The organism is Neobacillus sp. plas4, from assembly GCF_057221695.1.
In genome coordinates this window covers 5,735,881-5,793,551 of record NZ_CM170152.1, presented here as the reverse complement: position 1 = coordinate 5,793,551, position 57,671 = coordinate 5,735,881, and the positions used below count along the sequence as shown (strand labels likewise).

Genomic DNA, 57,671 nt, shown 5'->3' with positions numbered 1-57,671 from the left:
AAGGATAGTAGTGGAAGGAGTGTCTCAAAAAATTCTGCTGTTATTAAGGTGGCTTCACCAATCAACAGCGTAAGTTCGAATGTTCAGGATACATCAACGGTGGGCACACCGATCACTTGGACGGTAGATGGAGCAGGAACAGGAGTACAGTATGCATGGTATGTGTATAACGGTTCTACAAGGGTCGATGTCATTTGGTATTCAAGCAGCAAGACGTTAAGTTGGACCCCAAGAGAAGCAGGAGAATATAAGGTGACGGTTTTTGCAAAGGATAGTAGTGGAAGAAACGTCTCGAAAAATTCAGCAGTCATTAAGGTGACTTCTCCACTCAAAATCAACAGCATAAATGCGAATGTACAGACATCAAAGGTGGGAACTCCAATAAACTGGACGGTTGATGGAGAAGGAGCAGGAGTAAGGTATGCATGGTATGTGTATAACGGAACAACAAGAGTCCATACCATCTGGTATTCAAGCAGTGAGACGTTAGGATGGACTCCAAGCGAATTAGGAAATTATTGGGTAAGGGTTTTTGCGATGGATAGTAGTGGTAGTAGGATTTCAAAAGATTCAACGCAAATAAATGTTACAAATAATTAAGCTTTTTTATTTTAGGCGCAGATAATAAATCTGCGCTTTTTGTCATTCTCAAAAAGATATTAACCAATATAAACAATCCTGTACTCGACAAGATTTTTCTAGTTTCTTATCCAACTTAAAAATCCAGCAAAGAAGGTTTGAGTGAGATGTATTTAACAACATAGTTCAGTTGAATCACTAGTCTCTAATGGATCTTCTTCCGGCCAAAGGAACGCTGGCGATTCTTATATTTGATAACAGAAAAGGCAGCCGAAACTTCAGCCGCTCTAGTTCCCATTATTAGTAGTTTCTAAACTCGACAATGCCTTTATTTCTTAAACTATATAAAACCTTTTCGCCGCACTTCAGATTAAAGTGACACCAGTCAGTTTTGTGCGGTTGTTTGCTCTAGTTCAAGTTGTGCTTTCAATTCATTTTGAACCCTTAGTTGCTCATCTTGTGGAATTTGAAGATAGTAAATACCGTCAATTTTTGTGCCAGATCCGGTTATTTTCATTTGTTCAATGTTATTTGCGGCATTTTTATAGTTCTTTTGTATATCTACCATCTGATCAAATGTAAGGTTTGTTTTAATATTGGTTCCGATTGCGTTAAAGATTTGAGGGAAGTTTGTTAGGCTTGAAAGACTTGCCCCTTCTTTAATAACAGCCTGGATTACTTGGCGCTGTCTTGTATTACGGCCAAAGTCTCCCTGAGGATCTTTTTTACGCATTCTAACGTACGGTAAAGCTTCCTCACCAGTTAAGGTAATTTGACCAATAGGGAAATGGACTTTATCTTGAGTAAATTCAAGATTGTTCGTAACGGTAACTCCGCCAACCGCATTTACAATATCTTTAAACCCTTCCATATTTACCTTCATATAATAATCAATAGGGATATCAAGGAAGTTTTCAACCGTGTCCATCGCCATTTCAACGCCGCCGAAGGCATGTGCATGGTTGATTTTATCTTGAAACCCTTTACCAACAATTTCAGTGCGTGTATCACGTGGAATGCTAAGCAATTTTGCAGAATTGGTATTAGGGTTTACCGTAAGAACCATAATCGTATCGGTACGGCCTTTATCACTTTTCGTATCGACACCGAGTAATAATACAGAGAATGGATCCGCGTCTTCTTCTACCAAGGTTACGGGTTCAGGTCTTTTTTCTGATTGTTTACGTTCAATAGGCTCGTGCATTGTTTCAACAGTCTTTTTTAGGGAATTATATACAGTAAAACCATAAGCTCCTGCTCCTATTAGTAGGACGAGGAGTATGATACCAGTGACCTTAAGCCATTTTTTGCCTTTTTTATTTTTTGATCGCATCGTTTTTCCTCCGAAATTTTTACAAATTTTGACCACAACAGATAGAATACCAAAAAAATAGGAAAATAGATAGAAGAAACTTGTGGATAAAATATGGAATAATGATACTCTAATAGAGCACAGAATATGTAGTAATTTCTGCTAACCAACTACAAGATGCCTTAAATTATACTATTTTTCCACAAAATAGGACTGGAAATGTATTTACATTTAACTAGTAATTTATTAAAATACTATAATTAGAGTGAAATTAAGGGGGGCAATAAAAGGTGACACCTAAAGTTAAGAGTGAAAGCTCGAAACAAGCCGATTTTTCAAAGCTATTAATGAAAGCTTATGAAAAGGGCTTGAATGAAAGTGAACTAACCCTTGAAGAGATCATTGAAGATTTGAAAGCTGATTTGAAGAACATGATGATAAATTAATCATTACTTCCTTAATTATAAATATAGAAGACTAGCGATATTCATTAAGGTTGTACTATATTCGAGTACAACCTTTATTATCTAATCATCAGTTAAGTTCAACTGTTCTTCGATGTACTCCTTCAATTCTAACTTTATATCTTCGAATGATTCATCCAGAAGTTCCCCAACAATCTTGCTTCCAGGAATATTTTTTGAAATAGGCAAACCTAAGAAATAGCGGTCACATTCCCAAATGTTAATCATATACAAATCAAGAAGGTCGCCATTTTCGTCACAAATTGCAATGAAAATAGAAGAACTGTATCTAGGTTGAAAAGGGTTATTTCCCTTTCTGTCAAACCCAGCATCAAAATCTAAACCTTTCTTTGCGAAGACAGGTTTATTTTCATTCAGTAGTTTCTCAATTAAGTCTTTTAAAGCTGCTTCGATATTTTCAATCATTTTTTTTAACTCTAATGAGAAATCTTTATCTACATATTTCATCCATTACCCCCCTAGTAGTATTTATTATTAAATTCGTTCTTATATGGAGATTCCCTGTCGATTGTCCGCTATTTATTGTGACAAATTTAATAAAAATAGAAAAAACATCGTCTCTAAAACGATGCTTTTTCGGATGTTATTTTATATTCTTTTATTAAAATTGTCCCTCAGAAGAGAACCCGTTTGCAACATCGTTAGTCTTCTTAATTATTAACAAAATATTCGACAAGAGCCTGTGCCCAAACTTGATTGCCCCTCTCATTCGGACCGTTTTGTCCTTCCGTTAAGTAATCCTTAATTACCTGATTGTCGGTTGCCGGCCAGGCTGTCCAATGATCGAGATAGGTTAGATTGTTTTCCTCTGCATATTCCCTTAACGCTTCTATCTGCACGGCGTAATATTTTGGAAGATAGATGGGGTATGAAGGCTGCAGAATGAGAGTTGTGTTTTGATTTTCTGCTTTCACAGCTTCAATCAAGGTCGATAGGTTGGCTAGTGTCTCCTCAATTTTTAGCTTGCCGTTATCATTTAATAGAAACGGTTCGATGACCACAAGATCTGCCTTTTCTGCAGCTAGCTCTAGATGTTTGGATTCAGTTATTAAATTGGTTGATGTGGAACCATATGTATGCTGTACAGTTTTAATCCTTTCACTCCCAAAGCTATCCGTTAAACTTTGTGTAATACTTTGTTGCCATTGACTGGAAGTAGAACCAACAAGTAGAATTTTAAAAGGCTTTTCTTCCTCCAGTGCTACCTGAAGTTGCGCTTTTGCAGTTTCCGGCCAATTTGCTGCCAGACTCATGTATGGTCCTATATCGATAACATTACTATCCTGTGTAACAGGTCCATCTGCCTTTACAGCAGAGGTCTTATGATTCCATTGAACATGGCTAAACGCTAGCACGCCTACACATATGATTACCCAAATGGCCGTGAGAAAATACTTCATTCCTTTACCCCCATTTCTTTTTTACTATTATTATAGCAAAGACTCGACAAAAGAAAATTATTCCAGTTACAAATAAACTACAAATAGAATCAAAAAACATGGTATTATTGTATAGGTAATTGACAAATATCTACAGGTATTTGCAACAAAGTAGTAAAAATGAACTATAAAATAAGCAAAATGAATCACAAAACAGAATTGGTGAAAATATATATCCAACATTCGACAAATATCTACAAGTGGCGACAACCATTCATGTTATAATACTCTTATTTTGATTCAACATATACAGGAGGACATTATGGAAGAAACAATTAGTTTAAAAGAATTATTAGCGACGTTAAAAAAGCGGCTCGTTATGATTATACTCATTACGATGACAGCTGGATTAGCCAGCGGAGTCATTAGTTACTTTTTTCTTACCCCAATCTATCAGGCTTCGACACAAATACTCGTCAACCAGGAAAAGAATGAACTATCATTCTACAGTCCAGGTGAAGTTCAAACCAACCTACAATTAATTAGCACCTATAATGAAATCATGAAAAGCTCTCGTATCCTTGATAAGGTAATCGTCCAACTGGGTCTTGAAACGACTTCAGGTGAGCTAGGTGGAAAAATTACGGTAGCAAGTCAAAAGGACTCGCAGCTTGTCAATGTATCAGTCCAGGATCCTGATCCTAAATTGGCAGTGGATATAGCAAATAAAACGGTAGAAGTGTTCCAAAAGGAAATTGTCACGATCATGAACGTGGATAATGTTAGTATTCTTGCACCAGCTGCGGTTACCGATAATCAAGCACCAATTAAGCCTCAGCCTTTATTAAATGTAGCGATAGCACTTGTGGTCGGCTTAATGGCAGCAGTTGGCTTGGCATTCTTACTTGAATACTTTGATAGCACGATTAAAAACGAACAAGATATTGAAAAAATTCTAGAACTTCCTATTTTAGGAGTCATTGCCCAAATTGATGATCAAAAAATGGAAGAACTGAAGAAGAAGAAAGCAGCGGGAAGTAGAGCAGCAGGAAGAGGTGAGAACTATAATGTTTAAGCGAAATAAGAAATCAAAATCAATAGACCCTAGTCGAAAGCTGATTGCTACACTTGATCCCAAGTCGCCGATTTCGGAGCAATATAGAACGATTCGGACGAATATCCAATATTCATCCGTGGATGAAGAACTTAAAACGATTATGGTTTCTTCCTCTGGTCCAGCAGAAGGGAAATCCACAACAGCTGCAAACCTAGCAGTCGTTTTTTCTCAGCTTGGAAAAAAAGTATTACTAGTTGATGCCGATCTTCGTAAGCCAACGGTTCATCGAACGTTTGCTGTCAATAACCTATTTGGATTTACGACCGTGCTGACGAAGCAAGCGACACTTGCGAACACAGTTCTTGAAACGGAAGAGAAGGATTTATATATATTAACGAGCGGCCCGATTCCTCCAAATCCGGCAGAGCTTCTAAGTTCAAAGTCAATGGAACAGTTTATTGAAGAGGCAAAAGAGCAATTTGATTATGTCATTTTCGATACACCGCCATTATTAGCAGTAGCGGACCCGCAAATTCTTGCCAATAAAGTAGATGGTTCGATTTTAGTTGTCTATAGCGGAAAAACAGAGATTGACCAAGCAAAAAAAGCAAAGGAATTGCTAATGAATGCTCAAAGCAAATTGGTAGGGGTCGTATTAAACCATAAAGAAATGAAAGATAACGACTATTACTATTATTATGGTACGAAATAACTAAAATACGACAAATTCACCCCCTTTACCTAGTGGTTCGACGGTGGTACCATGAATATTGTCGTATGAAATTTACAGTGAAATGGAAAGGGATGTGCTGAAATGATTGATTTACATTGTCATATATTGCCAGGTATCGATGATGGGGCACAATCTCTTTCTGATAGCATTAACATGGCACGGAGAGCACTTGACCAAGGGATTCATACGATTGTGGCGACACCGCATCATATGAATAACTCCTATGAAAATCCCAAACATCAAATAGTTGATAGAGTGGAAGAATTAAACACAGCCTTACAAAAGGAAAATATTAGTGTGAAGATCCTGCCGGGGCAGGAGGTACGGGTGCATGGCGAGATGCTAGAAGGATACATGGCAGGAGAAATTCTCCCAGTTAACCATACTCCTTATGTATTAGTAGAATTCCCTTCCAACCATGTCCCAAGATATACAGAAAAGTTGTTCTATGATCTGCAAATGAATGGTCTGATACCCGTAATCGTTCATCCAGAACGAAATCGAGAGATCATGGAACGTTCAGAACTACTCTACCAATTGGTGAAAAAGGGGGCTTTAACACAAATCACCGCCTCTAGTATTTGTGGTGACTTTGGAAAAAAGATTAAGAACTTTTCTCTGCAATTAATAGAAGCAAACCTAACCCATTTCATTGCTTCAGATGCGCACAACCTCACAAATCGAACGTTTAAAATGAGAGAGGCATTTGGCGTGTTGGAACAAAAGTACGGGAATGAAATGGTTTATTACTTTGAGGACAATGCACACCTTGTGGTGGAAGGAAAAGCAGTCTACAAGGAAGATCCAGAACCTATCAAAAAGAAAAAGTTATTTTATTTATTTTAAATTCTATTAAGCCAATAAGATTATTTAACTAAACAATATATCTTTCAGGCTTAAAACCTGAACGGCGAGGCTTCCCTGTCCGTTATCCATGGAAGCACTCGATCATGCTGTGGGAGGGATGGTTTCCAGCCTTAGACGCATGTCGTCAAAAGCATGATGTGAGGATGGGTTAGATGCCCGATTTAAAAAAATAACCAATAAATACCTAATGAAAGGATAAGCTTGGTAAACGCTTGCATTTCCATTAGGTATTTATTTTTTTAAAAAATTATTTAGATAAACGAAAGAAAAATATAGAGGGGGAACAAAAAGTGAAACGAGTGAGAAAAGCAATTATCCCTGCAGCAGGATTAGGGACGAGATTTTTACCAGCAACAAAAGCAATGCCAAAGGAGATATTACCGATCGTAGATAAGCCGACTATTCAATACATAGTGGAAGAAGCCGTTGCTTCGGGTATTGAGGACATCATTATTGTTACAGGTAAAGGGAAACGAGCGATTGAAGATCATTTTGACAATGCGATGGAGCTTGAACAGAATCTAATCGAAAAAGAGAAATTTGATTTATTAGACAAAGTAAAATATGCTACCAATCTAGCTGACATCCACTATATCCGTCAAAAGGAGCCAAAAGGACTGGGACATGCCGTTTGGTGTGCGAGAAACTTCATTGGCAATGAACCGTTTGCGGTACTACTTGGCGATGATATCGTTCAAAGTGAAACACCATGCTTAAAACAATTAATCAATCAATATGAAGATACATTCTCTTCAGTAATTGGTGTTCAAACAGTACCAGATAATGAAACACATCGATATGGAATTATTGATCCGTCAAGTCAAGAAGGACGTCGTTACCAAGTTAGTAACTTTGTAGAAAAACCAAAACCAGGTACAGCTCCATCAAACTTAGCCATAATGGGTCGATATATTTTAACACCAGAAATCTTTATGTTCCTTGACCGTCAAGAAAAAGGAGCAGGCGGCGAAATTCAATTAACAGATGCGATTCAAAAATTAAATGAAATTCAAAGAGTGTTTGCCTATGATTTTGAAGGAAAACGTTATGATGTTGGTGAAAAATTTGGTTTTGTAAAAACAACGATTGAATTTGCATTGCAGCACGAAGACCTCCATGATGACATGATAGAGTATTTAAAAAATCTAGTTTCTTCATTAGATAAAGAAAAAGTATTGGTTTAGAAGAAGGAAGGGGTCTAAGGTGTCTAATCTAGCAAATCAAGACGTTGCCTTTATAGATAATAAAAAGACAACAGTTCATGTGAATGACGGAAAGGTATATCTTTTAACAAAAAGATTGATTGATATTATTGGTGCTTCATTCGGAATTTTCTTGTTAGGTCTACTATTTATAGTTATCGGCATTTTAATCAAGATTGAAGACCCTAAAGGAACAATTTTCTTTTCGCAAAAGCGTGTCGGCTTAAATGGAAAAGAATTTAAAATGTATAAGTTCCGTTCTATGGTTTGGAATGCGGAAGAAAAGCTTGCTGAACTCTTAAAATATAATGAAGTAAGCGGTGCGATGTTTAAAATGAAAGACGATCCTCGGATAACGAAGGTAGGGAAGTTCATCCGAAAGACCAGTATTGATGAGCTGCCACAGCTTTTAAATGTTTTAAAAGGAGATATGAGTTTAGTCGGTCCACGTCCGCCACTTCCGAGAGAAGTAGAGCTCTACTCTGAATTTGATAAGCAAAGATTATTTGTAACACCTGGTTGTACAGGTCTTTGGCAGGTAAGCGGTAGAAGTAATGTTAATTTTAAAGAAATGGTAGAGTTGGATTTGAAATATATTACTAAAAGGTCTTTCCTATTTGATATGAAAATAATATTTAAAACTATCATAATAATGTTTGGATCAAAGGATGCCTTTTAATTTACTAAGGAGTTAGCATGAAGATATCTGTTTTAATCCCAACCTTTAAGCGTATTTTTGACTTGAAAATTTGTCTTGAGGGCCTTAATGAACAACTACGACTTCCTGATGAAGTTATTACAATAGTACGAGATATAGATTATGAAACTATAGATTTTATAGAAAATTGCAAATTTAATAAGTTAACTATAAAAAAAACAATTATTAATATTCCAGGTCAGGTTGCAGCGTTAAATCAGGGATTAAAAGTTGCAACTGGAGATATTATTAGCATTATTGATGATGATACTAAACCTAGAAAAAACTGGTTAGCTAATATAGAAAAACACTTTAATTCATCAAAGGATATTGGTGGTGTAGGTGGTCGTGATTGGGTACATTTAGCTGGAGTTGTAGATAAAAGTATTCAAAAGACTGTAGGTAAAGTTCAATGGTTTGGAAGAATAATTGGAAATCATCATCTCGGTTATGGAAGTGCACGAGAGGTCGATGTATTAAAGGGAGCAAATATGAGTTATAGAAGACAGGCAATCGAAGGTAAATACTTTGATGAAAGATTGCTTGGGGAAGGTGCTCAAGTTCATAATGATATGGCATTTAGTTTAAATCTTAAGAAGAACGGATGGAAACTGATTTATGACCCAAAAGTTGAAGTCGATCATTTTCCAGCTCAAAGATTTGATAATGATAAAAGAAATGCTTTTAATGAACAGGCATTCTTTAATTCTGTTTTTAATGAAACTCTTATACTTCTTGAGTACATTAATAACCCCCTAAAAAAATATATTTTTATAATTTGGGCGATATTTATTGGAACAAGTGAAAAACCAGGCTTTTTACAAGTAATACGTAAGGTATTTACTAATCCTAGAATATTGGTAAAAAAGTTTGTTATTAATATTCGAGGGAGATTTTACGTTTTTAATTTAAAAAATAAGAACCAAATATAGTTTGGTTCTTATTTTAGTTAATTAGAGGTGAAAATGTGAGTAGGGAACAATCATTAAATGTTTTCTCTTGGAGGCGGAATCCTAATTTAAATTACATTATTTTCTTTATTTCTTTATTAATAGCTATATTTATTGGAGTTCTAATTACAATATTTGATCCAGATATTTTGGTTCAATTGGTGATAGTAATATTTTTTATAACAATAGGTACAATTCTTGCGTTGTTAAACTCCAAGTATCTTTTAGTCTTTATTTTACTCTCGTGGGCAATTGTTCCTGAAATTAGGAGGATTGTGGATTGGTTAGCAAATGATTATTCTTCGGTTTCATTAATAAGCATAATACCACTTTTAGTAACAAGTACAATCCTCCTAAATCTAAGTAAAAGAACTATTAGTCTAAATTTAGAAAATAAAAAAGTATTAGTGAGTTTTTTATTTGCTATTTTATATGGAGCATTAATTGGGTTTGCTAAGAATAAGTTTTCGGCTATCTACGAATTTCTGAATTATACTATTCCGTTTTTATTGATGATTTATCTTCTCTCTAGAAATATAACAGAACTAAAAAATAGGGATTTTTGGATACGTTCCTTATCGAATATAGCAATATTTGTCGCAATCTATGGTTGGATACAATATTTGTATTTACCTCCATGGGACGTTTTTTGGATAAATCATGTTGAGATGAATTCAATAGGTATTGCGGAACCTATGTCTTTTAGAATATTTTCAACCTTAAATTCACCTGGTCCAAATGCACTGTTTTTGTCAATTGCGGTTATCCCAATGATAATTAACAAAAATTGGAGAGGCATGTTTGGTATTGCTGGTTTAATTATTGTAATTTCAGCGTTAGCAATTACCCTGGTAAGAACCTCTTGGATATTTACTGTAATTGGCATTTTAATTTATCTATTAACAGTTTCTTCAAATAAGAAAAGGATAAAATCAATATCAATAACACTTCTGATTACATTAATAATAATTTTTATGGTACCATTACTTCCTGGTTCTGATAATATTACCAGTAGATTCCAGACTTTTAGTAATTTAGAAGACGATAATTCATTTAATGCACGTTTATCCTTTACAAACGATGTAATATTAGAAGTTTTGAAAAATCCAGTTGGATGGGGTTTAGGAAGTACTGGTGTTGGGACAAAGTTAGAGAATGAAGGTAACTTAGGTGATAGAGGGAATTTTGATAATGGCATTTTGAATGTCTTTTTTACATTTGGATGGATTGGCGCATTTTTCTTTTTTAAAGGTTTTATACAACTTTTTTCATTATCTATAAAAACTATAAAATTAAGAAAAAAAAATGCCATATATGGTCAATTATCACTATCAATTATAGTTGCATTTTTATTTAGTTTGTTAAGTTTTAATAATCTCCCTGGTGTTGGAGGACTATTTATGTGGTTTTTAATATCAATGGTTTTTCTTAATAAATTCGGAAGTGATGAATAATATGAATATAGCTGTAGTTACTCATAAAGTAATAAAAAGTGATGGTCAAGGAAAAGTAAATTATGAAGTTATAAAAAGTGCTTTAAAAAGAGGGCATAGTGTAACTATAGTTTCATCTGAAATCGATGAAGAATTATTAGCTAATGGCAACATTACTTGGTATAAAATAAAAAATTATTTACCAACTGCGATATTAAAATATCAAGTATTTGCTCTATTAAGTTCAATAATATTAATGAAACATAGACAAGAATTTGATGTTTTAGTTGTTAATGGTTTTATAACATGGCTGAAAAGCGATATTAATTGTGTTCATTTTGTCCATAGTTCTTGGGTGAAATCTAAGTATCACCCTTTTGCAATTAACAAAAATCCAAGGACTTTTTACCAATATATCTACAGTGCAGTTAATGCTTTTCTTGAAAAAAAGTCATTTAATAAATCAGTTAAAATCGTGGCTGTTTCTAATAAAGTAAAAGAAGAATTGGTTGAAGCTGGTATTGATAACAATAAAATAGTTGTAATTAATAATGGTGTTGATATAGAAGAATTTTGCCCATCAGTTGAGAAACAAAAGGAAAAAAATTCAGGGGAAATTAAGAATAACAAGACCATGTTTTTTGCGGGGGATCTAAGATCTTCCCGAAAAAATTTAGAAACTGTTCTTAAGTCTATGAGAAAAGTATCAGATGTAAACTTATTTGTTGCGGGTAATGAAAAAGGGAGTCTCTATCCTAAAATGGTAAAGGATTTTGGCTTGCATAACAGAGTGAATTTTTTAGGGTATAGGAGAGACATAGCCAATATCATGAGAGAAGTAGATTTATTTGTTTTCCCTACTAGATATGATCCATTTTCTCTTGTTATTTTAGAAGCAATGGCTTCAGGTACTCCAGTAATTACTTCCTGTGAAGCAGGAGCCTCTAATTTAGTATATTCAAATACTAAAAATGCAGCAGGAATTGTTTTAGATAACCTTGAGGATGAAGAAGAACTTGCAACTGCAATTACTACCATACTAAGTGATTCTGATATTTATAGAGAAATGTCTTTTAATGGTGTTAGAATAGCGAAAGATAACTCATGGGAAAGTATATCAAATAGATACATTGACTTAATGGAAAAAATCGGGATATAAAATTATCAAAGGGATTATAAGAAAATAAAGAAGCTATAGAAATAACTTAATTGTTGCCTGGAGTTTGAAATGATTCTTCATAAGAAATTTCTTTATGTAATTGTATTGAATCAGTAAAAATTATTTAAAACACAATAAATTATAGTAAATGTTATAAGCAAAGTAAGAAGTAAATAGAGAGACTCATTCCTATAAAAATTTGTTTATTTCATTTTGCACAAAATTTAGTATATCAGGGGTAGTTTGTTATAAATATTTTGGTTGTTTAATTGATGCAAGGATATATTTTTGTTGAAAACTTCTCAATATATAGGAAAGTGTTGGTTTAAAAAGAATTTTAATAATGGTTTACGCAAATTTTTCTTAGGCGGTAATGATATGCTTGGAAATTTAAATTTTATAGAAAAAAAGTTAGATAGTGTTTTAAATAATACATTAAAAACACTAATTACAAATATTATTATTGTTATACTAAATTTTGGAACAGGCGTAATTACTGCAAGATATTTAGGCATAGATGGTAGAGGTGAGCAAGCCGCTATGATTATGTGGTCGCAATTATTTGCATACTCAATGACTTTTGGGCTTCCCTCTTCTGTTGTGTTTAATTTAAAGAAAAATAAGGATCATGCTAATTCTATTATATCCTCAATGTTAATTTTATCTGTATTGTTTGGAATATTAGCTATGATAGTTGGGTATTTTCTAATACCAATATTACTTAAAGGTTTTTCAAGTAGTGTTGTTTTGTTTGCTCAATTAGGAATGATTCTTACACCTTTTGCACTTATTAGTGTGGTTATAACTCCAGTACTTAAGGTGAACAATGAATATACGCTATTTAATCGGATTCGATATATTAATCCACTAGTTATAGTTCTTTTATTAGCAAGTTTTATATTTCTAAAAGTCAATAATGCATATACCTTTGCTCTTGCTTACTTGCTTCCTAGTTTACCGATAACTTTCTGGCTATTACAAAAACTGTTTAAAATATATACTTTTAAAGTAGATAATTTAAATGACACCATAAAAAGTCTCCTTTCATATGGAATAAGGGCATATGGAATTGATTTGCTCGGAACAATGTCAAAAAATATTAATCAAGTTATTATAGCAGCATTATTATCTCCAAAATTTCTTGGTATGTATGTTGTATCAATTAGTATATCAGGCATTTTAAATATATTTCAAAATTCAGTGGTGGAAGTACTTTTTCCAAAAACAGCAGGGGAAAAAAAAGAAACAGTAGTTAAAATTTCAGTTCAATCTGCACGAATAAGCACGTTATTAACTGGTTCCTGTGCTCTTATTCTTATTATCTTGGCCCCTTTTTTATTGAATATGTTTTATGGCAAAGAATTTGTTGAAGCAACTACATTATTACGGTTTTTGTTGTTGAGTACTACTGTTTCTTCAACAAGTTGGATATTGTCCCAAACATTTCTTGCTTTAAATCGTCCAGGTATTGTTACAATTCTGCAGTCGCTAGTTTTACTATTAACCATCCCGTTATGTATATTATTAATTCCCTTATTAGGGATAACAGGTGCTGGATTATCAATTTTAATATCAAATTGCATACTGTTAGTAGTAACCATCTTATGTTTTCCTATTATATTAAAAGATAAAATCCCGAATATAATATTTGATATTAAGGATATTTTTTGGATAAGGAAAAAGTTAAATCTTAATAAGTAGTAGAGGGGATATATGTATTTGCATAAGTATTAAATGAAAATTTTAAAGAATTTTAGAGCAAGTACAAGGTGAACTAATATCTAAGGTGTAGAGGTGAAATTGTTGAAAATATTATCAACAGGAATGGGTTGGTTTGATCATATTCCAGGTGGATTAAATAGGTATTTTGCAGACTATATTAACGTTATGTCAGAAATTCATGATATCGAAGGTTTAGTAACTTCGGAAAATAAACAAATCGAATCAAAACTTAACGTAATAAATGTTACAAGAGGAGTAACGAAATCTAGTATTATAAATAGAAATCTTTCTTTTAGGCAAGTAGCTAAGGAAAAGTTTGTAGCTAATAATATAGATGTATTTAATCCTCATTTTGCATTATATGCATCCCTAATTTCAAAAAATATTATTCCTAAGCATGTACCAATAGTTACTCATTTTCATGGACCTTGGGCTCAAGAAGGTATCGCGGAAGATAAAGAAAGAAAAATTTCTGATAGACTCAAGAATGATTTAAAAGCAAGAGTTGAAAATTTATCATATCGAAGGTCTGATAAATTTATCGTACTGAGTACTTACTTCCGGGATATATTATCGAGGGACTATGGAATAAATAAGGATAGGATATATATAGTACCAGGTGCTGTAAATACCGATGTATTTAAGCCTGCAGCTGATAGAAATGATATTAGGAAACGACTAGGGATATCGGAAGAACAAACATTTATTTTTTGTGCTAGAAGATTAATGCGTCGTATGGGTATTGGAAACTTAATAGATGCGATGACTAATGTAATTCAGCAATTTCCAAATACAATATTATATATTGCAGGCCAAGGACCATTAGAAAAAGAACTTAAAAACCAAATAATAATGACAGGATTAGAGCAATCAGTAAAACTAGTAGGTAAGGTTTCTAATGAAGAATTATTAAAATATTATCAGGCGGCAGATCTGTCAATTGTCCCAACTGTGACTTTAGAGGGATTTGGCCTAGTCACAGTAGAATCACTTGCTTGTGGTACCCCTGTATTAGGTACTCCATATGGAGGTACAAAAGAAATACTTGAAGCTTTTGATGAAAAACTTTTGTTTAAGGATAGCACACCAGACGCAATTTCAAATAAAATTATTTCAATTTTAAATAATGATGTTTTAATTCCAAATCGTGATGAATGTAGGGAATTTGTAATGGAAAATTATACATGGAATCATGTGGCTGAATCTGTTAGCAAAATATTTGAAGAAGCAATTAAAGAGAAAATGGATTTGATAAACAAATGAGAGTAGGATTTTATAATCATACAAGTGAAGTTAGTGGTGCGGAAATTAGCTTATTACTTACAGCTAAAAACCTCCCCTTAACAATACCAGTTATTTTTGCACCAAAAGGTGAATTGATTGATAGGGCAAAGGAAGTAAATATTGAAACCGTAGAAGTAAAAAGTTTTAGAGCAAGATTAACAAAGAACCCAGTGCAAATATTGAAAAATATAATTGGCATAATATATGGTGGTATTCAGTTTTCCAGAAGTGTGCAAAAAAACAATATTGATATTATACATGCAAATTCCTTAAGAGCTGGCATAATGGCTTCAATATTCGTTTGGAATCATAAAATTCCTGTAATTTGGCATGTAAGAGATATGCCTCCAAAGGGCATAGTTGGTAAACTTATAGTTTTTCTTGCTCAGCGGACTATTAGGGCCCTAATTGGGATATCGCAGCCTGTTATTGAGGGGATTAGTAGCAATCCTCTAAGGAACAAAACATACTTGATCCATAATGGAGTTGAAATCGTTAAGAAATCGCAATTAGATAAAGAAAATTTACGTAAAAGTATTAGAAAGGAATTTAATACACCAATAAATAGTAAGGTTATTGTTATTATTGGACAAATAGCTCAATGGAAAAGGCAAGAAGATTCTATTAAAGCGCTAAAGGTTATTATTGATAATGGTGAAGATGCCTATTTATGGATTGTAGGGGAAGCAAAGTTTAGAGAAGAAAATATAAGATATAAGGAACTACTAGTTAAATTAATACAAGAGATGAATCTAACTGATCGTGTTTATTTTACTGGATTTCGTAATGATGTAATAGAAATATGTTGTGCATCTGATATTTTACTTCTATGTTCTGATAATGAGCCGTTTGGTCGTGTTATTATTGAAGGAATGTCACAAGGTATTCCTGTAATTGCAACAAATGCCGGAGGAGTACCTGAAATAATCAATAATAAGGTCAATGGACTTTTATATGAGGTTGCCGATATAAAACAACTAAGTAATAATATTATAACTGTACTTCATAATTATGAATTAAGGGAGAATATTATTAAAAATGCAGTAAGCAGTGTAGAGCATTCTTTTACAATTCAAAATACGGCAAAAGAAGTTGAGAAAATTTACCATTTGGTTATATCTAAATAGTTTAAGTAAAGAATATTGGCTAAAAGGATGGTCTTTAGATTGAAAATAGCAATAGTACATGATTGGTTAGTCACGTATGCAGGAGCCGAGAAGGTTTTAGAACAGATGTTAGATGTATATCCAGATGCTGACCTTTTTAGTGTTGTTGATTTTATAGAACCTAAGAATAGAGGATTTCTTAAAAATAAAAATGTCAATACAACATTTATTCAAGGTCTTCCAATGGCAAAAAGAAAATATAGGAATTACTTACCTTTAATGCCCTTTGCCATTGAACAACTTGATTTATCAGAGTATGATATTGTGATCTCTAGTTCGCATGCTGTTGCAAAAGGCGTAATAACTGGACCAGACCAATTGCATATCTCATATGTACATTCACCTATTAGATATGCATGGGATCTTCAGTTTCAATATTTAAAAGAGACAAATTTAACTAAAGGTTTAAAAGGACTTGCAGCTAAATATTTATTATATAAAATGAGAGATTGGGATTATCGAACTGCAAATGGTGTTGATGTTTTTCTATCTAATTCACACTTTATTTCAAGGAGAATTTGGAAAGTTTATCGGCGTGAATCGAAAGTATTGTATCCTCCTGTAGATGTTTCTAGTTTTACAATAAAGAAAGATAAGTCAGATTTTTATATGACTGCCTCCCGAATGGTACCTTATAAGAAGATTGATATAATCGTTGAAGCTTTTAATAAAATGCCTGATAAAGAACTAGTAGTTATTGGTGATGGTCCTGACTTTAATAAAATTAAACAAAAGGCTGGAAAAAACATCAATTTACTTGGGTATCAATCTTTTGATATATTAAAAGAACATATGCAAAGAGCTAAAGCATTTATCTTTGCTGCTGAAGAAGATTTTGGTATTACTCCAGTAGAAGCTCAAGCGTGTGGTACTCCTGTTATTGCATATGGTAAAGGTGGGGCATTAGAAACAGTAAAAGGAATTGATTTTTCGGAACAACCTACAGGGTTGCACTTTTATAATCAATCTGCAGAGTGTATTGTACAAGCTGTTAATCAATTTGAAATGAATCAAGGTTTATTTAATGCAAGTAACTGCCGAGAGAATGCATTGAGGTTCTCAGAAGAGAATTTTAAAGATTCTTTAAGAAATATAATTGAAGAAGAAGTAATTAAAAGAAATAAAATTTATAATGTGAAAATATTTACTTGATGGTTGCTAATGAAAAATAGCAACCTATTTTTTTAATTATTGTTCATTTCCCATTATATAAACATGTTTTAGTCATTCTAATTCAACATTTAATATTGCAATCTATTATTTTTAAAAAATATATTGAATGATAAAAGGTAGTGTTTTTTTACCTTAATTTGTTTTTTGTTGCTTTAAAATAAATTCGGAAAAACGACATAATGGTGGGGGAAATTATAGTGAAATTAGTTTTATTATCAGGAGGATCTGGAAAAAGATTATGGCCACTATCCAATGATGCGAGGTCAAAACAATTTTTAAAAGTATTACGTAATGAAGAGAATGATTTACAGTCTATGGTACAAAGAGTATGGGGACAACTTGAAAAATTAGGATTAACCGAGCACGCTGTTATTGCAACTAGCAAAACCCAAGTAGAAATGATTCAGAATCAGATTGGAAAAAATATTTCAATTATTGAGGAACCTGAAAGAAGAGATACATTCCCAGCAATAGCACTAGCAGTATCTTATTTATTTTCTAGTGGGAATATAGACATTGATGAAATTGTTGGTGTTTTACCAGTTGATTCATTTGTAGAGGATAAATTTTTTGCTAGGTTACTTGATTTAGGAGATATTCTAAAAGCTACGAGTGCTGAATTGGCTTTAGTGGGAGTGCAACCAACTTTTCCATCAGAAAAATATGGATACATCGTACCTAGTGTTTCAAATACAACTGACGGTGTATTAAAAGTAAGTCACTTTAAAGAGAAGCCAAAAATGGATGAAGCAAAAATATTATTAGACCAAGGTGCACTTTGGAACTGTGGTGTATTTGCATTTAAAATTAGTAAAATTATATCAATATTAGAAGAGATGGGACTTCCAACAAATTATGGAGAACTATCGCAAAATTATAGGCTCCTACCTAAAATAAGCTTTGATTACAAAGTTGTTGAAAAAACAGATAATATTATTGCTCTGACTTACGATGGTGGTTGGAAGGATTTAGGCACGTGGAATACATTAACGGAAGAGATGGGAACGAACATTCTCGGTAAAGCTAATATGAGTAAGGATTCTAATAATACACATATCATTAATGAATTAGATATTCCCATATCTGTCTTAGGATTATCAAATATACTCGTTGCTGCAAGTCCCGATGGAATTTTAGTAACTGACAAGGATGCCAGTCCTCGTGTAAAGGAATTAGTTGAGGGATTAGAGCAACGGCCAATGTATGAAGAACGACGTTGGGGTTGGTATCGAGTCCTTGAACATACTAAATATGAGGATAAGACAGAAGTATTAACAAAACGTATAAATATTTCAGCTGGGAAGAATTTAAGTTATCAATACCATAACCATCGCCAAGAGGTATGGACTATAGTAAAAGGAGAAGGAGTTCTTCTTTTAAATGATGATTTCAAAGTTATTAAGCCAGGTGACGTAGTAGAAATTCCAATTGGGATGAGGCATGCTGTAAAGGCGGTAACTGATTTGGAGTTTATTGAAGTGCAGACTGGAACTCAATTAGTGGAGGAAGATAATCACCGTATTCTTTTAAGTTGGGATGAAATTGAAGAAAGTATATATATACCGTGAACTAGGAGTTAGTTAATAAGTATATTTAATATTAATCTCACTATAAATATTTTAAAGGTGGAATCAAAGTGAAAATTGCTGTAGCAGGAACAGGATATGTAGGTTTAGTAACAGGTGTTTGTCTTGCAGAAAAAGGGCATTCAGTTACATGCGTAGACATTGATGAAAACAAAGTTGAATTAATGAAGTCAGGGATTTCACCGATTTATGAGCCAGATCTAGAAGAACTAATGGTAAGTAATTTAGATAAACTAAACTTTACAACAGACTACAAAGAGGCTTATAGATTTGCAGATGTTATATTTATAGGTGTTGGAACACCGGAAAAGCAAGATGGATCAGCAAATTTAAATTATGTGTATTCAGTTGCGAATCAGATTGCTCAAAGTATTGAGAAAAATTGTGTTGTGGTTGTTAAATCAACTGTACCAATTGGTACAAATGATAAGATTGAATCTATTATTAAAAACAATTTAGTCCACGAAGTAAATGTATATATTGCTTCTAATCCGGAATTTTTAGCACAAGGAACAGCTGTAAAAGATACACTACACCCTTCAAGAATCGTTATTGGTGTTGAAGAGAAAATTCCTGGGGAGATATTAACAGAAGTATATAAAGATTTTGATGCTCCTGTAGTAGTTACAAATAGGAAAAGTGCTGAAATGATTAAATATGCATCTAATGATTTTCTTGCGTTAAAAATTTCTTTTATCAATGAAATTGCTAATTTATGCGAAATCATTGGTGCTGATGTAGAAGATGTAGCTTTTGGAATGGGATTTGACAGTCGAATTGGGAATAGATTTTTAAATGCAGGTATTGGTTATGGAGGATCATGCTTCCCTAAAGATACTAAAGCACTTCACTGGTTAGCTAATTTCCATGACTATGAATTAAAAACAATAAAGGCCGCAATAGATGTTAATGAAAACCAAAAGTTAAAATTATTTAAGAAATCCCGTAAATATTATGATAGTTTAGAAGGACTTAATGTAGCAGTATTAGGATTAACCTTTAAGCCAGGTACCGATGATTTGAGGGAAGCACCATCACTAATCAATATACCTTTAATGATTGAAGATGGTGCAAATGTAAAAGCATGGGATCCTGTTGGAGTTAATAACTTTAAGAAAAAGTTATCTGAGGAGATCACCTATTGTAGCAATATTGAAGATGCTATTAAAGACGCGGATATTTGTTTCATTTTTACCGAGTGGGATGAAGTCAAAGAATTTAAAATATCAAATTATAGTAAACTAATGAAAACTCCTATTGTACTAGATGGAAGAAATTGTTACGATTTATCAAGTGTTAAAGAGACAAATATGATATATGATTCAATAGGTAGAGAAACTATTAAAAATTTTGAGGTTATTTTTGTATAGAATTTATTTAAACAGATTTCAAATACAGTTGGAATCTGTTTTTATGTTTGTCCTGCATTGATATAACTAAGATTGAGAGTATCCCATATTAGGATCATGAAAATGAGGCTTACTTTTAAGAGAAGTCTTTGCCTGTTTTTATCAAAGAATATTTATTAAAAGGTGAATAACTCGTATTCTTCAGTAACGATTGCACCCATTCAGAATAGAAAGAATTTTATACAATGCTTTAGGGGTCTCTTGGAATATTTACCAGAATTGAAAAAAAGGGTGTAACTAGTACTTACTCGAATCCAACTTGTGTATAAAATTAACCATTTATTCCTAATCGTAAAATTGTACAAAAGGGGTTTTGAAAATTGAAGATTGTTACTTGTGGAGATTCTATAACTGAAGGGTTAGGTGTAAATAGTAAAAAAAAGGAATATGGACAGTTATTGACTGATAGTATACATTATACAACTGGAAGGGAAGTGAATTATTTCAACTTAGCAGGCAGCGCTATGAAAATATCTGAAACAATGAAGTATCTACCAGAAATACTTGAAATCAATCCTAATATAGTGCTAATAATGCATGGAATTACCGAAGCAATTGTTAGACCCAAAGACACATCTCTAAGATTTCTACCAAAGAGATACCGTAAAGCAGGTTGGACAGATCCAAGACCCTACTTTTCAAAAAAAATTCACAAAAGAATTGTACAAAAATTAGATTCTGCTTTTCGTTGGAGAGTTAAAAATATGTTAATTAAACTGGATGGTGGAGTTAAATGGAAAGAAAAAAAAATATTCAAGAGTGAACTGGATTCCTTTGTAAATTCTATTTTAAATTATGCAGATTCTAAAATCATATTGATAACTCATTGTGGCATTGACAATCGTTTTTATCCAGGTTCACTAACTTCACTCGAGGAATATAAACAGGTTGTAAAAGATTTATCTATTGAAAAAACGGAAATGGAAATCAAAAGAGTTTATTTTTGTGATATTTCTAATTTGCTCGACAAGTGGGATGACTATTTTGCGGACCATTTTCACCCGAATTTTATAGGACATGAGAAAATTGCAAATAAGGTACTAAAATTGATAGAAGAAAAACAGATAGTCTAATCCGCAATTGGTACGAAAGTCTAACGTTTGGTAATCACAGGTGATAGTATTTCAAGTTATGGTCATAGGGACTCAACTGGAAGGTGTAAAGACTCATGCGGGAGTACGGGGCAGTGGGAGGATCACGCAGGCCCGATAACACTGAGGAGGCTCCCAGGCACGCCCGTGGAAAGTGAAGCACCTTGAGCGGATTCAACAGGCCAGTTCGCAGAAACAAACCTAGTAAAAATTTGATTAATATAAAACGAAAATTGCCGAGAAAGATACCCTTTCTCGACAATGAGAAGACTACTAGAGTCTTCATTTTATAGAATTTTTGCAGGTATACCAACCGAGGTCTTTGAGGGAGGAACAGACTTTATAACTACTGCATTAGCGCCAATTACAGCATCATCACCTATCTCTATATTTCCTAATATTTTCGCTCCCGCCCCAATAAAAACTCGATCACCTAAAAGGGGAGGACCAAAACTTTCTGTGGGGGTATCTTTAAATCCAATTGTAACTTGGTGATAAATAGTACATTTGTTGCCAATAACTGCTTTAGGGTGAATAATAATTCCATTTCCACCGTGTGGAAGTCGAAGACCTGCTCCTATCTTACTTTTTGCTGATATTTGAGCGTTATTGCAAATCCTAACAATTATTAAATCTAATATTCGGTATATAATCCAAAGGATTTGTTTAATGATGGGTAATTTAAGTTTATAAAAAACCCAATTTCCAAATCTGTATGAAATTAGTAAACATATTACCAACGGATCACTTTTATTATTAACTTTAAAATCGGCTTTAAGGTTTTTCATTATGCATTCCCCTTTTTGATCTGTAATAAACAAAGTATATAATATTTTGTTAAAATTTGTTTTATTATTTTTCTATGTTATCTTGGAAACCATTATTGGATTTATAAAAACAAACAAAAGGAACCTTTTAGGATTCCTTTTGTTTTAAGCAATTTTAGATAAGTAATTTTCTTTTATTAATGGTTTCTTTTTACCAACAATAAACGGTAAATATTTATTTACGACACTTATAAAAGGAATAGAAAAAATTAAAGTAATTATAAAATATACGATTGAAAAACTAAACGCTTTTATATATGGCAAGTTCGGTGGGAAATAAATAACCTTTTGAAATATAGTAAATATAATTGGATGTAGCACTAACAGAAAAAGTGTATTTTCCCCTATATATTGTAAAAAAGCTTGTTTGTTAATTATTTTTGAAGTAATAATAATAAATCCGATTCCTGTGATTCCTGATAAATAAAATAAAAGGAAATTACCGTACTGGTTAGAGAATATATCAACTTTGTCATTTAATATACCAGAAATTAGATTAGGGACTAAGAAAAATAATATCATTGATGGTTTTGTTATTTTTTTAAAAGTTTCTTTAAATGCTTTCATTAAATAACCAAGTGCAAAGAATAATAAGACAATTAATGATGCGTCAATGTTCCATGGTAATGCATTATGATTTAATGAAACATAGGCAACTCCTAAAATTGAAATACAAACAGAACTTATTAAAATTTTTATAAATGATTTTGCAAACATTTTTAAAATAATGAAGAATACAACTTCTGTCATAAATAAGCAAGTAATAAACCAGAGTGTACCTACATGTGAAGACCAATCGAAAGTTCTTATTGATAAAAAGCTACCAGTGACTAATTGAAAAAAATTGAAATGTCCTGGTTCACCAACTATTCCTTTAATGTAGTACCAAATTATAGTTATTATCGATAAACAAAAATAAGGAATTAACAAAGATGTACCTTTTTTTCTAAAAAATTTACTGAAGGTAGGATACTTATCAAATGAGAAAAAATATCCGGATAAAAAGAAAAATAAAGGCATATGGAAGGTATAGATGAATTTCATTAATTCTTTGGGTAAGTGTGTATGACCTAAAATTACAAAGACCATACCAAATCCTTTCGTTACATCAACCCACTCAAGTCTTGACTTAGACAAACTTTCACCTACTTTATTTTTTTAGCAACCTATCAAAGTATATAGCGGAAGCTTGGTATTATCAATGGATGAAAAATTATGAAAATACTTTCTTTATTAATTCACATTTGGAATTAGTTGTTTGTCGAAGATTGATAGAAAACTTGACTAGTAGTTTCAAATTGACTTTCCCATTAATTCGGGAGAGGCCTTAGGTTCCATCCCTATTTTTTTGTTTTGGAGGCGAAAGAAATTGAAATTATTGCATATTACATATCCGATTATTGATTTGGTCATGCCTCAAGAAGTCTTGCAGTTATAAGGCAATTACTTATCATCCTGAAGTGGAAATTATCATTTACAATTCTTTTGAGCTATCTTTTATCAAAGAACGCTACAATCTGACCGAGTTTAGTTACCGAAAGTTTAAAGCAGACATTTGATACTCCTTGGAAAGGGCAAGAAAAAGAGTTTTTGTTAACCCAAAATATTCATCTCGTTGATACGATATTTCTCTGTGATATTTGAGGCAGTTGATCGGTTAGGGATTCCTTCCGTTGGTATTTCAAACTTCACCTGGTATACAGTTTATCAAGGATGGATAGATAATGTTGAGTTAACAACATTTAAAAAGGCTTAAAAAATATAATCTATTTCTATTCTTTGTTGGAAGTAAAGATCAGTTGCATAAGTTCTGATGATTCGAGAGAGATCGGTTTAAAAGAAGAGAGGTTCGGTTATCCAGTATATGATAAGAAAATACTATGCCATGGTCTTGAATGAAAATTGGGGTTGATTCACTTGAAAAACTGCTAACTGCGTCTTTCTAGTATCCTATTATGTTGAAGTAAGCCATAAGAATGTATCAAATACCTACAGATTATATAGAATGGCAAAATTATATTGCAGCCTCTGACTTAGTGATCTCAAAAGTAGGCTGGGGGATGATTGGTGAAGCACTCAGTGCAAACGTTCCTTTGCTCATACTGAGTTGATGGCTTTTAAACTCATCCTAATAAATAAGCTCAAAAAGTTTCTGCACCATTAAATATTCAATCGTTGAACATTGGTCGATTGGCTAAGAACTGAAATGGATAGTAATGATTTAGCTCACTCAAATCAGGCTGAGAGAAGTCCCAATGATTTGTTGCGGTTTTTATAATGAAACTATTAGCTGTGGTAAAAGTTATTATGCCACATGGCAGGTAATATTGAAGGGCAAATTGGAACTATTTTAGAAGTTTCGATTAAAACTACTTTGAAGAAGAAATATGTTAAGTATTGGCAAAACGATTTTTAGGTAGGGTAAAATGAAGTGTACTGAAAGTGGTCGTTAAACAACAACATTAAAGGCATTCTTTTTATGGCTACTGGAATCATACATATGAAAAAACGAGGAGGTGTATCATATGTATATGCGTATAAGGAATTGGTGGGCCCTTGCTACGATTGCATGGATGATAGCAATATTCTTCTTTACACAGCTACCGTACTTCACAGGACAGAACACAGGAAAGGTAATCCAAAAGGTAGTTGTCTCAGAAAAGGAATCGCTTAACGTAACGAATGCTGCCCCTATTGATACCAATGAGCTAAATCTACTAGTAAGAAAGACAACACATGTCATCGTCTTTGGAATTCTAGCATTTTTACTGTTTAAATCACTAGAAGCCTTGAGGTATTCATATGTGCTGGCATGGTGCCTAACGGTGTTCTATGCCATAACCGATGAATGGCACCAATCCTTTATGCCGGGGAGAGTAGCGGCTTATCAGGATGTTTTATTTGATTCATTTGGGGCGGTTTTAGTTCTATTATTTTGCTATTTTATAATTAGACGGAAGAAAGAAAGTTTTAGAGTTTGATTATTCTTTAATAAAGTGTTTGTTTGGTAAGAGTGGTAGAAGGATATTAAATTAACAATTATGGAGTCAGACCCTACCAAGCGCTTACCAACCACACCTTTTCTACGACAATTTTTTTAAAAATCAGGAAAAGTTCGTTTGGTTAAAGGGCTTACGCGCTATTTAATTAATCGATCAATTGAATTTACTTTCGTTAATCAATCGTCTGATTAGAAGTGCTCTAAATGCCGTCACCAATAAGTTTTAACCTCCTTAATGTTAAAAATATTGTCGAGATGAGGTCCAAGTAAAAAGTAGGGAAGGCTTTTTATGATACATATTTTATTAGAAGCTATATTATTTTCAAAACAGTCGTTTTAAGGTTTATGCAAAATTTGAGGACAGGACGGTTATTGCATAGGATTTTGATGTAGCAAGTGAAAAGGCCAAGAAACGATTGAAAGCCCTTCTCACGTAAGTAAGAAGGACCTGTGTTAGAGATAACGAAATGGATCTGTCAATTTACTCTAACCAAAAACATAATACTCTCTCATTAGTCTGCTTTATCCTATGTCATCAATTAAATCCTGAGGCTGGAGGAACGCTCAGCAGTTGTAATGCTAGTCTGATTGATGTTGAATGTTGTTAATAGCCTGAATAGCAGCCTTTGTTGGATGTTGATCATCACGACCAATACCGATTGAAAACTCTTCTGATAGATGTTGGACCTTACCTGGTCTTTTATTGGCAAACGCTTGGATGGTGCCATCTATATAATGGAAAATCTCTACATAATACAATTGACCATTGCTCTCGAATTTTCTCCAAATATTCAATTTAACAATTTCAATGTGCTTCTTGTTCATTTGAGGACCCTCATTTACTAAAGATTAATTTTTCCGGGGATTAATTGTTTCTATTATATTCTATTAGAGTATTTTGAAGGGACTATGGAACAGAAAAGGGAGAAGTATGTAGAAATTTGATTATCTTTTAAATTTGCTTGTCTGACATAACACGAAACAAAAGGAGAATAACGCCTTCCATTATTCCCCTCGACCTAAACCCTTTTCATCCATCCTCTTGAAATTCTCATACTCTTACGCAAGTCTTTAATGACTAATTCCACACATCCTTCTTTATTAGTATGTGTTCCATTACCTCTCAATCCCATTTATTTTTCCAAAGTTGGAATGATCATCGTAATTTCATTTGTCATTTTTTGGTTTAGTGAACTCTTGTTCAAATAAACTATCAAAATTTATACTTTCGTTAATTTTTTTAATAAGATCCTCTGGTGGCATCCCTAATCCCTTAGCAAGTTTAAAGATGGTATAGAGTGACGGTGCTTTTTTGTTTCTTTCAATTTCAATTATATAGGTACGATCTAAGTTAATGTTATTCGCCAGTTTTTCTTGAGTCAAACCTTGTGCTATACGTAAGGTGCTAATCACTTCTCCTATGTAAATGGTTTTTTCTTTCAAGGAATTCTCCTTTTTAAACCAATTACATAACTAAGGGTGTTATATCTCCACGGGCTATAGACGACAAACGAGCTCTTTTTAATAAATAAATATTAGGGTTCACTAATTTGGGGATTTTTATAGTCATCTTGATCAGAATGAACGCTGCCAGATCACTTTTATTTAATAAGATGCGATCTATTATTTGGGCGTGAATTATTTCCTTGTATGTCAGAAATATGCATTCACTCTTTCAAATACTGGATCTTTTCCATTTCTATAATAAATTCTGAAGCTTTTATACCAAGCCCGGTAGCAAGGGCTAGTATGGTATATAGACTAGGCAGTTTAAGATTTCTTTCAAGAATACTAATATAGGAACGATCTAATCCGCTAAGGTTAGCAAGTTTTTCTTGGGATAAACTCCGTTCCTTTCGCAGTCTTTTTAATGCCTTACCAAAATCCAGGTGTAAATTACAATCCACCAAGGAACTCCTCCTTTTAATAGTAGCTATCGAATATAGGGTTTTTATTTTTTGTTTTCTTCTTTTAAAATATCAAAATTATACTTGCCTGATTTCTCCTTAAGAAGCTGATGTTTATTGGGCGGTTCCAGATAAAAAAGGAGGGGACTAACTTGGATTCCTCTTTCCGTTGTAAGGCGTTTTAATTGATTGGCTGTCTGAAGTTTATTGTTAAAGGCAGTTAATTTTGCATCGACAATTATGAAATGGCCGTTGCTTAATGCTACCTCAGTCTTGTTTCCAATGGTTTTGGTGTTAATAATATGTTCAGGATTAAACCAGATGCAGTCATGTTTTTGTGGTGATTTGCTTGGGAAAAGGCAAACGCTTTGATACGGATTCACAATGATGGGACATTTCACTGTCTTATTAAGAATGAATTTTGCTCCTGCCATTGCTCCCCGTAAATCAGAGCCTATGTATTTTAATGTATCGTCTAGTAAATTTAGCGGTGCTCTATCCACTAGTAAAGTTGTTTTTCCTGCCATAATCCTGGAACATAGTTTCCCATTTTGGTCATATTCACCCATCATTAGTATTACTTTTTTATTAATATAGAAATTATTAACAGTTCTCCACTCCTTTGGATAATAGGTTTGAAAAAGGTTTCCACACTCCTATTTTAAGAGGAGATGTATGCGGTTACCTTAAAATCTATTATAAGGTGAATAGGACATTTTTACCGCAGACTAAAGTACCAGGATTCGCCATAATTCGGGTGAATTTTGACGAAAATACGACAGTTTTTGCGTATTGGTTCCTTTCGTGTTCTAAATGGCAATGATTCTTTATTCATTTGGCTGCAGCCAATCCCAGTCAGGGTCTATACCATCGATAAAAGCATGGGATATATACGTTTTAATCCCAACTGCAGTTATTTTTTCTAAATAGATTTCTATAAATTTATTGTTTAAGATTCCATAAAAGTAGGCGATCGGATTTTTCACAAGATTGGTCTTTTTAATCTTTCGAATCAGTTGTCGAAAGGCTTTGATCGAGATGTCTAGTATACCCTCTGTGTCATTTGTACACTCAAAGCGGAAAGCAGCAATTTGTACCATCTGCCAAAATTCCTCAATGGTTTTTGCATCGGAGAAAAAGCATTTAACCAGCTCAATAAAGGGTTGTGGAATCCGGCTGCTTACATAGGAATAATCTAATGTTGACGGTTCTTCGTAACGTTTATTTATCTTTTGATTATTTGTTTTTAAAAGATTATTAGTTTTATATTGGTGGTTCATTTTTTCCTCTTTGGGTAGTTCATTCGATGGAAAACGATTAAACTGATATAAATTGCTAGACTGCGAACCGTTTTTCCTTTCTGTTTCAAAGACTGTGATGATCCCAAATCCCTTTGCTTTCAAAATCATTCGTTTAAAGGTAGATCTTGATATGCCGTTATCATGGTAATGTTCGTGAATTGATTTTAATAGGGTCCCAATTTTTGCATTGCAAACGCCGGGGATCTTGGCTGCAAACCGCACGAGCCTTTTTAATCCGACCAGCTCCCCTTTCGTAAAATCATGCTTGTGTTCTACTAACCACATTTCCATATGATGATTAAATTCCTGAAGGGAACTGAATTGTGAAAACTGCTTAAATTCCCTAGTGTTACCAGATTTTATACTCACGATTACTAACACCCTTTCATTTCATAGCCTTGTTTAAGTTTTCCTTCGTGAGGGCTTTATGTTTTGTGAAGGCTCACGACCGGCACTTATACAATAACGAGATTGGCTGAATAAATCGAACTGCCATATTTTATTTTTAAGGGCATTTTTAGAGTGAAACGTCAAAAAACGTGTTTAAAAAAGATTTTTTCTGGCGATTTTTGTATTTTGGCGCCTGTAACTGCCCGAATTTTGTCGGAGATAGTTAGATAGTTAAACTGTGATAGGATATGAAATGCAGCTGAATATTGTTGGGGTGCTTGGTTATTAATCTTCTTTCCGTTTAGGAAGGAGGTGACCATAATGGATGCATTTCTTTTGAAGGAAATAGTGCGTAAAATAGGAGCAAATTTTTTTCGGAGGGCTGTTCTAGAAAACGAGAAAACCACCCCGAGTTGAAGCTAAAGGGTGGTGTACATAGATTGGATTTTTTATACGTGGTACGCATAAGCACTTTGATACAGACGTTCCAGAAAAAAGTTTTTTCACCGTTGATTACACATAAAAAAATTAATAACTTGTTAAATTATATAATGGTATAATTTATATAAAATACCACCTATTAGGAGGGTCCGAGTTTTGAAGAGAGTATTTTTATCCCATAGCAGTAACGATAAGAAAAGCTATATTGAACTAGTGGTAAAACAACTTGAAAAGGAGATTGGAATCCAAAAAATCGTTTACGATAATTTAACATTTGAAGAAGGAATGGGTAACTTAGAAGAAATCGAAAAAGGTTTAGAGATTACTGACTTATTCGTAATCTTCTTGTCTAGTTATTCCTTAGAATCCGAGTGGGTTAAAAAAGAGCTAGAAACTGCATATAAATTATTTAATGATGGTAAGTTAAAGAGAATTTATCCAATTATTATTGACACTAGTATAGATCATAAAGACACTAGAATACCTGATTGGTTGGTAAGAGAATATAACTTAAAACCAGTAAGTAGACCTACTGTTGCAGCAAGGCGAATTATTCAAAGAATGAGGGAGATTAGTTGGTCTTATAACCCTAGAATAAGGGAAAGAGATAGGCTTTTTGTTGGTAGGAATGAATTATTAGGTTTATTTGAAGAAAGAGTTGACTCATTTGAAATAGATCCTCCAGTATGTTTAATTGCTTCTGGTTTAAGGAGTATAGGGCGAAGAAAACTAATTAGGAACTGTCTAATTAAAGCAACCATAATTGATGAGTCATATATATTACCTTCAATAACTATAGATTCACATGAAAGCTTAGAGGATTTTATTATTAAAATCTATGACTTTGGATTTTCTTTAAATATGGATTTAACTAATCTAATGTTTAAAGACATAGACGAAAAAATTGGAATTGCAGTGGAATTATTAAAAGACTTTCAAAAGTCTAAGGAGATTCTTTTAATAATCGATGATGGGGGAATTGTGACACCTCAAAGGGATATATGTTCCTGGTTCTTAAAAATTGTCTCTAGTGATCAACTTGCAAATCGTCTTACTATTAGTATTGCGTCCTCCTTTAGGGTTCATAGACATAGTTTAAGAAGGAATAATTCTATATTTGCATTAGATGTACCTGAACTAGACAAAAATGAAAGAGGAGGTTTATTAAAACGATACTCAAACATAGAAGGCTTAAGTTTGTCTAAAGATGACTTGGAATATTTCGGGGATTTATTAAACGGATTTCCTGAGCAGGTATTTTATACTGTTGATTTGATTAAAGATAAAGGTTTATTGGGTACAAAAGGTGAATCACATCTTATAGTCGATTATAACAGTGAAAAAGTAACTTATATTTTGGAGCAGTATGACCAAGAGGATTCTCGTCAATTTTTGTATTTTTTATCGGCATTCGATTTTATAAGTTACCAAATGATATTTGATATTGTAGAAGAAAATGCTTTTTACAGGGATTTACTAAATGAATTTGTTGCTAAAGCAATTTGTGAAAATATAGGAGCAAATTTAGAATACATAAGGGTAAACGATACTATTCGTAATTACCTAATTAGGCAAAGGTTATTCATACCAAAGATATTTCAAGATAAGTTGAATGATCATTTAAGTAACTTTTTAAAAACTTATGATAAAGAGGATAAAGATGCTTCGGATTTCTTCTTCTCAATGAAACAGGCATTGTTATTAGGTGAAAGTATCAATGAAAAATATATAGTTCCTTCACATTATTTAAAGACTATGAAAGAGCTTTATGATAAGGGAAAAAGGGATAGTGATGTTGTAAGTTTGGCAGACAAAGCATTACAAAATAAAAAGTTCATGGATGAACGAATAAAGCATGAAATCCAGTATTATTTATGTTCCTCACTAGCTCGCTTAAAAAGAAGTAGGTTTCTAGCTGAAGTTCAACATATACAAGGCGCCGATCATAACTTTTTGTTAGGATTCTACTATAGATTAACGGGAAATGATATAAAAGCTATTGAGAAGTTAAATCTAGCTTTAGAAGAAAGACCTAACTTTACAAGAGCTAAGAGGGAACTTGTTGTCGCTTATAATAACGTCGAAGAATATGAAATGGCATTTAATTTAGCTAAAGAAAATTATGAACAAAATAAAAATAATCCATATCATATACATGGGTATTTTACTTGCATATCGAACAATAGTAACGATAGTTTGATAAGTGGTGGAGAACAGATGAAAAAAGAAATCTTGAAAGAGTTAATTAGTAATTTAAGAAAAATTGATTCTGACATTGGAAAAAGTTTGTATTATAGGTTGCAGGCTGAATACCTAGCGTTTATTGAAAATGAAGAAATTGAAGCAATTAAATTAATTGATTATGCAATTGATAGATTTAATGATGACCTTTACCCATTATTTACTAAATTTTCAATTTGTGAGAAATTTAATCGAATAGAGGAAATGGAAGTAGTAATAAATTTATTAGAAAAGGAAGTAACTAAGGGCAGTAGGTTCTATAAAAGCCTATTAAAGAACCAGGCAATTTTACTAGCCAAAAAGGGCGATTTAACAACTGCATTAAGAATTATTGATAATATTAAGTACACTGAAAATGCATTTCTTAGATTAAAGGCAAAACTAGAGAGATATTCCTATCAGTTAATTTAAAAATAGGTGATCTAAGTGACCCTCACTCCCTATATGGTGATTCCTTGACCGGGCTATTGATTACACCAAGTTAGTATCTAGTTCATCATTGCAAGAAATAACTAAAAGAAAAAGCCTGATTTTAATTAATCAGGCTACTTTGTGTTATAGAGCGAATTGCTTATCATGTCATTTCATCATCAAGTAATTCTTGGTGATACTTTTTAAATAGAAAAGGAAAATCATTAGGATTAATCTCCCTCACAAAAATAGACTTCAAGTTATCTTTTACATAATCCTATATTTGTAATAATGGTGCCATTACCTTTCAAAGAAACTCCATTTAACAACACTAGTAGGAATTGCAGCCATTGCTTCTGGAATCACTGGAGTCATGATGTGCCTATCCAACAAAAGAGTAGCAAACTTTGAAGTGGTTCGAATATTTTTAACAGGGTGACACGTCAGAAATGATGGTAAGCCGGAAAATAATTTATGCGAGTGCAATAATGGAATTCCTCTAGATTATAAGCCTCCTAAGTCTGCTTCTTTTTCCATTTCTGGGGCATGATGGTTCAAAAGGGCTTTTTGAACTTTGGATCTTCAAAAGTGCTTCAGGTCCCTCCATATTCAAACTGTATCACCTTGTTCTACTTTATATCAAAGAAAGAAGAGCAGTGAATAACAGATATTAAGGGAAGGGTTTGAATACCTGTTTAAACAGATTAAAAAGGAATATAAATATAGCTAGGTGCCAGTGCAGCAAAATCATGACCCAACTATCTAAACCCTTTGCTGCTCCGTGAGTTGCTTCGCCTAATGCCGCAACATTCACATCGGTCTTAAATCCAATCGGAATCCTAAATTCTTTTTCTAACGTTTGTTTTTACTATACAACTTCGTGGTTCATGGTAAAAAAGTTTAGTAGTTATGGTAGCCGTGATTACAAAATGTGGTCGGTTATTGATCATCGGACTATTCAACTGTTCTAATAGAATAGTTAACAAATAGTAAACCATGACTATTCCCGTAGTTTTTTTGAATCATTTATATTGTACTACATTAATCCAGTTGGTAAAATAGTGGCAGTTAATTTCAAATAATTGTAAACATAATAACTTTATAGACCCACGCGTGTTCATGGTTTATTAGGGTTAAAGAATTTAAAGGAAGTAGTGGGATACTATACTACTACCATTTATTCTATTAATTGTAGCAGGAGTACCAGCTGTTGCAGCCATTGCAGGTAAAAACTATATGACTAAAGAAGAGTTTTATCTTCAAAATGCAAAAACCTGTAATGAATTGCAGGAAAATTAAATATCCATATAAAATATAGAGTATATCTCTAATTTGTTGAGCAATAAATAAATGATAGGGACTAGGGTAAGTTTCCCACCCAGTTAAAGTACAAAGCGGTAATGCATAAAAGTGTTGGTGGAGAGAAATGCTCTCTGCCTTTTTTCTATGAGGACCATGGCGAGGACCAATGAGGAAGGTTCTTCCGGTAATTATGGACATGAGAACCGTCCCCGCGGCTTTGTTAGAAGAAAATTTTAATGATTAATTTGACCCACCCGAAAAACGCAATCCATAACGGGACACTTAAAGAAGTACCCCAAACTAGTCCGTAAGCGAAATTTCCTTGATTGTTCATAGAAATCCACTCCCTGCTAATAGTTGTAATTTCTCGGTACATACATAAATTATAACCAAAAACGCTTACAAATAGAATCATTCCAAATTCATATTTTTACAGTGCTTAATTTAAAAATAGACCTGCAAACGACATAGAACACAACAAATTTTCTATGATAGAAATACTATAGGTTAAAGATAGCAAAAAGAGGTCGAGAAAAAACGAGAAGCATGTCAAAATGAATGATTTGTTTTCGACAAGGGTTTGGATGTGAATCCATAAGCTATTTTATCTATGTTTCTCTCAAAAACTGACAAGTTTCCTATATTTTATTGAGTAAATTGGAAGAATATGATATCTTTTATAGATACATTACTAAAACTAGAGGGTGAAAAAATGGATTTTAAGTCAACTTTGAAAAAGGGTTCTGTGATTGCAGCACTTAGTTTGAGCTTATCTGCTTTTGCTGCTGTTCCAGGAAACGACGTGCTTGCAGCAGGAAATGCTAATCCCCATGCACAAAAATTAGTAGATTCATTGAAAGCATTGAATATTGGAGAAGTAGATTATTTATATGCGTATTTACAATCTATTACTTTAAGTGATGCCGAGTATAAAGGGATTCTTGATAATACTCAACGTGTAAGCCAACTTTTGAAAGGTGCAGCGAATCCGCAGGATCTTCCTAATGCTACCAAAGCAGAAGTGGGACGCTTGTTCCTAGAGAGTGTGAAATTAGCCCATCTTCAAGCATCCATTGTCGACGAGAAGGGCAATCCTATTGATATCTCTACCTACAAGGTCGACGGTACGAACCTTTTAATCCAGTTAAAGGATTTAAATGGGAATTTACTAGCAACGGTAAATCCTAAGAGAGAGGATTTAAGTATCCCTGCTCTTCAAGCAAAAATGAACGCACTTAAAGGCGCTGTTCAAGCTAAGAAACAATTAGACAAAGAAGGAAAGTTTGTGCCAATGCCAAATGCCCCACTTCCTAACACAGACAGCAACACTGTGGACTATATGGCACTAGGCGGATTATTAATTCTATTAGGCGGAATTGCGGCTGTTCCAGCAGTAAGATTAGCACGCAAATCCGAAATCGAAGCTTAAGAAATCATGGAAAAAATAAGAAAGAAAAAGCGGAAAAAGAAGTGGTATCAGAAGTATAAATGGGTGCTGCTTAGTTTTCCTCTTTTACTTATTGTTGCTGGTGTTGGCATTGTAGCTTATTTTGGATGGGATTTATCCAAGCAGACTGTCCTGTTAGCCCACGAAGTGGTCGATGAATACGAACCAGAATTACCCACTCAGAGATTTGACCAGCCTTGGCCAAAACTGCCAGACCCAGGATCATCCATCGGTGAGTTACAATTTACCACCATTGACTTAAATGTTCCAGTTGTCCAAGGCACTCATGAAAATGAGTTGAAAAAAGGTGCGGGTCATTTTGCCGGCAGCGCTTTGCCTGGACAAGGCGGCAATGTTATTTTAAGCGGTCACCGGGATACGGTATTTCGAAAGCTTGAACACCTTAAAGTAGGTGACCAAGTGACTTTTGATACTCCATACGGTGAATTTGTGTATGAGACCACTGAATTAAAAGTTGTCGCAGCAGATGATATGACGGTCATGGTTCCTACTGATTACGAAACCCTTACCTTAACAACCTGCTACCCTTTTAACTTTATTGGGGATGCCCCGGATCGTTATGTTGTTTATACGAAATTGATTTCTAGTCCGATCATTGCAAGTAATAATTAAAAGAAGCAGCCTGATTTTTAGCAAATCAGGCTTCTTTGTGTGGACCAGGGGGACGGTTCTGGTGGCTTTTTGGTGCCTGTCACTCCTCGGAATTTTTTCGAAGATTGATAGGCTTTTTGATAGGTAGAAAATGATAGTAAAAAATCCTGGATAACAAGAAAATCACTCTACGCTGTCACCAGCATTAAGGGGTTTTTGATATACTTTGGTATTAATATAGGAGGAGTAAATCAATGGATGATTTTAGGAGAATACCATTAAATGTTGAATTTATTGATAAAACATCAAAACCTTTTATTGATTGGAGCTTGTGGGTTCCCATTATCGTATCAATTGCATCTGTGATCTTGGTATATTTACAAGCCCGACATACGAAGAAAAATAATGAAGAGATACTAAAGCAACAAAGAGAAATAGGGGAAGCCAATATCAAGGCTGATGTGGTTTCTAAATCAAGGATAGATTGGATTCAAAAAGTTAGAGAGGAATCTGCAAACTTTATAAGTGATTGTTATAAGTATGTGGATTACGCTATAACAACTGGTTTGGTTTTTAAAGAACTATCAGCAGAAGAACTGAGTAGAATTCCAAACAACTCAGTTGCTAATGATAATTTTGTAGGGCGTGCTGCTATTGGAGTCGAAAGGACAGAAAATCCTCCAACAACAAGGACTGAAAGTGATGAAATTCCAAAGGAAAGAGAGATAATTAGAAATCATATATATAAAACTGGAAATTTACTAATTCTTTACTTTGGTCCTGATGAATCTAAAACGAACATGAAAATTGTAAAGCAAATCAATGACATATTTGATCTAGTAAAGAGCGATGTAGTTCATGGTAACTTAGAAGAAGCTATAAAGGAATTCAGAGACGAAATAAGAATTTATTTGAAAGCGGAATGGAAGAGAGCTAACGGAACCATAGGGGATGAAAAAGTAAATGAATATCTTGATGAATTACGCAGGAGTATTGAAACAGAGGGGCGTTAAGTTGTCTTATATCGACGCAATCTACTATCACTCCCTGGAGGACCATGGGGACGGTTCGAACCACTGAAAAAGTCCATTTAACATTGGACAGTCCGGCTGTATGTATAAAAATCACGTATCAAAAAATAACGTTTTCCTATATTTGATATACGAATCTTATAATTGGAAGTTGATTAAATGCTAAATAAAAAACATGCTATTGTACTTGTGGCTGGTCAATCGAATGCGGTTGGGTATGATGAAAGTCCTGTTGAATACAGATTTTCCTATCGTCCTAATAAAAGAGTAAAACAGTTAGGATTTAAAGGGACAAATAATCTAAAAATAGTTGATTTATCACATTGTGCAGAAAGTTATCAAGATATGATACCTTTTACAAATCCTGCAAGTCTGACTAGAGATGGAACGAAAGGGATCCATTTACCACTAGCAAATGAATTAATAAAACATATACCGAGTGATTATGATTTACTCATCATTTCTTGTGCTTTTGGTGGTACAGGTTTTACGACCGGTGTCGAAGGTACTTATGATGCTGCAGCAATGAAACCAATGAATGGTCCCGGACATGGTGGTATTAAATGGGGGCAAACCTCGCCATATTACCTTGCTATGCGTGATAGATTAAAATTTGCTTTAGATTTAAATAATGAAAATGTTTTTTTAGGTACTGTTTGGATACAAGGTGAACAAGATCATGCTAATCCATCGACCCACTATACAGAGTTTCAGAATATGACGACTGCTTTTTTTCACTTTTTCAATACAAACGGATACTCCAACAGGGTCAAAAATGGTACCTTTGATAAGGATATTTGGTACAACGTCGAACAACAGCATACTGGTATACCACCTTTGCAGGATGTGTGACCATTTGGAATAACTATCGTATGTGGAATCCGACTACGTATGTTCCAGTAGCACGGGAGACAGAAACAAACTTGGTGAATGGAACAGGTTCGACTTCTTCAACAAAAGCCGCACACTTTGGAAATAATGCTTATGAAAAGGTGATTGCCCCGAATATTGTTAAGACCATGGGAACGGTTCTTTTAGGGGACTAAGCCAAGGGGACGGTTCTGGTGGCTTTTTTCAAGATTTACCGATTATGAAGAACCCTGAGAACCGTCCCTAGGGTATGAATGAATCTTTAAAGAAGGATTGATAATGGAGATGGATAAACGAGATCTTGTTCAATATTTTATTGTAAATCAAGAATTGAATATGTCGAAGGGGAAAACAGCTTCACAAGTGGCTCATGCTGCAACTGTAAGTACTATTAACATGTTGTCCTCACATTCCCCTTTTCATGATAGGCATGATGATTTCGTGGAATGGGTACAGAGTGGAATGAAGAAAATAGTACTAAAAGGTAATCAAACCGAGCTTGAAAAGTTAGAAAAAAGAGGATTTTTCAGTATTCGTGATAGTGGCTTAACTGAGATTAAGTCGGGTTCTTTGACTGTTATTGCACTTCCCCCGATGGTAAAATCTGAAGCCAAGGAAATCGTCGGACACTTAACTCTCCTTAAAAACTAGAATCATGGGGACGGTTCTAATGGCTTCCACTGTTCAATCTTACGTATTATGAAACCACGAGAACCGTCCCCATGGTACGAGAACCGTCCCCATGGTACTCCACTCCAGTAAAGCGTAAACTACTGAATATCCAAGTGCTTTTTAACCGTCTCAGACAGCTTTGTTCGTTCTTCCTCAGGGATAATGTAGTAGTAGACACCATTTTCTTCCTTGCCGCTTCCGTTTATTTGGATTTGTTCAAGGTTGTGCCGTGTTTCGGCATAGTTTGCCTGAATTTCTTTCATTTCCTCAAACGTTAAATTTGTTTTTACATTATCGCCAATTACCTCTAATATGCTTCCATAGTTTGTAAGAGTTTCGATTTGTACCGCTTCTTTGATGAAAGCTTGAATGATTTTACGCTGGCGTTCTTGTCGGCCAATGTCACCCTGTGGGTCAAAAGCACGCATACGAGAATACTTCAGTGCTTCTTTACCGTTCAATTCCAGTTGTCCGACAGGGAAGTCTGTACCTTCATAGGAAAAGTCCAGTGTGTTATCCACGGTCACACCGCCAACAGCATCTACAAGATCCTTAAAACCATCCATATTTACTTCCACGTAGTAGTCAATCGGGACATCTAGAAAATTTTCAATGGTTTTAATGGACATATCAACTCCGCCGTATGTATACGAATGATTGATTTTATCCTTTATTCCCTTGCCGATAATTTCGGTGTATGTATCACGAGGAATGCTTACCATTTGAATAGATTTATATCTTGGGTTTGCCGTTAATAGAATTAATGAGTCCGGACGCCCGCGGTCTCCCTCACGCTGGTCCACCCCAAATAATAATATGGAAATGGGATCTCTATTTGCTAAATTAACAACACGCTGCTCTGATTCTGAACGTTCCAGTGGTTCATGTGTTTTTTGGAGTGTGCCGGCAACAGAGTTATATACGGAAAATCCGTATGCGCCTGCACCTATAATAAGAAGGAAAACGACTCCAAGTGTTATTTTTATGCCCAGCTTCCTTTTTTTAGGGGGCGGGGATACGTGTTCCTGTTCCATTCAAACACTTCCTTTTCAGTAATCTTGTTTTATTTTAGCATCTAAAAAAAACTACAGGTATTCGACAAAATAACTAGAGAAGCGACAAAATGACAATAATCCTCCTTGATTAGTAGAAAATACCTATGCAGGAGAACCCTTTTTATTATCAAAACATTTCTGCCATATTAAAGATATATTACAAAACATTATATTTTACTCAAACAGCGGCTGTGGCCCACTTGAATTACCCTATTAAGCAATAAAAAGGGAAAAGAACTATGTAAATTGGTAAATAAATATATATATTTAGGTCCTTATACAGGGAAGATTCCTTTGAAGTGGTGATGTGGGTGAAAATTAGATAGAATAGCTTATTTCTTCTTGTAAATCCTCTTGTTACTCTTGTAATGGATAAGAATGCTGGTAGAATTTACGGGTTTGGTTATCTGCGGTTCCTTTCAAACTTGAAAACTACGTTATCATTGTGAAATTATGAACAAAATAGTTTGCTTAAATAGCGAATAAGAAGATCCTAATAGGTCGTTCTTATACAAGATAAAAAATGATATGAGGGAGGTAACAAAGTGAGAAATAGGATCTTCCGTAGCCGAAGTAAAAATAATAAAACACATTTGCACATTGAACCCGGCCAAAAAGATTTTATTTTTGAAAGTGAATCGAGTAAACGGTGGAATCTGCTGATTATTTTCTTTGCTCTTATAGCTATTCTATTCTGTCTGGCGATCTTTTTTTCTGGTTTAGGTCTTTATGCTAATCCACATCTTCCTGAATTGGAGACAAAAGAAACGGATGAATTCTCACACATTAGTCCATCTGAAACCATGACTTCCCGGCAGGTTGCCTCTGCAAATACCGATACGAATGAAAAGTTTCTCCAACAGGAAGTTGCCTATAAGGATGATGTTTTCGCATTCTATGTGAATTGGGACAGCAACAGTAAACAATCGTTAAAGGAAAATATTGATACAATCGATGTTCTAATCCCGCAATGGTTAAGTTTAAATGCTGATCTGGAACTTGAAAGCGATATTCAGCCGGAAATAGTAGAGCTCGCCAAAAAGAATGATGTTAAGATTGTACCTTTAATTCATAACATACAAAATGGCAAGTGGAATCAGGAGACAGTTCATCAACTTTTAAATTCTCCTGATGAAAAAGCGAAATTAATTAAAAAACTGCATGAACTAATAAAACAGCAGGGCTTTGATGGGATCAATATTGACTTTGAGAATCTAAACAAGAATGACCGGGATTTATTGACCCAGTTTATAAAGGAGCTGTACACGGTTTTTCATGCTGACGGTCTCTCTGTTTCCATTGATGTACCGGCTGCCAGTGAGGCGTTTGATTACAAAGAGCTGGAAAAGTACGTTGATCAGATGATTGTGATGGCCTACGATGAGAATGTGGACAATCCAGGCACCATTGCTTCTTCATCCTGGTTTAAAGAGATTCTCTCAAAATTATCTAAGGAAAAGCTGATCGTTGCGCTTGGGAGTTATGGATATGACTGGGAATGGGAAAGCCAGCAGCCGGGAGAAGTCGTTTCCTTTGATGACGTCACAAGACTGGCCGAAAAAGCCAACTTGAACATCCAATGGGATGATATGAGCCAAACTCCTTATCTTAAATATATGGAGAACAACAAAGTGCATGAAATATGGTTCCTGGACAGTGCAACCTTCTACAACCAATTGAAAATGTCTGCGGAGGCTGGAGCGCAGGGAATTGCACTCTGGAGACTCGGATCGGAGGATCCATCTGTTTGGGATATTCTTAAAGGTCATAAAACGGAAGAATTGCTTACTGTCAAGAATGGAGGAAATATTTACAGTACAGGAGAAGGGAATATTTACCGGGCAAAAGAGAGTTCGAAAGAGGGGGAACGCAGCCTTCAGTTTGATGACTCTGGCTTTATTACGAGTGAAACCTATGTGGCCAACCCAGTATCATCCGAGTTTGAGCGTTTAAGCCAACCTCGGGAAAAAGAGATTGTCCTAACCTTTGATGATGGACCCGATCCTAAATATACGGAAAGTATATTGGCGATTCTGAAACAATACCAGGTTAAGGCTTCGTTCTTTGTCATTGGCAATAAGGCAATCCACAATCAGGATATTGTTGAACGAATTTATCGGGATGGCCATGAGATTGGTAATCATACGTTTTCCCATCCAAAAACAAATGAAATATCCGATAAGGAGTTAAAGCTTGAGCTAAATAGTACTCAACGTATCATTCAAGGAATTACTGGACGTACTACCTCATTGTATCGGTCCCCATATGGAGATGAAGAGGCAAAGTATATGCCAGCACATTTTCAAAGATTACTGGATGTGACCCAAATGGGGTACGTCACCGTCAATTATGATATTGATTCAAAAGACTGGAAGCTGCGTGATAGTGAGGCCATTGTTGAGAATACTTTGAGCCAGGCATCAAGCGGCGATATTATTTTACTTCACGACGGCGGCGGAGATAGGCAGGCGACCGTTGAGGCACTGCCTCAAATCATCGAACAGTTACAGAATAAAGGATATAAATTTGTATCGGTCAGCGATCTAATGGATAAAGGCAAAAGTACTATCATGCCCCCTGTCAAAGAGGTGGAAAATCCGATTGTACATAGCTTCAAAGTGCTGCTGTTCAATATAGCAAACTTTAAAGAGAGTATTTCCATTTTGCTTTACAGTGTGATGTTCATTTTGGCTTTACGCATTTTGATTCTGGGCAGTTTAGCATTTAAACATAAAAAACATGCAAGTCATCCGTTGAGGCAGTCTACACCATTTGTAAGTGTCATTATCGCGGCCTACAATGAAGAGAAGGTTATAAGCAGGACCATCGAGTCAATCCTGAAAAGCGATTATCCAAACCTAGAAGTCATTGTTGTCGATGATGGTTCCAAAGACCAAACTTCCTTGGTAGTATCCCGAGATTACGAAGCTAATAAAAAGGTACTTCTTTTCCACAAGAAGAACGGGGGAAAAGCTTCAGCCATCAATCTGGGAGTCAGGAAGGCAAAGGGGGACATTCTTGTTGCGATTGATGCAGACACCATTGTTCCTCCTGATTCGATTTCGATGCTTATTCGGCACTTTGCTGATGAAAATATTGCGGCGGTATCTGGAAATGTGAGAGTAGGGAACAGGAAAAACCTGTTAACTTCCTGGCAGCATATTGAGTATGTAACTGGATTTAACTTCGAGAAGCGTGCCTTTGCCTCTCTTAATTGTGTCCCAGTCGTCCCGGGGGCTTTGGGGGCGTGGCGCAAACAGGTGGTTGAAGAGCTAGGATATTTTACCGATGATACTCTTGCAGAAGATACTGACATGACATTAAAAATCCTCCGCCAAGGCTATAAAGTTGTGATTGATGAACAGGCCTATGCCTATACGGAGGCTCCGGAGACGATTAGAGATTTCCTAAAACAGCGGTTCAGATGGACTTTTGGAACTTTACAATGTTTTTGGAAGCATAAGAAATTGTTTGGGGGAGTAAAGCATAAATCCCTTGGGTTCATTGCCCTCCCTAATATGCTTCTATTTCAATTTATTGTTCCTTTCCATGCTCCGCTTTTAGATTTATTGTTTATTTTAGGAATTCTGGCAGGGGATGCCAAAAAATCATTATTGATTTTTGCCAGTTACTTTGTGGTCGATTTCCTTATTTGCTTAGTTGCTTTTAGGATGGAGAAGTTAAGCTTTAAACCTCTCATTTCCCTGTTCCTGCAAAGAATCTTCTACCGCTACTTATTGCTATGGGTAACGTGGAAATCTATTTTTGCTGCCCTAAAAGGAACCCGGGTCGGTTGGGGGAAATTAAAGCGGGCAGGAAATCTGACGGTAGAGCAAGGATTAAAGATGGAACGCACCAGCTGAATATTCACAGAGGTAGAAATCAAACTCGAGGATATACTTACTAAGCTTAATAATAAAGATGAAAATGAACTTGTTATTGAAGTTATTGAGGTAATGAACAGATTAGATATTAGTTTTTACGAATAGTTTCAACAACTATGTATATTTAAGGCCGGATCGGTGAACCCCGGCCTTCTGTTCTATTAAAAAATCCTATTCTAACAAATGGTATAAATACAATATGTGCTGCCAATCATAAAATATGACTTCACCAGCCAAAGGACCATGGGGACGGTTCTAATGGCTTTTTATTAGTGGCATTAGGAAATACATGGACACTGTAAATAATTAAAACAAGCAGACAACTGCTTGTAACCTGTACAAGCTGTACTTGGACCATCCATTAGCTAGTTTAGTTGAATAACAATAAAGTCTGTCTCCTGAAAAACCTGTTCTGCTAAAGTCCGCAATAGTTTAATAAAAAGTATTAAAGCTTCAACTTTAAACCTTCATGCGTCGCTTTAAAACCTAACCGTTCATAAAATCTTAACGCATCCGGTCTTTTTTTATCAGTTGTCAGTTGTACTAAATGACAACCACGTTCTTCTGCACGTTGAATTGCCCATTTTACAAGTTCAGTACCTATACCCTTACCTCTTACAGAAGCTGATGTTCTCACTCCTTCGATAGTAGCTCTCCATCCACCTTGATGTGTCATATATGGTGTAAAAGTAATTTGTTGTACCCCAATTACTACATTACCGTCACAAGCCACTACTAACTCGTTATTAGGGTCAGATGTTATAGCCTCAAATGCTTTTATGTAACTATTAGGAAGTGGATCCTCATAACGCTCACGTTTACTTCCCAAAACATCATCAGCAAGCATTGCAACAATACTATCTAAATCTTTTTCAGTAGCCATTCTAAACCTTATTTCTGCCTCCAATCAAATCCCCCTCTTGCTGGAAAAAGAAAAGCTGACAATATGACAGCTCCGATCTTTAACTCTTGACTCCGTTACCTTAATTAGGATTTTATTCAATTGATACCTCTACTTATTCCATTTAACATGCTTTGTTTGCTAAATAAGGAAGGCTGCCAATAGATGACAGCTAGAACTTCAACTTCTTCAGCGCCTTTAGGTGATTTGATTCCTTTCAAAAAATTCATAAAGGATCAAGTAATTCTTCTCATTAATTAAGTACATATATAGTACTACTATGCAGAACTATCGGGTTTTAAAGGATGGTGAGGAGGAAGAGGGAGGTCACCATGATGAACTACTATGAAGTCATCATGTCGGAAGAACATCGTCGGTTCTGCCTCAGACAGTGAATTGCCACCATCAGATGAAAAACCACCTGTGACACACACTTGAATCAAATCTCTTGATTTATCTACGTTTCCACTAACAGTAACAATCAATATGTGTGGGGCGTTTGACAACGTATTACTGTTGCTAATTGGCATGGGAGGGAAAACTGAATGAGAGAGCATAACTGCTGAATTTGGTTCCACTCTGATTGAAGCTGGTGGATGTAACGGAATACAAGGTGACTGAGGCTGATTCGGATGAGTGAAAACATGCTCCATCTTTACTGTTGCCGTTAACCTTCGATTACTCGAATTTGTAAAGCATATAAAAAAGAAATTTACAGGATTTCCGTTGCATGTATGATTGGGAACCAGAAATGGTCCCGTACATAATGTGGCCATATTAAACACAACCTTTTAAAAGAATTCTCCAATATAATATATTAAATGAAAAAATCGTAATTTTGATAGGGACAAGTTTAGTAGTTAAATGGCACATTTATTATTAGTCATCTTTTGTTCGTGTGTGTATTACAAAAGGCACCAAGGGTACCATGGGGAAGGTTCTGGTGGTCACACTGACCTCAAAAAGAGCCAGGAGAACCGTAATCTTTTCGGAGAGCGGTCATTTAAATAATTTTATTGAAGAAGGAATTGAGGACATTTATAGAGAAAGATTTCTTACTACTATTATATGAGGAGGGAAATTATGGATGTTGAAAAATATATTGGAGCCAGTGCGGGCCTGCGGAAATTGGAATACAATTGGAGAGACATTGCCCTTTATGCACTTGCAGTAGGTGCACGTAAAGAAGATCTAAACTACTATTATGAAAAAAACATGAAGGTAATTCCAACATACGGAGCAATTCCTTATTGGAACGCAGTTAATACTACACCTCAAAGACCAACTCCATATCCAGCATCCCTTATTGTCATCGAAGCATTACAAAGGGAATTAGGCATATCGCCAGGCTTCCTTCACATGGAGCATGAATTAATCATGCATAAACCCATTGATCCAATTAAAGGTTCTCTTGTTTTTGAAGATAGGATAACCAATATCTATGATCGTGGGAAGGATAAGGGCATTATTGTAAAAACGCAATTGCCGGTTTACGATGAAGCTGGAAATCTGATTTGCACGAACAATTCCAGCACTGTCATTTTTGCTAAGGGAGGCTTTGGCGGAGAAAAACCTCCTAAGAGTATGGTCGTAATTCCTGAAACTGAACCAGATTATGTTGTTTCTGATCATATCAGCGAGATTCAGAACGTTCTTTATCGTCTTACAGGAGATACCAATCATATACATGTAAATCCAGAACTAGCACAAGAAGCAGGCTTTAAGGCTCCTTTTATGCAGGGATTATGTTCGCTGGGATTTGCATGCAGAATGGGTATTGAAGCCATTATTCCAAATGAGCCAGAAAGAATGACTCGAATCTCCGCACAAATGAGAAATATTTGCTACCCAGGCACAAAAGTCCAGTTTGCCGGATGGAAAGCAGATAACGGAGTATACTTTCAGTTGGTAAACTCGGATACTGGTGAAGCCATACTTGACAAGGGGATATTTGAGTATGGGTGACCATGTGTCGTGACCATGGGGACGGTTCTGATGGCTTTTATTCTATACCTCTTCGAGGTTGGCATTAGCTTACCACCGGGACGCTTCGTGCGGTTTAGGTGTGTACCAGAAGAAAACAAGAGTTTTCCTCGACAATAAATTTTCTTAGAAAACAGGTAAAAGTCTAATATTAAAGGGTTTACTGAACGTTTAATCAAACGATTAGTTGGTATAACAACTTGTTGATATTTGTAATAATATGTATTAACTTGGTTTCTATTGCTAGTTTTGAAGACGATTCCTAACAACCACAACTTTTAAACGACAATTTATTTAATTGAAATTAGGGAAAAGTCCATTTAATAATATGGCCTATGAGCTATTTAACCAAACGATTAATTAGTTAAATTGGTTTTAACCAATCGATTGATTAGAATCGTTTAAATGCTGCCATACCTAAGTTTAGCCCTACTTTGTGGGAAGGATATTGTCGAGAAGGGGATCTAGTAAAAAAGGGTAAAAAAGATTTGTGTGCGAATTGTTATAACGAACTCAAATCAGGGGAACTTGAAAATTCTACTTACAACGTTATGGTAATTCCAATATAAAAAAGCCCAACTTCTCTGCAAAATAAAATAGAGAAATTGGGCTTTTCCGTTTCTTGATTTAAATTAGGGGTTTTGCCAAAGTGAAAAAACCTTAATATTAAACTTGCAAGTAATATTGGGATTTAAAAACAGTCTTCATATCCCATTGCAATTAAGTTATTTCGACTCGTAATTAAACAATCATATGGATCTTTCCCATATAATTCATCTTGCTCTACGAAGAAATACTCACTACCACTAGCTAAACCAGTCTCGATAATTTCTTTTATTGGTAAGGTTCCTTCGCCAACTTCAGCAAATTGAGTAATCAGATGTAGCATGTAGTACAGTTTTTGCATGCCTTCCCCAGGATAATTGTCCATATTTATTTCTCCAACACGATAATCCTTTAAGTGAATGGCTCGGATTCGGTTGGCATAACGAGGAATAATGTCTATTGGATTCAACCCTGCTCTCCAAATCCAGTGAACATCCAACTCAAATCCTAGATATTCTGTATTATCACGCATTAAGTCAAGCATAAAATGTCCGTCATAACGGGCAAATTCCATATTATGAGCGTGGTAGTAAAGATCAATTCCTTCTTTTCTTAGTCGTTTTGCATATTCTTCACAAATGGATGCAAACTCTAATGCTTTTTCTTTTGATCCCATATAGTTAACTGGCAACATCCCAATACGCAAAATGGTACAATCAACGGATTTACAATCTTTAACAATTTTATCAAAGTCGTGTTCTAAGGTGTCTCCAGGATATTTTTGCTCCTCAGAAATATCTGCAACACCACAGGACATGGCAGCAATTTTCATATTAAAATCACTCATGGCCCTTCTCATCTCTTGTATATTCTCTTCAGTCATAGCTATTTGTGAAACCTCAACGGCATTGTAGCCAATTTCATAGAGTCTTTTTAAAACATTATAAATCCCAAATTCAGCTACTTGATCTTTCAACATCATCATTTGCACACCAATTTGGCCTTTTTTCATCCTCTTTTCACCTCAAAATAATTTTAATGTTACAGTCAGGGCAGGAGACGGTGGTGGTTTGTGATTAATTTGTTTATTTAACTAATTAAGTTTATATACTAGTAGACTATCAGCATAAATAAATGCTGTCAATTTAGTAATGAAAGCGGTTAAATGTTACGAGAAGACCGTGGGGACGGTTCTGTCGGTTTTTTTATTGGTGGTGTCAGCGATCACACAATGTGGCTGAAGTAATTGTTGAACCAATTTAGATTTGTGGGATACCTACCCATAATCGGACCATGAGAACCGTCCCTGCGGCATTCAGCGACATTTCACTCTCATTATTAATACTATATAAATTTTGAAAAGGCAGCCAAAGTGGGTGTTTTCTTTTTTTTACATATTACAAAAAAATCTGGCTCAAGGCACCAGCAGAGCTCAACTATTTTGGGTTCAAAAACCATAAATACTTATATTAAATAACCGACATTTTTTTCGCTTCTATTTAGAGAGAAAGACTTATTTAACAGGATTTAAGCCATTTTTACATAAACGATTGGTTAGTTTATTTTTTGACTAATCAAACGCTTGATTGAATTCATGATAATCGTTGTTACTAGTAGGATTTGATAGATGGGAGTGGAGAAAATTTTGTCGACCTGAAAGGGACAATTCATGTCATCCGTAAACCTTTCAAAATAAGGCAGAAGTACCTTTCCATGTATTCTACGTTTTTAATATTCAGTATATTTATGAGATGGTGTATAATCGGAATTATTATACTAATAGAAGAATACTTCATGGCAAGGGGGGCTTTCTAATTTATCACTTAGCAAGGAAAGTCATAGATTTATTTATGAATCGGAGGTTTTTTACGAAAATCTTTTTATCCATTTGTCTTGTTTCTTTTACAGGGATTTTTGGACTTGCCTACTATTATCAAGAATATTATCGAAGTGTCTTGATTAACAATGAAATGGATAGTGTGAAACGATCGATTAATCAAGCTAATTTGAATCTTGATAATCAAATTAAAAGGATTGTAAATGATATTAATTATTTCTTTTATTACTCCCATAATGGAGCTGATTATTTTGATAGCCAAAATCGTTCAGAAGTACAAAGCACGTTAGAGTCTTTTCGTTTACAGTATTCCGACCAAGTAGAATCTGCTTTCATTTTGGTTAAAGACCACAACGTCAATGGCAAGGAGGTATTAATCTATGATCAAAGTTTAGATCTAGTTAACGGAATCGACTATCAAACACAAACTTGGTATAAAAATTTTGTCCAAAAAAAATCGTCATTATGGTTAAATCCTTCAACTGATCACCTTTTCTATCAGGATCGTTCATTAAACACCATTTATCTAACGCTTACACAGTTTGATGTACAAGGCCATGATATCATTTTTGTGGTTCGATTAAATGGAAAGTTGTTTAGTGACTACTATCGGCTGCTGGCTTCTTCGGATGTTACGATTACACTCACTGACGATGATGGAAATGTGATTTATACGTCTATCGCTTCAGCTACTGAGGGGAATGAAGATAGATTTATAAAAATGGACTTTGTCTTGGATTATAGCCATTTTCAAGTGAAGACCTTTATCGGCGAGCAATCGATTGAAGCACAGGTATCCAAAAATCTGCTCTTTGATCGACACTTTCTAGTTTTCCTGATCCTGATTACGCTTGGTATTTCCTTCTTGCTTTCTATGACTCTCGTTCTTCCTATAAAAAAACTAGTTCTACTGATGGAGAAGGTTGAGACAGGAGACATGGATGTCCGTTTTGATGGTAAATATAAGGATGAAATCGGGGTGCTAGGTAGGAACTTCAATAAAATGATTGCCAACCTATCCGCTTTGATCGACAAAGTCTATGTGGCCAAAATGGAAAAGGTCCAAATGGAAGTGAAGCAAAAGGAAGCGAAGATTCTTGCGTTACAGAATCAGATTAATCCACATTTTCTCTATAATACCCTGGAGGTCATAAACTGCCAGGCGATTATCAATGAAGTACCAGGCATCAGTAGGATGACCAGTGCATTAGCGGACTTTTTTCGCTACCCAGTTGAAAATCATAGGATTGAAGTAAAGGTACAAATGGAGCTTGAATATGTAAAGACGTACCTGGAAATTCAACATGAACGTTATCCGGATATTGAAATTATAATGGATAACTTGGAGTCTTTCCTTGATCTGCCGATTGTAAAACTAACCCTTCAGCCGATTGTTGAAAACGCCTACAAGCATGCCTTTTCCGAGGAACGAGACTTCTTCCTTCAGATCTCTGGGGAGATGTTTCGTGACCATTATATCATCAACATTGAGGATAACGGAATCGGTATGAATGAGGAAAAGATTCAGCAAATGAATCAGCTCTTTGATAGGGATGATCAATCTCTTTCACAAAATAATCGTGGCGGGAGCGGTGGATTAGGTTTACTGAATGTCCATCAACGAATCCGGTTACGATATGGAGTGCCTTTTGGTTTAAGCATTTGTGAGTCCATGTACGGAGGAGTGCTAGTTTCTATACGATTACCATTGGAGGGGGGAAAAGAGTGAGAATCCTAGTTATTGATGATGAGGTTGTCATTCGGAAAGGACTTATAAAACTATTGGGGATGATCGCGTTCAATGATCTTATCATTGAGGAAGCAAAAAATGGGGAAGAAGCTCTTCAAAAAATGAAGATGAATAAACCAGATTTATTGGTAACGGATATCCATATGCCTGTCTTAAATGGATTGGATTTTATTGACCGTGTAAGAGAAACCTATTCTGATATTGAAATTGTGATTTTGACTGGTTTTGCAGAGTTTGAATATGTACAAAGGGCATTGCGGAATTCTGTAACTGACTATTTATTAAAACCCATTTCTCAACAAAAATTAGAGGAGGTTATTTCAAGAATTCTTTTGAAAGACCCTGCAAGGTGGATAAGCAAGATTGATATGAATGACGTTAGAAAAATAAAAGAAACCGCACAAAATTTAGCCAAAAGTGCCATTGCTGAAAACAAAATCGAATTGGAACATACGTTTAAAGAATGGCAGGAGTATTGCGAGGAATCTGGATTTTCTTTACATGAAATTAAACGTCTGATGGGGCAAATGCAGCTTTTCTATCAATCTGAATTTTATCAAACCTTAAATTATTATCCTTCCAGCTTCTTATCATCTATCAACCAGAAAGCAACAACGAGTAATCAATTATTTGATCTTTGGTTTAAAAGCTTACTCGAGCACATGGAGTTTATATCCGAGCAAAAGTCTCCTAAGAATAAGAGAATTGTAGAAGAGGTTCTTCACTATATCAGTGAAAACTTTCATGATCCGAATCTTTCTATTAAAAAAATCGCAGACCATTGCGGTGTTACCACAGCCTATCTAAGCACCATTTATAGGAAAGTGATGAAACAGCCTCTTACACAGTACATTATTGAATATCGATTAGAACAGGCCAAGGAAAGATTAAAGGCAGATTATAAGACGAAGATTAACTTGATTGCGGAAGAGTGCGGGTTCGGTGACTATCCTTACTTTTCAAAGATTTTCAAGAAGAATATTGGGATTTCACCATTAGAATACAGAGAAAAAGTGACGTAATTTTTCCAAGACCTTCCTTCGAAGGTTTTTTTATTTCGTTTTTTTAAAGACAAGGAAAAGCGTTTTAGTACATTTTCTAAAGCGGTTTCATTCATTACTATAAAACTATGAAGTAATAGAGTTAATTGTAAATCATCTAGATGAAAAGGAAAGGAATGAGGCTAATGGCAAGAAGGTGCTCGTTTGTTGTATTCGCTTTTATGATGGTTTTTCTATTAGCAGCATGTGCCGGAAATACGGAGAATTCTTCTTCAGAAAAAAAGGATTCAGGTATATCAGAAGGTGAAACAAAAACCATGCAATCTTGGGGTGAAACCATTAAAGAGAAGTATGGCGGTACGGAGATTAATTTGGCTTTTGCAAGTCACCCTTCAACTGATTCATTTGAAAAAATGACGAAGGATTTTGAAGAGTTAACAGGAATCAAAGTGAAATGGGAAGTCATGGAGGAAACATACTTAAAGAATAAACAACTGCTTGATTACACGGGGAAAAGTGGCAGATATGATGTGCTGATGGTAGATGGCTTCTGGATGAACGAGTATGGAGCAAAGAAAATTGTTGAGCCATTGGATCCGTATCTTCAGGATAAGGCAATTACCCCGGAATGGTTCGATTATGAAGATATTGTTCCTGCCTACCGGAATGGAATTAGCCAATATGATGGAAAAACCTATGGAATCCCAACGGCGGGTGAAACCCGATTCATTGCTTACCGAAAAGATTTATTTGAGAAATATGATAAGCAGCCGCCAGAAACCATGGAGGAGTTTCTTGAATTAGCCCAATTCTTTAATGGAAAAGAAAAGGATTTATATGGTGTTTCCATGCGTGCCCAACGTGGGATTCATGCCGCTTCAGGGTTAATGACCATTATGTACAATTTTGGTGGCGGTTTCATTGATCCTAAATCAGAAAAGGTGACGATTTCTGATCCAAAGACCGTTGAAGCAATTGAGTTTTATGTAGATCTTCTAAAGAATGCTCCGAAAGATGTTGGAACCTATACACATGAGGAAGCACTCTCAGCCTTTACTTCTGGCAGAGCCGCGATGTGGCTGGATGCGACAGCATTGGCGAACCGTATTTTAGATCCGAATAGTTCTGAAGTCTATGACAAAGTTGGATTTGCTCCAACCCCTGAAGGACCTGGCGGAAGAGCGAGCGCGCTTGCGGGGTGGAATATGTCGCTATCCTCACTATCAAAAAATAAAGATGCCGCGTGGGCCTTTATTATCTATATGAACAGCAAGGAAAAAGCAAAAGAATATGTAAGCAATGGCGGTATTCCTGTTCGAACATCTGTTTATGAAGATGAGGAATTGACAGCTGAAAACAGTTCTTTCCCTGTTCAACTTCAAGCCTTAGAGGATGCGAATGTCCTAGTTGAAAAAGGAATATCATGGATTCCTCAAAATGAAAGATTAGGGCAAGCACTAGATAGGATTGGATATTTTATTAGCTCTGCTTTAGAAGGATCGTTGACTGCGGAAGAAGCAGCAGAACAAGCACAAAAGGAAATGGAAGATATTGTAGGAAAATAAAGGACGAAAAGGTGTTAAACGCTTGTAATCCTTTCAGCTACAGAAGGAGGTGGAAATTTGATTCGCACTTATTTCAAGAAAAATCCACATACCGTTTATATATGGCCGGCAATTATCATCTTGGGAGGTCTATCAATTGTTCCATCCCTGTTCTTATGGATTTTAAGTCTGACAGATTATGAATTGGGATATACCGATTTTAATTTTGTTGGGATAGAAAACTTTACCCGTCTCTTTACTGGCGGCGATACGGAGTTTTGGTTTTCTTTGTGGATAAGCTTGTTTTTTATGGTGATTGTCACGCTCGTTGAACTGCTTCTTGGATTTTGGATTGCCACGTTACTCGACAGAGATTTTAAGTTGAAGTTTCTAGTATTCTCTTGTCTGATTGTTCCAATCGCCATGACGCCTAGTATCACCGGGCAAATTTGGAAGCTAATGCTGAATGCGGAATATGGAGTCATCAACTATTTCCTTCAATTTTTTGGCGAAAAAGTAATCTGGCTTTCAACAGAGAATGCTTTTCTATCAACGATCCTTGTTGATATCTGGCAGAATACACCCTTTATGGCATTAATTATTTATGCAGGAATCCGTTCCCTTCCTACCGACCCATTTGAGGCAGCGGCGATCGATGGAGCGAGTAAGATTCAAGCCTTTTATCATATTTCGTTGCCATTATTATGGCCTGTCATCATTTTAGCAGTGATATTCCGTGCGATTGATGCCTTAAAAACATTTGATATCCCGTTTTCCCTTACGCAAGGCGGGCCAGGAAACGCAACGGAATTTCTTAGTCTTCATGTGTTTCGATTAGGTTTTGCTCAAACAGGGTGGGTAGGAAGATCAGCAGCAGTGGCGATTATCTTATTAATGTTGACCACGGTCATTAGTATGCTGCTCATTAAGGTGTATAGAAAGGGAGTGGAAAATAAAGAATGAATGCAAACCATTCCAAACTAGGTTTTCCTAGAGCAGCTCTCCTGACGATTATTTGTTTGGTTTCTGTATTCCCTTTACTATGGATGCTGCTTCTGAGTGTAAAAACGAAAACCTTGACCTATGATCCGAGTACATGGATTTTTATCCCAACCTTTGAAAACTACAAGGCCATTTTTCAGGAACGGGATGTTATCAATTATTTTAAAAACAGTTTTATTATCATCATTTTTACTACTGTTATCTCTATCTTTATTGGGAGTTTAGCAGCTTATGGTTTTGCTAGATTTAATTTTAAAAAGAAGGAGAATTTGGCTTTTTGGGTGTTAAGTATGAGAATGCTGCCCCCAATGGCTTCCGTCATTCCTTTCTTTATCATGGCAAGCCTGCTTGGGATGCTCGATACCCATTTGGTTTTAATCATTTCTTATATGCTGTTTAATATTCCTTTTACCATTTGGATGATGCGTGGATTTTTTGAAGAGATACCAGTCGCGCTGGAAGAGGCAGCTTTTGTAGATGGCGCTTCACGATTTCAAGTATTTACGAAGATTATTCTGCCATTAGCCATTCCAGGACTTATTGCGACTGCTATCTTCTGTATCATCAATTCTTGGAATGAATTTGTCTTTGCGTTATTTCTAACCAGTGCGAATGCCAGCACCCTTCCAACCACCGTTACGTTATTTTTATCGGTCAGCGGAGTTGTTTGGGGAGAGATGTCTGCGATTGGTGTTGTTACCGTATTGCCTGTTCTGATCTTCGCCATGATTGTTCAGAAGTATATGATTCGCGGATTGACCTTTGGCGGAGTGAAATGACAAATGGATTTACAAATTTTATTTTAAAAATGGGGGTTAAGTAATGAAAGGTCGATGGAAAAAACGTAGTGCGGGCTTGATGGGATTAGTATTGAGTGCCAGTATGGTCATGGCTGGTTGTGCAAGTTCGGACCAAACCTCTAGTAAGGAAAGTGGAGGAAAGGAAGGGGATAAGGTCACGCTTACTTTTGAAACGTCTGTATACCCTGAAGCACCACATAAAAAGGCTTTGGATGCGCTGATTCAGAAGTATACGGAGAAAAATCCGAATATTGAAATTAAAATCCATGGTGCTGACTATGAAAACTTCTGGAACAAACTGACGACGGAGGTCGTTTCAGGAACGCAGGGGGATATCGTGCAGGTTTACCCAGAAAACATTTCAACCTATAACTCCTTAGCTGATGGAGGAGCGTTTGTTAATTTAGACGATTATATTAAAGAGTCAGGGCTCGAGGATAAGTTGGTTGGACAAGATCTAAGCAAGGTAGATGGTTCTTACTATGCGGTTTCAAGTTACGCTTGGGGAACAACTGGTATTTTTTATTGGAAATCAATGTTTGAGAAAGCTGGAATTAATCCGGATGATATCAAGACCATCGATGATTTAAAAGAAGCTGCCGCAAAATTAGGCGGGAAAGACCAGTATGGCTTTGCTAGTGTCGTAGGTTCACATCCTTTTGTTTCATCTGAATGGTATCGTTTAGTCGCAAGACCGGTTTCAAATGGAATATACTTCCCGAATGGCGAGAGTGGTCCTTATGAGGCTGGAAAAATCAATGTCAACTCTAAGGAAAACATTTGGGCAGCGAAATGGTGGCAAGATTTCTTAGCTGATTCAAAAATTACGGCTCCAGGAACAAGAGATAAAAAGGTCGGAAGGGAAATGTTCTGGAACAAACAAGGTGCTATGAACATGGATGGCCCTTGGTTTATAGGAATGACGCAGGAAAGAGATCCTTCCTTAATGGATGACTTAGGAATTATCCCGCAGCCGGTTGTTGAATACGAAGGTCAGGAATATAAGCCAAATCCAACCATGTATCCATTGGTTGCGATGATTTCAAAGAAAAGTAAACATGTGGAAGAAGCATGGGATTTCCTTGAATGGATGGCAAGTCCAGAAGCACAAGAACTTATTGTTTCCTCTGGGATGATTCCAAGTAATAAAGAGTTTGTGGCGACCGATAAATATAAATCGGAAAATCAAGTAGCTGTTAAATTTGCCGAGTTTTTGGAAAACAACTATGCGCAAGCGGTAATGGATCCGCCAATCCCACAGCAAGGGGAATTATCACAAATTATGCTAAATGCTGCACAGGATATGTTTGTTGGAAAGGAAGACGCTAAGAGTACTTTGAATGAGGCAGCTAAGAAGATGGAAAAAGTTATGGAAAAATAGTTGTGACTAGATGCCCTAGGAGGGTTTCGTCCCTATAGGGCCTTCCATTATATATTTGTAGCGATCGTTTACTAGAACAGCTTAATAGTAACGATAGAAAAGAAGTAGGCCAAGTTAGAAGCTTATTAAGATTTTTTGGAGATAGAGGGAGTTAAATACCCGACTAAACGGAGTTGATTAGTAAGAGCCCTATTGCCGGAAGGTTTAGGACTAGATCATACTCCTACTAAAATGCAACCGTGTAGAATTCTCCATGGAGGTGGCTAGATGAAAGCACACATTAGAAATCATGCAACAGCATATCTTTTTGTTTCACCTTTGTTAATAGCTGTTTCCGTTTTCCTTTTATATCCTATATTAAAAGCAGCTATTATGAGTTTTCAGTATTGGTACCTAACAAAGCCCGTTGGGGGTAATCCTTTTGTAGGGTTTCAGAATTACTATGAAGTCATTCGTTATGATTATTTTACTAGCTCCATCTTAATTACAATTGCTTATATAGTAGTAACCGTTATAGCGCGGTTTGGTATTGGATTAGGGGTAGCTGTGTTACTCAACCAGGATTTTAAAGGGAAAAGTTTGGTTCGTGCTCTCGTCATTATCCCTTGGGCTGTTCCAGAAGTTGTTGCTTGCTTAGTCTTTATCTTAATGTTTGATCATCAATATGGGATTATTAATGAATTTTTAATGAAAATGCATTTATTAACGAGTCCAGTAGCATTTTTAGGGGATTCAGATACGGCCCTCGGGGCAGCGATGCTGGTCAATGTTTGGAAAGGTTTCCCGTTTGTAGCAATCATGCTTTTGGCTGGTTTGCAAAGTATTCCAAAAGAACTCTATGAAGCTGCCAAAGTAGATGGAGCGTCCACCTGGCGTCAATTTATATACGTTACTCTTCCTATGTTAAAACCTGTTTCAGTCATTGTTTTCTTATTGCTTGTTATATGGACCATCAAAGACTTTGCCATCGTGTATGTACTGACAGGCGGAGGGCCAAGTAGAGCGACTGAAATCTTTACCATCTTTATTTACAATACAGCCTTTAAGAACTTCCAATTTGGAGAAGCAGCTGCAGCAGGTATGCTCGTCATGGTTGTTTCAACTGTCTTTACCATTCTGTACTTTAAAGCGACGAAGGGGGCGGAAAACTAATGAAACTATCAAAAACATTCATTCTGTATTTCTTTGTCCTCCTTGTCTTACTGTTTACGCTGTTTCCGTTTCTTTGGATGATTATTACATCCTTAAAATTGCCAAATGAAATTTATAGCAGTCCACCCACAATTATACCGGAAGTGCTGAATTTCAACGGCTACAAAACCATGTTAAATCCTGAGGCCGATCCAAATCTAAATTTCATGAACTGGTTTTTTAATAGTACAAAGGTTTCGTTACTGACGACACTATTTTCGTTAATCATTTCTGCTTTAGGTGGATATGGCTTATCACGTTTCCGTTTCAAAGGAAATATGGGAATCGGCTATATTATCCTTATTACTCAGATGTTACCTGGTTCTCTATTAATTATTCCTCTTTATATCATTATGAAGGATATGAATCTACTTAATTCGCATTTTGGCTTGATATTAGCAAATACAACTTTTGCATTGCCATTCTGTACATGGATGATGAAGGGGTATTTTGACACTATTTCTCCTTCATTAGATGAAGCAGCTATGGTAGATGGAGCCAATCGTTGGACAGTATTTAGCCGTATCATTCTTCCCCTTACTTTGCCGGGGTTAGTGGTTACTGGGATTTTCGCCTATATTACAAGCTGGAGTGAATTCCTATTTGCCTATACATTCTTAAATGATTATGAAAAGTGGACTTTATCCGTAGGAATCGCCAGCTTCCAGGGGCAATATGTTGTGAATTGGGATTATCTGATGGCGGGTTCTGTATTTACTACAATCCCAATCGTCATTGTGTTTTGGATATTCCAGAAGTACTTGATTAGTGGAATGACAGCAGGTTCTGTGAAATAAATAATTTTAAAAATTAGGAGTGAATGATAAATGATTAAATTTGGAATCGTAGGCATGGGAATTCGAGGATCTCTTTATGCCGACACTATTATGCAAAGTCCATATGCAGAGCTAGTTGCAGTTAGTGAAATAAATGAAGAAAGTTTGGCGAAAGCAAAAGATAAATACAAGGCAACTGGTTATACAGATGTAGAAGAAATGATTGAAAATGAAGTATTGGATGCTCTAATCATTTCGACACCTGATTTTCTTCATTATAAGC

The 57,671-nt window shown here is 35.2% G+C and carries 51 protein-coding genes and 1 pseudogene (2 of these 52 only partly in view); 37 read left to right on the top strand and 15 right to left on the bottom strand.

All coding sequences use genetic code 11. The features are described 5' to 3' along the window. Positions 1–600, top strand: the 3' portion of a protein-coding gene (locus AC2TFD_RS28825; protein ID WP_484674565.1) for a SpoIID/LytB domain-containing protein. The gene continues 1,518 nt to the left of window position 1, outside the view; the window shows 600 of its 2,118 coding nt (coding positions 1,519–2,118); its start codon lies off the left edge, out of view; its stop codon occupies positions 598–600. A gap of 364 nt (positions 601–964) precedes the next feature. On the opposite strand, the gene tagU is transcribed toward AC2TFD_RS28825, so the two are convergent. Further along, positions 965–1,912: a polyisoprenyl-teichoic acid--peptidoglycan teichoic acid transferase TagU gene (tagU, locus tag AC2TFD_RS28820; protein ID WP_484674564.1), complete on the bottom strand. Its 948-nt coding sequence runs from the start codon at positions 1,910–1,912 to the stop codon at positions 965–967. 269 nt (positions 1,913–2,181) lie between these two features. Here tagU and AC2TFD_RS28815 point away from each other — a divergent pair, with 269 nt between their 5' ends. Then, complete coding sequence (locus AC2TFD_RS28815; protein ID WP_484674563.1) at positions 2,182–2,337, top strand: YwzD family small protein; 156 nt, start codon at positions 2,182–2,184, stop codon at positions 2,335–2,337. 81 nt (positions 2,338–2,418) lie between these two features. Here the strand turns inward: AC2TFD_RS28815 and AC2TFD_RS28810 are convergent, their stop codons facing one another. Together AC2TFD_RS28810 and AC2TFD_RS28805 are read right to left on the bottom strand one after the other, a co-directional pair. After that, positions 2,419–2,823 (bottom strand): hypothetical protein, encoded by a 405-nt coding sequence (locus AC2TFD_RS28810; protein WP_484674562.1) that lies wholly within the window; start codon positions 2,821–2,823, stop codon positions 2,419–2,421. Between the two features lie 203 nt (positions 2,824–3,026). Further along, positions 3,027–3,776: an SGNH/GDSL hydrolase family protein gene (locus AC2TFD_RS28805; protein WP_484674561.1), complete on the bottom strand. Its 750-nt coding sequence runs from the start codon at positions 3,774–3,776 to the stop codon at positions 3,027–3,029. 301 nt (positions 3,777–4,077) lie between these two features. Between AC2TFD_RS28805 and AC2TFD_RS28800 the strand changes: the two genes are divergently transcribed. The 15 genes from AC2TFD_RS28800 to AC2TFD_RS28730 all read left to right on the top strand — a co-directional run bounded on the left by AC2TFD_RS28800 (position 4,078) and on the right by AC2TFD_RS28730 (position 21,266). Continuing rightward, positions 4,078–4,830, top strand: a complete 753-nt coding sequence (locus AC2TFD_RS28800) for a YveK family protein (RefSeq protein ID WP_484674560.1) — start codon at positions 4,078–4,080, stop codon at positions 4,828–4,830. Then, the gene (locus AC2TFD_RS28795) at positions 4,823–5,524 is read left to right on the top strand and encodes a CpsD/CapB family tyrosine-protein kinase (protein ID WP_484674559.1); all 702 of its coding nucleotides are present in this window, start codon (positions 4,823–4,825) and stop codon (positions 5,522–5,524) included. Before AC2TFD_RS28800 ends, AC2TFD_RS28795 begins: the two co-directional genes overlap by 8 nt. A gap of 102 nt (positions 5,525–5,626) precedes the next feature. After that, a complete protein-coding gene (locus AC2TFD_RS28790; RefSeq protein WP_484674558.1) occupies positions 5,627–6,391 on the top strand; it encodes a tyrosine-protein phosphatase in 765 nt (254 codons plus the stop codon). Between the two features lie 311 nt (positions 6,392–6,702). Beyond that, the gene (galU, locus tag AC2TFD_RS28785) at positions 6,703–7,596 is read left to right on the top strand and encodes a UTP--glucose-1-phosphate uridylyltransferase GalU (RefSeq protein WP_484674557.1); all 894 of its coding nucleotides are present in this window, start codon (positions 6,703–6,705) and stop codon (positions 7,594–7,596) included. A 19-nt stretch (positions 7,597–7,615) separates the two neighbouring features. Continuing rightward, complete coding sequence (locus tag AC2TFD_RS28780) at positions 7,616–8,293, top strand: sugar transferase (RefSeq protein WP_484674556.1); 678 nt, start codon at positions 7,616–7,618, stop codon at positions 8,291–8,293. Between the two features lie 17 nt (positions 8,294–8,310). Then, a complete protein-coding gene (locus AC2TFD_RS28775; RefSeq protein WP_484674555.1) occupies positions 8,311–9,243 on the top strand; it encodes a glycosyltransferase family 2 protein in 933 nt (310 codons plus the stop codon). A 35-nt stretch (positions 9,244–9,278) separates the two neighbouring features. Beyond that, positions 9,279–10,715 (top strand): O-antigen ligase family protein, encoded by a 1,437-nt coding sequence (locus AC2TFD_RS28770; protein ID WP_484674554.1) that lies wholly within the window; start codon positions 9,279–9,281, stop codon positions 10,713–10,715. A 1-nt stretch (position 10,716) separates the two neighbouring features. Then, positions 10,717–11,853, top strand: coding sequence for a glycosyltransferase family 4 protein (locus tag AC2TFD_RS28765; protein ID WP_484674553.1), 1,137 nt, complete (start codon positions 10,717–10,719; stop codon positions 11,851–11,853). A gap of 291 nt (positions 11,854–12,144) precedes the next feature. Beyond that, positions 12,145–13,554, top strand: a complete 1,410-nt coding sequence (locus AC2TFD_RS28760; protein ID WP_484674552.1) for a lipopolysaccharide biosynthesis protein — start codon at positions 12,145–12,147, stop codon at positions 13,552–13,554. A gap of 102 nt (positions 13,555–13,656) precedes the next feature. After that, positions 13,657–14,838, top strand: a complete 1,182-nt coding sequence (locus tag AC2TFD_RS28755) for a glycosyltransferase family 4 protein (protein ID WP_484674551.1) — start codon at positions 13,657–13,659, stop codon at positions 14,836–14,838. Then, on the top strand, positions 14,835–15,986 hold the full coding sequence (locus AC2TFD_RS28750) for a glycosyltransferase family 4 protein (protein ID WP_484674550.1): 1,152 nt from the start codon (positions 14,835–14,837) through the stop codon (positions 15,984–15,986). The genes AC2TFD_RS28755 and AC2TFD_RS28750 overlap by 4 nt, the downstream gene beginning before the upstream one ends. A 39-nt stretch (positions 15,987–16,025) precedes the next feature. Further along, positions 16,026–17,177: a glycosyltransferase family 4 protein gene (locus tag AC2TFD_RS28745; protein WP_484674549.1), complete on the top strand. Its 1,152-nt coding sequence runs from the start codon at positions 16,026–16,028 to the stop codon at positions 17,175–17,177. Positions 17,178–17,395: 218 nt separating this feature from the next. Next, on the top strand, positions 17,396–18,766 hold the full coding sequence (locus tag AC2TFD_RS28740; RefSeq protein ID WP_484674548.1) for a sugar phosphate nucleotidyltransferase: 1,371 nt from the start codon (positions 17,396–17,398) through the stop codon (positions 18,764–18,766). A gap of 68 nt (positions 18,767–18,834) precedes the next feature. After that, positions 18,835–20,154 carry a UDP-glucose dehydrogenase family protein gene (locus tag AC2TFD_RS28735; protein WP_484674547.1) on the top strand — a complete coding sequence of 440 codons (1,320 nt, stop codon included), beginning with the start codon at positions 18,835–18,837 and terminating at the stop codon, positions 20,152–20,154. A gap of 359 nt (positions 20,155–20,513) precedes the next feature. Then, a complete protein-coding gene (locus AC2TFD_RS28730) occupies positions 20,514–21,266 on the top strand; it encodes an SGNH/GDSL hydrolase family protein (protein WP_484674546.1) in 753 nt (250 codons plus the stop codon). A 305-nt stretch (positions 21,267–21,571) separates the two neighbouring features. Here AC2TFD_RS28730 and AC2TFD_RS28725 read toward each other — a convergent pair whose 3' ends face one another. Together AC2TFD_RS28725 and AC2TFD_RS28720 are read right to left on the bottom strand one after the other, a co-directional pair. Next, entirely contained in the window at positions 21,572–22,072 is a 501-nt protein-coding gene (locus AC2TFD_RS28725; protein WP_484674545.1) for a serine O-acetyltransferase, read from the bottom strand. A 144-nt stretch (positions 22,073–22,216) separates the two neighbouring features. Beyond that, positions 22,217–23,248 (bottom strand): acyltransferase family protein, encoded by a 1,032-nt coding sequence (locus tag AC2TFD_RS28720; RefSeq protein ID WP_484674544.1) that lies wholly within the window; start codon positions 23,246–23,248, stop codon positions 22,217–22,219. An 839-nt stretch (positions 23,249–24,087) separates the two neighbouring features. Here AC2TFD_RS28720 and AC2TFD_RS28715 point away from each other — a divergent pair. After that, entirely contained in the window at positions 24,088–24,222 is a 135-nt protein-coding gene (locus AC2TFD_RS28715; protein WP_484674543.1) for a glycosyltransferase, read from the top strand. Positions 24,223–24,636: 414 nt separating this feature from the next. Further along, positions 24,637–25,092, top strand: coding sequence for a VanZ family protein (locus AC2TFD_RS28710; RefSeq protein ID WP_484674542.1), 456 nt, complete (start codon positions 24,637–24,639; stop codon positions 25,090–25,092). A 599-nt stretch (positions 25,093–25,691) separates the two neighbouring features. Here AC2TFD_RS28710 and AC2TFD_RS28705 read toward each other — a convergent pair. The 5 genes from AC2TFD_RS28705 to AC2TFD_RS28685 form a co-directional block, all read right to left on the bottom strand. Beyond that, positions 25,692–25,937, bottom strand: a complete 246-nt coding sequence (locus AC2TFD_RS28705) for a hypothetical protein (protein ID WP_484674541.1) — start codon at positions 25,935–25,937, stop codon at positions 25,692–25,694. Between the two features lie 342 nt (positions 25,938–26,279). Beyond that, entirely contained in the window at positions 26,280–26,555 is a 276-nt protein-coding gene (locus AC2TFD_RS28700) for a helix-turn-helix domain-containing protein (protein ID WP_484674540.1), read from the bottom strand. A gap of 224 nt (positions 26,556–26,779) precedes the next feature. Continuing rightward, positions 26,780–27,019, bottom strand: a complete 240-nt coding sequence (locus tag AC2TFD_RS28695) for a helix-turn-helix domain-containing protein (RefSeq protein WP_484674539.1) — start codon at positions 27,017–27,019, stop codon at positions 26,780–26,782. Between the two features lie 44 nt (positions 27,020–27,063). Beyond that, positions 27,064–27,612, bottom strand: coding sequence for a competence protein ComK (locus AC2TFD_RS28690; RefSeq protein ID WP_484676385.1), 549 nt, complete (start codon positions 27,610–27,612; stop codon positions 27,064–27,066). A gap of 234 nt (positions 27,613–27,846) precedes the next feature. Then, positions 27,847–28,689: a hypothetical protein gene (locus AC2TFD_RS28685; RefSeq protein ID WP_484674538.1), complete on the bottom strand. Its 843-nt coding sequence runs from the start codon at positions 28,687–28,689 to the stop codon at positions 27,847–27,849. A 618-nt stretch (positions 28,690–29,307) separates the two neighbouring features. Here AC2TFD_RS28685 and AC2TFD_RS28680 point away from each other — a divergent pair. Continuing rightward, a complete protein-coding gene (locus AC2TFD_RS28680; protein ID WP_484674537.1) occupies positions 29,308–31,803 on the top strand; it encodes a toll/interleukin-1 receptor domain-containing protein in 2,496 nt (831 codons plus the stop codon). A 745-nt stretch (positions 31,804–32,548) separates the two neighbouring features. On the opposite strand, the pseudogene AC2TFD_RS28675 reads toward AC2TFD_RS28680, so the two are convergent. Continuing rightward, positions 32,549–32,668, bottom strand: a pseudogene (locus AC2TFD_RS28675) (ROK family protein); the annotation flags it as partial. Positions 32,669–33,817: 1,149 nt separating this feature from the next. Here AC2TFD_RS28675 and AC2TFD_RS28670 point away from each other — a divergent pair. The 6 genes from AC2TFD_RS28670 to AC2TFD_RS28645 all read left to right on the top strand — a co-directional run bounded on the left by AC2TFD_RS28670 (position 33,818) and on the right by AC2TFD_RS28645 (position 37,716). Beyond that, the gene (locus AC2TFD_RS28670; protein ID WP_484674536.1) at positions 33,818–34,534 is read left to right on the top strand and encodes a cell wall anchor protein; all 717 of its coding nucleotides are present in this window, start codon (positions 33,818–33,820) and stop codon (positions 34,532–34,534) included. Between the two features lie 6 nt (positions 34,535–34,540). Beyond that, the gene (locus tag AC2TFD_RS28665; protein ID WP_484674535.1) at positions 34,541–35,185 is read left to right on the top strand and encodes a class D sortase; all 645 of its coding nucleotides are present in this window, start codon (positions 34,541–34,543) and stop codon (positions 35,183–35,185) included. 233 nt (positions 35,186–35,418) lie between these two features. Then, a complete protein-coding gene (locus AC2TFD_RS28660) occupies positions 35,419–36,177 on the top strand; it encodes a hypothetical protein (protein WP_484674534.1) in 759 nt (252 codons plus the stop codon). Between the two features lie 177 nt (positions 36,178–36,354). Further along, entirely contained in the window at positions 36,355–37,047 is a 693-nt protein-coding gene (locus tag AC2TFD_RS28655; RefSeq protein WP_484674533.1) for a hypothetical protein, read from the top strand. Between the two features lie 20 nt (positions 37,048–37,067). Continuing rightward, entirely contained in the window at positions 37,068–37,241 is a 174-nt protein-coding gene (locus AC2TFD_RS28650) for a hypothetical protein (RefSeq protein ID WP_484674532.1), read from the top strand. 103 nt (positions 37,242–37,344) lie between these two features. Then, positions 37,345–37,716, top strand: coding sequence for an aminoacyl-tRNA hydrolase (locus tag AC2TFD_RS28645; RefSeq protein ID WP_484674531.1), 372 nt, complete (start codon positions 37,345–37,347; stop codon positions 37,714–37,716). A 119-nt stretch (positions 37,717–37,835) separates the two neighbouring features. Here the strand turns inward: AC2TFD_RS28645 and AC2TFD_RS28640 are convergent, their stop codons facing one another. After that, a complete protein-coding gene (locus AC2TFD_RS28640) occupies positions 37,836–38,771 on the bottom strand; it encodes an LCP family glycopolymer transferase (protein ID WP_484674530.1) in 936 nt (311 codons plus the stop codon). 566 nt (positions 38,772–39,337) lie between these two features. Here AC2TFD_RS28640 and AC2TFD_RS28635 point away from each other — a divergent pair. Beyond that, positions 39,338–42,655: a trifunctional glycoside hydrolase family 18/polysaccharide deacetylase/glycosyltransferase family 2 protein gene (locus tag AC2TFD_RS28635; RefSeq protein WP_484674529.1), complete on the top strand. Its 3,318-nt coding sequence runs from the start codon at positions 39,338–39,340 to the stop codon at positions 42,653–42,655. Positions 42,656–43,121: 466 nt separating this feature from the next. On the opposite strand, the gene AC2TFD_RS28630 is transcribed toward AC2TFD_RS28635, so the two are convergent. Together AC2TFD_RS28630 and AC2TFD_RS28625 are read right to left on the bottom strand one after the other, a co-directional pair. Beyond that, the gene (locus AC2TFD_RS28630) at positions 43,122–43,559 is read right to left on the bottom strand and encodes a GNAT family N-acetyltransferase (protein ID WP_484676384.1); all 438 of its coding nucleotides are present in this window, start codon (positions 43,557–43,559) and stop codon (positions 43,122–43,124) included. A 296-nt stretch (positions 43,560–43,855) separates the two neighbouring features. Next, entirely contained in the window at positions 43,856–44,353 is a 498-nt protein-coding gene (locus tag AC2TFD_RS28625; RefSeq protein ID WP_484674528.1) for a hypothetical protein, read from the bottom strand. A gap of 307 nt (positions 44,354–44,660) precedes the next feature. Between AC2TFD_RS28625 and AC2TFD_RS28620 the strand changes: the two genes are divergently transcribed. Next, the gene (locus tag AC2TFD_RS28620) at positions 44,661–45,542 is read left to right on the top strand and encodes a MaoC/PaaZ C-terminal domain-containing protein (protein ID WP_484674527.1); all 882 of its coding nucleotides are present in this window, start codon (positions 44,661–44,663) and stop codon (positions 45,540–45,542) included. Between the two features lie 709 nt (positions 45,543–46,251). On the opposite strand, the gene AC2TFD_RS28615 is transcribed toward AC2TFD_RS28620, so the two are convergent. After that, complete coding sequence (locus tag AC2TFD_RS28615) at positions 46,252–47,118, bottom strand: sugar phosphate isomerase/epimerase family protein (RefSeq protein ID WP_484674526.1); 867 nt, start codon at positions 47,116–47,118, stop codon at positions 46,252–46,254. Between the two features lie 838 nt (positions 47,119–47,956). Here AC2TFD_RS28615 and AC2TFD_RS28610 point away from each other — a divergent pair. The 9 genes from AC2TFD_RS28610 to AC2TFD_RS28570 form a co-directional block, all read left to right on the top strand. After that, a complete protein-coding gene (locus tag AC2TFD_RS28610) occupies positions 47,957–49,672 on the top strand; it encodes a sensor histidine kinase (protein ID WP_484674525.1) in 1,716 nt (571 codons plus the stop codon). Further along, on the top strand, positions 49,669–50,715 hold the full coding sequence (locus tag AC2TFD_RS28605; RefSeq protein ID WP_484674524.1) for a response regulator transcription factor: 1,047 nt from the start codon (positions 49,669–49,671) through the stop codon (positions 50,713–50,715). Before AC2TFD_RS28610 ends, AC2TFD_RS28605 begins: the two co-directional genes overlap by 4 nt. A 164-nt stretch (positions 50,716–50,879) precedes the next feature. Then, positions 50,880–52,259, top strand: coding sequence for an ABC transporter substrate-binding protein (locus tag AC2TFD_RS28600; RefSeq protein ID WP_484674523.1), 1,380 nt, complete (start codon positions 50,880–50,882; stop codon positions 52,257–52,259). Positions 52,260–52,316: 57 nt separating this feature from the next. Then, entirely contained in the window at positions 52,317–53,201 is an 885-nt protein-coding gene (locus AC2TFD_RS28595; protein WP_484674522.1) for a carbohydrate ABC transporter permease, read from the top strand. Then, positions 53,198–54,019 carry a carbohydrate ABC transporter permease gene (locus tag AC2TFD_RS28590; protein ID WP_484674521.1) on the top strand — a complete coding sequence of 274 codons (822 nt, stop codon included), beginning with the start codon at positions 53,198–53,200 and terminating at the stop codon, positions 54,017–54,019. The genes AC2TFD_RS28595 and AC2TFD_RS28590 overlap by 4 nt, the downstream gene beginning before the upstream one ends. 43 nt (positions 54,020–54,062) lie before the next feature. Further along, the gene (locus AC2TFD_RS28585; RefSeq protein WP_484674520.1) at positions 54,063–55,421 is read left to right on the top strand and encodes an ABC transporter substrate-binding protein; all 1,359 of its coding nucleotides are present in this window, start codon (positions 54,063–54,065) and stop codon (positions 55,419–55,421) included. A 267-nt stretch (positions 55,422–55,688) separates the two neighbouring features. Beyond that, the gene (locus tag AC2TFD_RS28580) at positions 55,689–56,573 is read left to right on the top strand and encodes a carbohydrate ABC transporter permease (RefSeq protein WP_484674519.1); all 885 of its coding nucleotides are present in this window, start codon (positions 55,689–55,691) and stop codon (positions 56,571–56,573) included. Further along, the gene (locus tag AC2TFD_RS28575) at positions 56,573–57,409 is read left to right on the top strand and encodes a carbohydrate ABC transporter permease (RefSeq protein WP_484674518.1); all 837 of its coding nucleotides are present in this window, start codon (positions 56,573–56,575) and stop codon (positions 57,407–57,409) included. The genes AC2TFD_RS28580 and AC2TFD_RS28575 overlap by 1 nt, the downstream gene beginning before the upstream one ends. Positions 57,410–57,439: 30 nt before the next feature. Next, positions 57,440–57,671 carry the start of a Gfo/Idh/MocA family protein gene (locus AC2TFD_RS28570; RefSeq protein ID WP_484674517.1) on the top strand. 770 nt of this gene lie beyond the right edge of the window, so only the first 232 of its 1,002 coding nucleotides appear in the window; the start codon lies at positions 57,440–57,442; the stop codon falls past the right edge of the window.

What these genes read in the sequence shown, in the direction of transcription:
- AC2TFD_RS28805 (WP_484674561.1), bottom strand. Translation starts at nt 3,776, where the DNA reads ATGAAGTATTTTCTCACGGCCATTTGGGTAATCATATGTGTAGGCGTG.
- AC2TFD_RS28810 (WP_484674562.1), bottom strand. Translation starts at nt 2,823, where the DNA reads ATGAAATATGTAGATAAAGATTTCTCATTAGAGTTAAAAAAAATGATT.
- AC2TFD_RS28670 (WP_484674536.1), top strand. Translation starts at nt 33,818, where the DNA reads ATGGATTTTAAGTCAACTTTGAAAAAGGGTTCTGTGATTGCAGCACTT.
- AC2TFD_RS28665 (WP_484674535.1), top strand. Translation starts at nt 34,541, where the DNA reads ATGGAAAAAATAAGAAAGAAAAAGCGGAAAAAGAAGTGGTATCAGAAG.
- AC2TFD_RS28725 (WP_484674545.1), bottom strand. Translation starts at nt 22,072, where the DNA reads ATGAAAAACCTTAAAGCCGATTTTAAAGTTAATAATAAAAGTGATCCG.
- AC2TFD_RS28750 (WP_484674550.1), top strand. Translation starts at nt 14,835, where the DNA reads ATGAGAGTAGGATTTTATAATCATACAAGTGAAGTTAGTGGTGCGGAA.
- AC2TFD_RS28620 (WP_484674527.1), top strand. Translation starts at nt 44,661, where the DNA reads ATGGATGTTGAAAAATATATTGGAGCCAGTGCGGGCCTGCGGAAATTG.
- AC2TFD_RS28575 (WP_484674518.1), top strand. Translation starts at nt 56,573, where the DNA reads ATGAAACTATCAAAAACATTCATTCTGTATTTCTTTGTCCTCCTTGTC.
- AC2TFD_RS28710 (WP_484674542.1), top strand. Translation starts at nt 24,637, where the DNA reads ATGTATATGCGTATAAGGAATTGGTGGGCCCTTGCTACGATTGCATGG.
- tagU (WP_484674564.1), bottom strand. Translation starts at nt 1,912, where the DNA reads ATGCGATCAAAAAATAAAAAAGGCAAAAAATGGCTTAAGGTCACTGGT.
- AC2TFD_RS28650 (WP_484674532.1), top strand. Translation starts at nt 37,068, where the DNA reads ATGTGGAATCCGACTACGTATGTTCCAGTAGCACGGGAGACAGAAACA.
- AC2TFD_RS28630 (WP_484676384.1), bottom strand. Translation starts at nt 43,559, where the DNA reads ATGGCTACTGAAAAAGATTTAGATAGTATTGTTGCAATGCTTGCTGAT.
- AC2TFD_RS28765 (WP_484674553.1), top strand. Translation starts at nt 10,717, where the DNA reads ATGAATATAGCTGTAGTTACTCATAAAGTAATAAAAAGTGATGGTCAA.
- AC2TFD_RS28715 (WP_484674543.1), top strand. Translation starts at nt 24,088, where the DNA reads ATGTATCAAATACCTACAGATTATATAGAATGGCAAAATTATATTGCA.
- AC2TFD_RS28655 (WP_484674533.1), top strand. Translation starts at nt 36,355, where the DNA reads ATGCTAAATAAAAAACATGCTATTGTACTTGTGGCTGGTCAATCGAAT.
- AC2TFD_RS28705 (WP_484674541.1), bottom strand. Translation starts at nt 25,937, where the DNA reads ATGAACAAGAAGCACATTGAAATTGTTAAATTGAATATTTGGAGAAAA.
- AC2TFD_RS28645 (WP_484674531.1), top strand. Translation starts at nt 37,345, where the DNA reads ATGGAGATGGATAAACGAGATCTTGTTCAATATTTTATTGTAAATCAA.
- AC2TFD_RS28795 (WP_484674559.1), top strand. Translation starts at nt 4,823, where the DNA reads ATGTTTAAGCGAAATAAGAAATCAAAATCAATAGACCCTAGTCGAAAG.
- AC2TFD_RS28790 (WP_484674558.1), top strand. Translation starts at nt 5,627, where the DNA reads ATGATTGATTTACATTGTCATATATTGCCAGGTATCGATGATGGGGCA.
- AC2TFD_RS28580 (WP_484674519.1), top strand. Translation starts at nt 55,689, where the DNA reads ATGAAAGCACACATTAGAAATCATGCAACAGCATATCTTTTTGTTTCA.
- AC2TFD_RS28775 (WP_484674555.1), top strand. Translation starts at nt 8,311, where the DNA reads ATGAAGATATCTGTTTTAATCCCAACCTTTAAGCGTATTTTTGACTTG.
- AC2TFD_RS28585 (WP_484674520.1), top strand. Translation starts at nt 54,063, where the DNA reads ATGAAAGGTCGATGGAAAAAACGTAGTGCGGGCTTGATGGGATTAGTA.
- AC2TFD_RS28800 (WP_484674560.1), top strand. Translation starts at nt 4,078, where the DNA reads ATGGAAGAAACAATTAGTTTAAAAGAATTATTAGCGACGTTAAAAAAG.
- AC2TFD_RS28590 (WP_484674521.1), top strand. Translation starts at nt 53,198, where the DNA reads ATGAATGCAAACCATTCCAAACTAGGTTTTCCTAGAGCAGCTCTCCTG.
- AC2TFD_RS28660 (WP_484674534.1), top strand. Translation starts at nt 35,419, where the DNA reads ATGGATGATTTTAGGAGAATACCATTAAATGTTGAATTTATTGATAAA.
- AC2TFD_RS28600 (WP_484674523.1), top strand. Translation starts at nt 50,880, where the DNA reads ATGGCAAGAAGGTGCTCGTTTGTTGTATTCGCTTTTATGATGGTTTTT.
- AC2TFD_RS28625 (WP_484674528.1), bottom strand. Translation starts at nt 44,353, where the DNA reads ATGGCCACATTATGTACGGGACCATTTCTGGTTCCCAATCATACATGC.
- AC2TFD_RS28615 (WP_484674526.1), bottom strand. Translation starts at nt 47,118, where the DNA reads ATGAAAAAAGGCCAAATTGGTGTGCAAATGATGATGTTGAAAGATCAA.
- AC2TFD_RS28610 (WP_484674525.1), top strand. Translation starts at nt 47,957, where the DNA reads ATGAATCGGAGGTTTTTTACGAAAATCTTTTTATCCATTTGTCTTGTT.
- AC2TFD_RS28640 (WP_484674530.1), bottom strand. Translation starts at nt 38,771, where the DNA reads ATGGAACAGGAACACGTATCCCCGCCCCCTAAAAAAAGGAAGCTGGGC.